Source organism: Flavisericum labens, from assembly GCF_045446075.1.
Classification (GTDB): Bacteria; Bacteroidota; Bacteroidia; order Flavobacteriales; family Flavobacteriaceae; genus Flavisericum; species Flavisericum labens.
Window position 1 is genome coordinate 114,670 of record NZ_JBJJBQ010000007.1, and the last position, 57,671, is coordinate 172,340.

The window sequence follows — 57,671 nt, forward strand, 5'->3', positions numbered from 1 at the left end:
CTGGAAATTGACACCATAAACTTTGCGGGTCCAGTTTTCAAAAATGTAGATAACCGATTGATGAGTTTGCAGTTGGTGAAAAATGGTATGACCGATGCCGTAATGTTTGGTCCAGATGGCACCAATGTTTTACCCGCCAAGGTATTTTATAAGAAAAATATTTTAGCACTTCGTGGAAGCTTTAGACCAGTAACTAGAGTAAACATGGAAATGTATGAGAAATCATATGACATGTTTATTAATGAAAACAAAGTTGATAAAGATAAAACCGTTACGGTTTTTGAAATAACACTTTCAAATTTAAGAGCAGAAGGTGAAATTGACGAACAGGATTTTATAGATAGAGCTGACTTGTTATGCTCTCTTGGGCATTCAGTTATGATATCTAATTTTCAAGAATACTTTAAAGTTGTTGAATACTTCTCAAAATACACCAAGGCCCGAATGGGATTAGCTATGGGTGTTAGCAATTTAATTGAAATTTTTGATGAAAAATACTATCGTCATATCAGTGGCGGTATTTTGGAAGCTTTCGGTAAGCTGTTCTTTAAAGACCTTAAGGTCTACCTCTACCCAATGTTGGATCCAAAAACCGGGGAACTTGTTAACAGCGAAAACTTGAAAGTTTACCCAAGAATGAAAGAATTATATAAATTCTTTAAATACAACGGAAAAGTTATTGATATAACGGACTACGAGCCTGATATTATGAACATATTTTCTCGTGAAATTTTGCGCATGATTACCGAAGGAGAAAGCGGCTGGGAAGACATGGTGCCCGAAGGCACCGCAGAACTAATAAAGGATTACCGACTTTTTGGCTATACACGCAAACCATTAACTTTAAGCAGGGTAAGAAAATAAAAAAAATAAAAAAACCAGTTTGAATTCAAACTGGTTTTTTTATTAACTACGCTTGCTAACTTTGACTATTCCAAAATTTGCGCTGCGTGATCTTGAGTTTTAACTTTATCAATAACGCGCTCTACTACCCCATTTTCATCAACAATAAATGTTTTGCGATGAATTCCGTCATACTCGCGGCCCATAAATTTCTTAGGTCCCCAAACACCAAACGCATTAATCACGGTTTTATCCTCATCTGCCAATAACGGAAATGGAAATTCGTATTTATTTTTAAAATTAGATTGTCGTTTTTGGCTGTCTGCACTAACTCCTAGAAGCTCATAACCTTGTTCTTGCAATACTTCGTAGTTGTCCCTCAAATTACAAGCTTCGGCCGTACAACCTGGTGTACTTGCTTTTGGGTAAAAAAACACAACCAGCTTTTTCCCTTTATAATCAGTCAATGTTACCGTATTTCCTTGTTCATCTTTTACCGAAAAATTAGGCACGGTATCACCTTGTTTTAATGTGTCCATAATCTTAACTTTGATTTTTAGCTAAAATACAATTTATGACCAAAACAAAGAAAGTTGAATATGTTATAAATACCTTAAAAGAACTTTATCCTGAAATTCCCATTCCACTCGACCACAAAGACCCCTTTACGTTGTTGATAGCTGTATTGATGTCTGCGCAAAGTACAGATGTGAGAGTGAACCAAATAACGCCGCTTTTATTTAAAAAAGCAGACAATCCTTATGACATGGTAAAACTTTCGGTAGCGGAAATTAGAGAGATAATTAAACCCGTTGGTTTGTCTCCAATGAAAAGCAAAGGCATCCATGGTTTGTCAAAAATACTCATTGACGAACATCATGGAAAAGTTCCTCAAAGTTTTGAAGCTTTAGAAGCGCTCCCGGCTGTTGGTCATAAAACAGCTAGTGTAGTGATGTCTCAAGCTTTTGGTGTGCCGGCTTTTCCAGTGGACACCCATATCCATAGGCTAATGTACCGTTGGAATTTAAGTAATGGCAAAAATGTAGTGCAAACGGAAAAAGATGCTAAACGCTTATTTCCAAAAGAATTATGGAACGACTTACATCTTCAGATCATTTGGTATGGCAGAGAATATTCACCTGCACGAGGCTGGGACTTAGAGAAAGATATCATCACAAAAAAAATTGGAAGACAGTCCGTAATCAACGACTATTATAAAAGAAAAAAGTCCTGATTAAATCAGGACTTCCTCAAACTCAATTTTGAAGTGCTTCAAACTTCAAATTATTACAACTTATAACACTTAAAGCCTTAGAATAGTTTAGAAGAAAATTAACCGTTTCTTCTTTCGGTTGTAGTTTTTCTATTTTATTAATAGAATTTTCAGAGTAAATTTTTGCCATTTTATTAATTTAAGGGTTAACATAAACCAATAACGCAACAAATTTTACTTTATTGTATCTAATTAGTCAAAACTATATTGTGCTTATCAATAATCTTTCTCAAGTTAATCAGCGCATAACGCATACGCCCCAGCGCCGTATTGATACTTACCCCGGTTCTCTCAGAGATTTCCTTAAAGCTCATATCTTTATATATGCGCATTAACAACACTTCCTTTTGATCTGCTGGAAGTTCATCAACCAAACGTCTAACATCATGTTCAACCTGTTCTTTTATAATGGATTTTTCCGCATTTAAACTGGAGTCGCTCAACACAGAAAAAATACTGAACTCTCCAGTATTGTCAAACTTTGGCATTCTATTATTTTTCCTAAAATAATCGATAACCAAATTATGGGAAATACGCATTACCCAGGGTAAAAACTTGCCCTCCTCGTTGTATGCGCCACGTTTTAGCGTACGAATTACTTTTATAAAAGTATCTTGAAAAATATCTTCAGCGACATCTTTATCGTATACTTTCGAATAAATAAAACTGTAAATTTTTTGTTTGTGTCTTCCAATTAAAGCCTCAAGTGCAGCTTCATTGCCTTTAATGTAGTTGCTTACCAAAGTAGCATCGGTAATAAGTTCGTGTTGCATAATATTCACTTTTAACGCATAGGAAACATAGGTTTCTTTGCTTGGGGTTACATGTTTAAAAGTAAAATTATGCTATAGGCGTAAGTTATTTTAATTGCTGTTATTAAGTCCAAATATAACAACAATCGTTCCCAAAATGAAAAAATTAACACTTTTTTTTAACGTTTTATTAAGCAATAAAGCATTTTTTATGCTCGATATGTTATAGTATCTTTGTACAATTATTGCCTAAAAAGCTTATGAACACAAGCATTTCCGAAGTAAACCCTAAAGAAAACATTATTATAAAAGGTGCAAAATTGCACAATCTTAAAAATATTGATGTTGTTATACCTAGAAACAAATTAGTCGTAATAACAGGACTTTCGGGTTCGGGAAAATCCAGTTTGGCATTTGATACACTATACGCGGAAGGACAACGACGGTACGTTGAAAGCTTGTCTAGTTATGCCAGGCAGTTTCTTGGGCGATTAAACAAACCAAAAGTAGATTACATAAAAGGTATCGCCCCTGCTATTGCTATCGAGCAAAAGGTGAATTCTACCAATCCCCGTTCTACCGTAGGCACCACCACAGAAATTTATGATTATTTAAAGCTGTTGTTCGCCAGAATAGGAAAAACCTATTCGCCTGTTTCTGGAGACGAAGTTAAAAAAGACACGGTTACCGACGTTTTAAACTATTTAAAATCGTTCCCCGAAAGAGAAAAGCTTCTACTCCTCTCTCCCGTTCATTTGGAAGAAGGACGTTCTATGGAGAATAAGATAAAAACACTTTCACAGCAAGGCTATGCTAGATTAAAAATTAACGGTACAGTACTAAGAATTGATGAAATCGAGTCAGTTTCAGAAAGCGATGAAATTCATTTGGTGGTCGATAGGATTATAACAAAAAGCGACGAAGACTTTTACAACCGATTGGCAGATGCTATACAAACTGCATTTTTTGAAGGCAAAGGCGAATGTATAATTCAAACCATATCTGATAGCAAACAGCGCCATTTTAGCAATAAGTTTGAATTGGATGGTATTGATTTTTTAGAGCCTAACATTCACCTATTCAGTTTTAATAACCCATATGGTGCTTGCCCCAAATGTGAAGGCTATGGTGATATTATTGGTATTGATGAAGATTTAGTAATACCCAATACAGGGCTTTCGATTTATGAAAACGCCATTTTCCCTTGGAAGGGCGAAAGCATGAGTTGGTATAAAGACCAATTGGTGAACAATTCACATAAATTCGATTTTCCCATTCATAAACCCTACTTCGAATTATCCGATGGACAAAAGCAACTTATTTGGCAAGGCAATAAGTACTTTCAAGGTTTAAACTCCTTTTTTGCAGAACTGGAATCTAAAGCCTATAAAATACAAAACAGGGTAATGCTTTCACGTTATCGTGGAAAAACAAAATGCAAAGCTTGTAACGGAAAACGACTGCGTAAAGAGGCTAACTACGTAAAAGTTGCTGGCGTGACAATAACCGATTTGGTGGAAATGCCTCTTAGCAAACTGGCCAATTTCTTTAAGCAACTTGAACTGAACGATTATGACACTCAAATAGCAAGTAGATTATTAAAGGAAATAAACAATAGACTTTCATTTTTAGCCAATGTGGGTTTGAATTATTTAACGCTTAACAGAAAATCGAATACCCTATCTGGTGGAGAAAGCCAACGTATTAACTTGGCAACGTCGTTAGGAAGCAGCTTGGTAGGCTCTATGTATATTTTGGACGAACCCAGTATTGGTTTACACCCAAAGGACACAGAGCGTTTAATTTCAGTGTTAAAATCATTAAGGGATTTGGGCAACACCGTTATTGTTGTTGAACACGATGAAGATATCATGAAAGCTTCCGATACCATTATTGATATCGGCCCCGAAGCAGGAACGTTTGGAGGAAGTGTAGTTGCAGAAGGAAGTTTTGCTCATATTTTGGCTTCTAATTCCTTAACAGCCAGATACCTTAATAAAGAATTAAACATTGAAGTACCTCAAAAAAGAAGAAGCTCAAAATACTACGTAGATATTATTGGTGCTCGAGAAAATAATTTAAAAAACATCGATGTTCGCTTTCCGTTGGGCATGCTCACAGTAGTAACCGGAGTTTCCGGTAGCGGAAAGAGTACCTTGGTTAAGAAAATACTATTTCCAGCATTACAAAAACAACTTACAGATTTTAGCGATAAACCAGGACAATTTTCAAAAATTGAAGGGCATTTTAAAAACGTTCAGCATATTGAGTTTGTCGACCAAAACCCTATTGGGCGCTCCTCACGCTCTAATCCCGTTACATACATTAAGGCCTATGACGATATAAGAGCATTATATTCAAAACAGAAATTGAGCAAAATAAGAAACTACCAGCCAAAACACTTTTCATTTAATGTAGACGGCGGACGCTGTGAGACTTGCAAAGGAGAAGGCGAAGTAACCATTGAAATGCAATTTATGGCCGATGTGCATTTGGAGTGCGAAACCTGTAAGGGTAAACGTTTCAAAAAAGAAGTTCTCGAGGTTACTTTTGCCGATAAAACCATCGACGATATATTAAATATGACTATCGATGATGCCGTTACATTTTTTGAAAAAAACGACCAAACAAAAATTAAAAACAAACTTAAGCCCTTACAAGATGTTGGTTTGGGTTATGTTACCTTGGGCCAAAGCTCATCTACGCTTTCTGGCGGCGAGGCCCAACGTATTAAATTGGCTTCTTTTTTAGGAAAAGGAAACAATAAGGAAAAAGCACTATTTATTTTTGACGAACCCACTACAGGACTTCATTTTCATGACATTAAAAAACTATTGAGATCCTTTGAAGCACTTATAGAAAAAGGACACTCTATAATTGTTGTTGAACATAACATCGATTTAATAAAGTGTGCCGACTATATTATTGATTTAGGTCCTGAAGGAGGAGAAAACGGCGGCAGCCTTGTTGCTTCGGGCAAACCAGAAGATATTGCGAAGACAAAAAAATCTGGAATTAGCAAGTATTTAAAAGCCAAACTTTAGTGCTAATTGAAAAATTCAATAAAATAAAAATGCAAAAACCCCTAAAACGATAACAGTTAATGGGGCCACTAAAGATAAAAACAAGAGCATCGTTAGTGATGCCTTAAAAATGCTTGCAAACCATCCTTGTCTATAAAACCTTTTAACAGCAAACAATAAATATCCAAATGTAGAAAGCATTAAAATAAAATCTATCCAATCTGGTATATCATAAATAAAATTGATGATTAAAATAATGCTAAATACGGTAAACAAAAATGCAAAATAGTAAAAACTAAAAACGAGATGATGTGCGTACAGGCCTCTTTTTCTATAAAGTAGTTTTAATATTAGAGCAAAAATGGGCAACAAGAAAAACATCGCAAATGGTATGGCATCATAAAAAGTTTGCAAAATACCCCCTCCCTTTCTTGATTTATAAAACTTAAGTGCTTGAGAATACATTCGCTTTTTAAAGGCACTTGCTTCATCTGGCATACCCATTGCTTTGTAGATCAAATCGTTCGAAGCTCCCAGTTCCAATAATGAATCGACAGCCTTTGTGTTATAGTCAAGTTCTACTATATCTTTTTTGTTACTTTTGGTTGCATCAATTAAAGAATCTGTTTCTTCGCTATACAATTCTTCCAATACCTCATTTTGATTAAAAGCATTCTCCAACACTTCTTTATCTGCTGTTTCCGGAATAATTTGTTTTAAGCGTTCGCCCACCTTTAATGACTCATTATTAATTGATTTAAGTGAATCCATTTGATTAAATGACCAACCAACTTTTTCATCCATATCTTTCACCTGTTGTCGCTGGACAAAAGAAAACAGAAAGAAAAATACAACGGTAACGAACAAGTACATTTGCGCAGGATGCAGGTAAAGTAAACGTTTTCCCGCAATAAACTTACTAGCCAAATACCCTGGTTTAAACAGCAAAGGCAAAAAGCTTTTAAAAAACCGAGCATCAAATGAAAAATAGTTACTTATTGTATTGTAAAACAAAATCTTTACTGTCAGTTCATCTTTAGCTTGCTGGCCACAATACGGACAAAATTTAAAACTTGACCGAAATTGCTCCTCACAATTTTTACATGTTTCTAACTTTCTTTCCATTAAAAACTAATCTTTGTTTTGATAAAATTTTATTGCAATGACTCCCTATAATTAGTTCTGATTTCACAATACCCAACACAAAATATTATTCAATAAATAAATTAACAAAAAAAAACTGCTGTATAATAATAATTAATCGAGAAAAAATTGGCTAACAAAAAATTAATCTAAAGAAGTACAGCTTCATAAGCTTTAAAAATAATTAAGCAGTAATTTTTATACTATTTTAGACTCAATTTTGTTTTTTTTGGTAAGAATATCTTAAAAACTAATTATAAAATCGTTCATCGTTCAAAAATGCTAGCTAATTATTATTAATTCGTTAAATTTAACGTTCTAAAAACGAATATTAACTAAACCTAAATTCATTAAATTATGAAGAAAATTACAAGTATTTTGGTTTTTATGCTCTTTGCAGCATTAATTCCAAATCAAATTGAAGCACAACAAAATGTCTTGTACGTTATACAAGACGGCACCAATGACGAAGGCAATGGTAGCTCTGTGCCCGGAAACGATGCTATAACCAGAATGTTGGAATCTGATACCAATTTCACCGTTTCATGGGTTAAAATAGCCAATGCAGATTTCACTGTTACAGAAATGGGGGCTCAGGCAGCTGGAAGTAATGCTGTATCTAGTCCAGTTGATTTTACTGGTTTCGATTTGGTAATTGCTACCGAAAGTTTGGCGTCATCCAATGCTATTTTCAAGGCAGGTAACCCATTACACCCCGACCAATTATCAATCCCTGCTATATACGCTAAATCTTATGCTTTTAGAGGTAGTTCAACAGCATTGGTTACTTCTTCGTCTGTTGTTGTAAGAACTCAAGAATTATCTATGAGTGTTGTAAATGCGGCAAGCCCAATATTCAGTGGTATTGACGTATCTGGAGGTAGTGTTGAATTTTTAAGAACCACTTCAGACGATAATGGTAATCAACAAGGCCCTTTAGCATTAGACATTGTTAATGATCTTGAAATATCATCGGGCACAACCTTGTTGGCATCTGTACCCCATATCACTGATAACGCGACATCAGTAGGAATAAACTACTTCCCTTCAGGAACTCAAGTTGGTACAACAGCTGATGGTGCTTTTGCTCAGGATGCCATAGCATTACCATTTAGTTTTGGTGCAACCAGAAAAATGGATGGCGGCAATGTAACTTCAGAATTTTTAACTGTTTGGAGAAACGCTGCTTATATACTTACAGGACAAGCAGTTCCAGGTACATTATATGTTAACCCGGACTATGATAATTACGACATCGTTACTGAAACAACCGTTTATGACTTTAGAGATGGATCAATCATTCCAAATCCATCTGACGGTTACGTAATTCAAGGGTCTCCTGAAGCAGATGCTCAACCTCAAACCGATAGATTTAAAAGTGCTGACGGAAGATTGGATTATAGACATGCTGCTGGTGATAACTACCACAGTTCTGGTTATGGACTGGACATGAAAAATGGTTCTAGGGTGCTATTAAAACCACTAGGCACAGCTGTTGTTAAGGTGCCTTTATCTCAATTTTCTAGTTTAGATTTTGATTTTAAAATGGCTAACAACAACAGTAAATCTTGGATTAAAGTAAACGGTAATACCCAAACTGCCAATCCTTACGCTGAAGTTCTTGAGGCCACAGCTGCTGACGGACAAGATTTAAACGAGTTTATCACAATAGAATTTTTTGCCACAGTTGGTAACTCCCAAAATTTAGAATTTTTGGCAAGTGATGTAAATGGAGGTTCTGATATATATTTACCATACATTGAGGTGACTTACCAAACATTAAGAAAAACACCAACTATGGTGCTTTATCTAAACAATGCCAACTCTTCTGATGAAGGCGGTGCAACTTCGGTACCTGGAAACGATGCCATTACTAGAATGCTAAATTCAGATGAAAACTTTGAAGTAACGGCAGGAACTATTGATGGTGGCGGTACCATTACACCTTCCGACCTTAGTCCTTATGATCTTATCATCATTCAAGAAGATGTATCTTCTGGTTCCAATGCTTTTAAATCTAGCGCAGATGGACCATTGGCTCCTAAAAACCTAACGGTTCCGGTTATCTATTGTAAATCGGAAGCGTTTAGAAATGACAAGGCAACTTTAACTACTGCCGCTGCAATTGATGGTAACAAAAGTAATATTTCGGTAACAGTTCCTGGTGCAAACCAATCTAACCCAATATTCAGTGGCATTGATTTCTCTGGAGGAGATGACATACGATTATTCTATACTGCTACAAACGGGAATGGTTCAGGTACTGGTGACACAGCTATAAAAGTATTGAATGGTTTAGAAATGGATCCAGTTGCTCCAACCTTAGCCACTACACCCGAGGTGAGTGATGCAAATTCTTCTGTTGTAATTAACCATATTCCTTCTGGAACAAAGCTAGGTACAGACGCAGGTGATGTCTCAACGCAAGATATCGTTGTTTTTGCATTCGGTTATGGAGCACAAGTTAGAGGCGATGGTAGAAATATGACTTCTGAAGCATTGACTATTTGGAGAAATGCCGCTTATATGCTTACAGGTAAAGAAGTGCCAACTAGCCTTTACGAAAACGGGCAAGCTTACAGACAAATACTTTACGTTAACCAAACTGGTGTTGGTCAAGGAGAAGGCGCTTCAGCTCCAGGAGCTGACCCTGTAATAAACATGTTCAACGCAGACGATAATTTCTTTGTAACGTATGTTGAAACACCTTCTGACGGCAGTGCGCTTCCTGACATCTCTGGTTTCGATTTAGTGATCGCTCAAGAAACAATTAGCTCTGGAGCTGCACTTTTTCAACCTGGTGGTGCATTAGGCGTTAAAGATGTAACAACCCCAATTATTTACAACAAAACTTGGGCGTTTAGAGACGGAAGAGCGGTTACAGACGCAGATGCTTCAGTTGAAGGAACCCAAAATGTATCGGTTACTGCAACCAATACGGCGCATCCACTTTTCAGTGGAATTGATTTCTCTGGAGGAGATGATATAAGAATCTTCAAGTCGGCAACTGCTAACGATGATGGAAGCACCGGTGGCAACAAAGCTATTGATGCACTTATCAATATTGATATTACACCAACAATAGCTGGTACAGCTAACTCTATAGCAACCGTACCTGAAGCAACAGACCCAAGCAGTTCTTTTGTAATCAATTATTTACCATCTGGGACTCAATTAGGTGAAGCCGCTACAGATGTACTTGGTGTTAATGCCGTGGCTTTGTCATTTAGTTACGGAGCAACCATTTTAGGTGATGGAGCGAACATCACACCAGAAGCTTTAACTATTTGGAGAAATGCGGCTTACATGCTTATTTATGGTCCTACAGAAGTACCAACAACTCTTGTAGAAAACCCAGCTTATGTAACACCTGCAAAACTACTTTATGTAAACCAAAGTGGTGTTGGCCAAGGTGCGGGCGCTTCCGCTCCTGGTGCAGATCCAGTTATAAACATGCTTAACGCTGATACTAACATTGAAGTAACCTATGTTGAAACACCTTCAGACGGTAGTGCTATCCCAGATATTTCTGGTTTCGATGTAGTAATTGCACAAGAGACTATCAGTTCTGGTGCTGCATTATTCCAACCAGGTGGTGCGTTAGGAGTTAAAGATGTAACAACACCCATTATTTACAATAAAACTTGGGCTTTTAGAGACGGAAGAGCTATTACAGATGCTGATGCAGCTGTTGAAGGAACTCAAAACGTATCAATTACGGCAACCAATACCGTACACCCATTATATAGTGGAATCGATTTTACTGGCGGGAACGACATAAGAATCTTTAAAGAAGCGACAGCAAATGACGATGGAAGTGTTGGTGGTAACAAAGCTATTGACGCAGGTATCAATATAGATATTACTCCTACCATAGCTGGCACAGCTAATTCATTAGCTACAGTACCAGAAGCTACTGATGTTACTAGTTCTTTTGTGGTTAACTATTTACCTTCTGGAACACAGCTAGGTACTGATGCAAATGATGTCTTGGGAGTTAACGCCGTAGCATTATCATTTAGCTATGGAGCAACGGTTTTAGGTGATGGCGCTAACATTAGCCCAGAAGCCTTAACCATTTGGAGAAATGCTGTTTATATGTTAGCATTTGGGCCTACTGAAGTACCAACGACTTTAGTCGAAAACCCAGCGTTTACTCTAAGTATTGATAAAGTTGGAGAAGTATCTAATGTTTCTTCAAACGTAAGAGCTATTGGAAATAGAATTTATGTTTCTGACGTAAAAACTTCAACTGAAGTTAACATTTATAGTATGACTGGGGCTCTTGTTAAAACAGTAAAAACTAATACTGATACCGATTTTAACTTTAACACAGGGCTTTATATTGCTACAGTTAAAACTATAGAAGGAGCCAAAGCTGTAAAATTATTAGTACAATAATAAGTTCAACAACAATATTAAGTCTAAAAGGGATGCCAACTGGCATCCCTTTTTTTATTTCCTAGAGTTAACTATCCTAGTCTTTCCTAAAACAATAAAATAATACAATTTATGATTTGACAACTTACCAATAGAAACTATCAAAAACTACTCGATTGAAAATTAAACGTTTACAAAATTGACCATTGTACAAAAATATCGTTAAAACATAGTGTAATATTTAAATTCGTTTCATACGGTCTTATAAATTATTATAAAAATTTATTAAAACTCAAATTAAGCAAACAAAAAATGAGACAAAAAAACAAAACCATTCTATTCATTTTACTTATAGCAATAGTTTTACCAGTGCAAATAAATGCTCAGGCAAAACAAGTTTTATACGTTAACCAAGACGGTGTGGGAGCATCATCATCTATTCCATCTGATCCAGGTGAAGACTTTGTTATCAAAATGTTACAAGATGACCCTAACTTTGAGGTGACTTATATTGAAACTCCACATGACGGAAGTGCTATACCAGAACTTTCTATTTTCGATTTAATTATAGCTCAAGAAAATATTATTTCAGGTGGCGATCTTTTTAAACCAGATGGTGTTTTAGGTATTAAAAATGTCACGGTGCCTATAATATATTGTAAGACTGGAGCTTTTAGGAATGGAAGAGCAGTTACTGATGCTGATGCTGTTGCCGATGGAACCCGAAATTTATTTATTACTGTACCTGAAGCCAATCAAAATCACGATATATTCAGTGGCATTGATTTTTCAGCCGGAGAGCAGATTAGAATACACTACGAATTGTCTAATGGTGACGGATCGGAATTAGGTAATAACTCCATAGAAATTATCAACAACTTAGACATTTCAAACCCAAATACCTTATTAGCTACAGTTCCTGAAGTTACCACTCCAGAAGAAGCCTTAGTAATCAATTATTTTCCTGCAGGTACTCAATTAGGAGAAAACCCAGATGATAAACTTCAAGTTGATGCAGTTGCACTACCTTTTAAATACGGTGCATTAGCTAGAAATGATGGTGAAAACATCTCATCTGAGGCCTTAACCATTTGGAGGAATGCAGCCTACTTGTTAACAGGCTTAACAGTGCCAGAAGAGCTTCACTACAATCCTAAAACAGCAATGAAGGTTCTCTATGTAAACCAAGTTGGTGTAGACCCTGGCGATGGTGGAGGTTCTCGACCAGGCTACGACCCTGTTGTGCGAATGCTAGAGTTTGACAGGCATTACACGGTAACCTATATAGAAACTCCTGCTGACGGAAGCGCCATACCTAATGATCTTTCTGACTTCGATTTAATTATTGCCCAAGAAACCATTAGCTCAGATGCCGGGTTATTTAGACCAGATGGCGCTCTGGGTATAAAAAATGTAACGGTTCCAATTATTTATAATAAAACTTGGGCTTTTAGAGACGGTAAAGCTGTTACCGATGCTGATGCTGCGGTAACGGCCACCCAAAATTTCTTTATTACCGTACCACAAGTTAACCAAGACCACGATATGTTTAGCGGAATTGATTTTTCAGGAGGCGACCAAGTGAGAATCACCTATGAATTGGCAAACGACGACGGGTCTGATGGAGGAAATAAAGCCATAGATGTGCTAAATAGTTTAGAGATTTCTACTCCCAATACACTTTTAGCCACTGTTGATGAAGTCACAGATGAAGAAAAAGCTTTAGTAGTTAATTATCTACCAGCAGGAACCCAACTAGGCGAAAACGCAATGGACGAGCTTCAAGTTGATGCTGTAGCCCTATCGTTTAGCTATGGTGCCTTGGTTAAGGGAAAAGGAACCAATATAACCGCAGAAGCCCTTACCATTTGGAGAAATGCCGCATACTTGTTAACAGGTGTTCCCATTCCTGATAATTTATATGACAACCCGGCATTGTTCAAACAAGTTTTATATGTTAACCAAAAAGGTGTAGATGCGCCAACATCAGAAGTGTCAACTCCCGGTGAAGATCCAGTAATTAGAATGTTAGAAGGTGATGGCAATTTTAAAGTGACTTACCTTGAAACTTACAATCATGGACTTCAAATTCTTGACCCTGGCTTTTTCGACCTTGTTATCGCACAAGAAAACTTAAGTTCTGGAGGCGATTTTTTTAAACCTGGAGGGAGACTAAGCGTCGGGACTATTCAAACACCTATTATTTATAATAAATCCAGTACTTTTAGAGATGGAAGAGCGGTAACTGACCCTAATGCCACTAATGTCAATACTCAAAACCTTAACATAACCGTGCCTGTAACAAACCAAGACCACGATCTATTTAGTGGCATTGATTTTTTAGGAGGTGAGGACGTTAGAATGTTTGTAGAAACTTCAGAAAGCAACGGCAATGACGGAGGTGACAAAGCCATTGAAATAATTAATGGGTTGGACATTTCAACCACTGGTTCTCTTTTAGCTACAGTTGATGAAGTCACCAACCCAAACGAAGCAGTTGTCTTTAATTTTTGGCCAGAAGGCACACAACTTGGCGAGAATACAAGTGATGTTTTAAACACTGATGCTTTTGCTTTTTCCTTAAGCTATGGTGCCATAGTAAATGGCGATGGCGAAAATGTTTCTTCTGAAGCATTAACCATGTGGAGAAACGCCGCTTACATTTTAACAGGACTGGAAGTGCCTAGCGAATTGTATGTTAATCCTGATTTTACATTAAGTATAGACAAAGCTGGCGAAGTATCAAACGTGTTGTCCAAAGTAAAAGCAATTGGAAGCAGAATTTATATTTCTGATGTAAAATCTTCAACTGAAGTTAGAGTCTTCAGCATGACTGGCGCATTAGTTAAGACCATCAAAACTAATACAAACACAAACTTCAACTTTAATTCAGGCCTTTGGATTGCTACCTTAAAAACCTTTGAAGGCATAAAAGCAGTGAAATTATTAGTGAAATAATAATTACTGAAATATTACATTAAATTTAAAAGGGATACATTTTTGTATCCCTTTTTTTATTCCTAGGAAAGCAAAGGTACTCACAACCCATCTAAAACCAGTTGATAATGTTTACTTTAGAACATAATTTTAGTTTTGGCACGCTGTTTGTATCTCATTAAACGAGTCACATTAAAAAACACACAGATTATGAAAAAGTTTATATTTTTATTAGCAGGTTTAATCCTTTCGGGATTTACTGTTAACGCAGCCACAACCACCAATACAGAACATTCAGAAATCAACATTTATAATAGAGGTTACGGCAATTCTTTTATATTTGTTGAAAATGGAATTGAATTTTCGGTTTTTCCAGATGGACAATTCGATTTCAATATTTTACGAAATAATTCACGTTTTAGTCTATCTGTAGGCTCGCCAAACGTTAATCTCAGTTTTAATTCTGGTTACGATTATAATGCCTACGTGCAATATGATGAATATGGCGCTATTATTCAGATAGAAAACACGCCAATTTTTTATGACTATTACGGCAGAATCAATCAAGTTGGAAATATCAACATATATTATAACAATTTTGGTTATGTATCTCGTGTAGGAGGGCTATACGTTCACTATAACAGACGCAATATATTTACTCATTATACAGGCTTCATCAACGTTTATAATAGAAGTTATATATATAGACCTTGGCACCGATACTACAGTGTTCCGGCTTATGATTACTGCGTGGTTTACAACAGGCCTTACAGACGTTATTACACACCCATAAGATACACTTATAACAGACCGTACTATAACAACTATAGACCCAGAACATCTGTAGCAAGCAGACGCGGAAATAAAATTATAAGAAACAGAAGTTATGCCACGGTGAACAGAAGTAAACGAAATATAACCAGAATTAATAAGAATTCTGCTTCAAGGAGGCATGTTGCACAAAACCAAACCGTTAGACGCAATAATAAAACTACAAAACGCACTGCACCTGCTTTAAACCGTGAGGTTATAAGAAGAGACAATAAATTTACTAGAACACCTTCTAGAACTAATTCTCAAATAAGCAATAATAAAATGAGAGAAAACGTTAGAAGAACAGTTAACAGAAACAACAATGTAAGAACAAACAATGTTTCTCGAACTAAAAATAATAGGATTGCACAAAAACCAAATACAACAAATAAACGTACATATAATAAAAGCGTTACTAAAAAAAGAAACACTCAAGTAGCTCAGAGATCGGTAAATAGACCAAAGACTACCGTTAAAAGAACTACGCAAAATAGAAATACAAGATCTGTAAAATCAAACAGTTCTAGAAATAATAATAGATCGGTAGCAAATAACAGAAGACGATCATAATAATTTTGGTTGGTTAGTTTGGAAAGCCCAGCGATAAGTTTGCCTCAAAGCAACATCGCGGGGTTTTCTTTTTAATAGAATTTTCAGTTAAAAACTATTTCAACTTTAAATACCGCTTTATTAACCCTGAAATATCTTCAGAAAAATCAAACCGTAGCACTATAAAAACATAAACCAATGCTATTAAAATAGATTTCAAGGCTATATTAAGAATGGGGTGAAACGGGAATTCCCAAAAGTAAAACAGCAGGGTTGTTGATAAAATAAGTAAAGCAATTTTTAAGGTAAATACTGAAAAAGGAAAAAGTTTAAATTTTCTGTAAACAAAGTATAGCTTAATAGAATTATAAACGAAAACAGCCAGAAAAGTTGCAAGACCGGCTCCGTTAATTCCAATCCACGGAATGAAAACCATGTTGAGAAGCACCATTAAAATCACTAACACCACCCCTAACACTAAAACTATACGGTAATAATCACTATTAAACAAAATGGCATTATTACTTCCCAAAAGTGAATCATATAATTTTGTGGTGCTAATAATAAAGACCACAAAAAGACCTCCACTAAACTCTTCAGGGATAATTTGGTATAATTGATTAATGTTTAAAACGATCAAAAGAAAAATAAATCCACCGACAATAAAAAGATTCAAAGAGCTTTTTTTGTACAAATCCGCCAAGGCATCATAATCTTTTCCATTTAAATATTTGGCCGATAGAGGAAATAATATTTGGTTCATGGAACGCTGAGGCACAGCAATAACGGCCGATATAAAAATCGCCACATTGTAATAGGCTATTTCTTTTATTTCAATATACTGTCCTAACATCACCTTATCTACATCTAAGAGTATGGTTGCTACCGATCCAGCAATTATAATCAAAAACGAATATTTAAAAATACGGCTTAACCCGTTAACAGGTTTAAAAGTAAGAACGGGCCACCTAATGCTAAACGCGGAAATCTTCATAACTAACATGCGCAATACATATACAATAACTAGCCCAGCCATAAATTGCTCTAGGTTTATGAAATCATAATGAAGTAAAAAAAGCAATACCATGGCTCCTGCCCGATGAAACACCTCCTTCATAAAATTGCCGAAAACAGTTTTCATTTGAACCTTTGCCCATGCAAAAAACACTTCAAAATAAGCCAAAGCGATAGCAATAATTAAGGTATGCCATAAATAATTTTTAATAATTTCGTTTTCCTGAGAAAGAAAATTACTAATAACATCATATGAAAAATAGAAAATTATAACCAGTGGTATTATAACACAAATGGGCAATAATAACATTAGTGTTAAAAAACTATTTAGTGATACCCGTGTTTTAAACGACGAATAAAACTTTACCAAAGTATTGTGCACACCAAAAGCCATAAGCGGCATAATAACATATGCCAATGACAGCATGTACCCTACCATACCATAATATTTATCACTTAAAAATTCAGTGTAAAGAAATAAGGCATTAATCGCTCCAATAAAAAAACCCAAATAGGTAGATATGATATTTTTTAAGGATTGTAATGCAACTATGCCCATTATAACAACTTAGATAAGGATTCTGTAAGCTTTTTTCTATGATATTTTTGAAGACCAATAGGATGCGACTGCAACGAATTTTTCTTATACGCACTATAATGTTCTAATATAATTCTTTTTAACGAGTCGTAGTTATTATACTTAAAGTATTGCCCCGTATTGGTTTCATTAATGATTTTTTCTATATCAGAGCCCTCTGGCCCCAATGCAATTATCGGTCGGTTTGAAACCATATACTCAAATAGTTTTCCCGGGATAATACATTTCGTTTCTTTAGAATCTATTTCAACTAACAAAAGTAATTGTGATTTTTTTTGAAACACAACCGAATCTTTATGTGAAACATAGCCAACATTATTCACATAATCACTTAACCTGTATTTTTCAATAGATTTCAATACATCTTCACTTACTGACCCTATTAAATTCAACTGAAAATCTTTTGAAAAACCTTCTTGTTCAACAATAAGCTCTGCCAAAACCTTCCATAAATTTCCAGGATTTCTTTTTGACAGAAACGACCCGATATGTGATAGCGAGAATTTTTTATCCATTTTAAAATCAACGGAAGGCTCATCATCATACCCATTGGTTATGACCTCAATGGACTTATCGGTAATTTTCCGAAACTCTTTCTTGGTCACATGACTAGTTACCACAATGTGGTCGGCCGTGTTCAACACCTTTCTTTCCAGTAATTTGTGCTTTTTCTGAGAAGATTTTGTAAGTTTCAACTCTTTGTGATAACCAATGGTTGTCCATGGATCTCTAAAATCCGCAAGCCACTTCACATCAAACTTTTCCTTTAACTGTAAACCGATTAGATGCAAACTATGTGGCGGGCCGGTTGTTACAACAGTTTCAATGCCTTCTTTTTGAATATAATTTGAAAGATACACCACCGAAGGCTTTACCCAACCCACGCGCGCGTCAGGAATAAAAAAATTACCTCTAACAAAAAGCAGTAATTTTTCAACTAAAGACTGCTTCTTTGCTTCCGAAATAATGCCCTTACTTATCGTTTTTGATGATTTTTTCGAAAATATATCCGCAAATTTATAAGGCTCACTTATAGGATGCTTTATCACAATGAGATCATCGGAAACCTCTGATTTCAAACTCTCATCAACAAAAGGGTAACTCGGGTTTTCAGGAATAAACACAACAGGCTGCACATCAAACTGAGGCAAATACCTAACGAATTTCAACCAACGCTGTACTCCAGGCCCACCCGCAGGCGGCCAATAATAAGTTATAATGAGGATTTTTTTAGACACTTCTAGCCTTCTTAATCTCGTAAAACAAACCACCAATCAGCAACAAACCGAGTAAAACCGAACTGGCCAAGGAAATCGTACTTCCAATTTTTACAACATCTGGCTCAAATTCAAACTCGATAATATGATTCCCTTTCGGAACAGGCATGCCTCGCAAAATGTAATTTACTCGCATATGATGGGTTTCATTCCCATCAACAAAAACTTTCCAGCCATGTGGATAATAAATCTCTGAAAACACAGCAAATCCATTATTTTCATTATTCGACTTATACCTTAAATAGTTAGGCTTAACTTCTTGTAATTCAATTGTCGATATAGAATTTACTACCGCATAATCGCTTTTTAAAGCATTAAACTTCTCTAGAGCCTTATGGGACGAATAAATAGCTTTAGTCTTATTGTTTAAGCTATCCAGCAACATGATTTCTTTATTTGCAGAATCAACTTTTTCTAAATTCTCAACAAACCAAGCATTACCATTAGCTTCGTTATTTGTATATGGAAATGCATTGCCTTTTTCATCTTGAGCTACAATATACTTTGTATTGAGCATGTTGAGCACATTGAGGTTATTTTTGGAAATAAAAAAATCAAATACTTCACTGTAACGCCTTAATTCTGCTGCATTATAGCCATTTAGAGAATTATGGAAATACGAAGGTTTAGATGGGCCGGAAACCAAATCAAAAACCCGGTAATGCGATTTGTCTTTTGCGATAAATTTATCCACTTCGGTTGCCTCAAAAGGTTTACTCATAGCTATGCCGGATACAAAGTCATCATTGTTCACGTAACGCCTATCAACTCCAACCAAATCAAATAAAATTAAAGCGCCAAAGGCAACAACAACCCATTTTTCTTTCCATTTTCCCTTTAAGTACATGAAAACCGCTCCGGCAGATAACAGCACCAAAACCAAACTTCTTATGGTATCTTGAGTAAAAAGCATTTTTCTGTCGGCCTTCAGAGCATCCACAAAAGACTGTCCGTAGTTTTGACGGTAAAAACCATCATTAGCCCCTACAAAATCGAGTCCTAAAAAATCAAGGGATGACTTGAACAATAAAAACACAAGTGCCAATCCTCCGGTAATCACAGTGGCATATTTTAAGGCCTTTAGCTTTTCATCTTTACTCTCAAAATCGTTAAAAAGACGCACCAAACCGAAAACAGCCAATGCTGGAACACACAACTCCAAAATAACTTGAATGGATGTTACCGCTCTAAATTTATCATATAGAGGCACATAATCAATAAAAAAATCGGTTAAAAAGCCTAAATTTTTCCCGTAAGACAGCAGCAACGAAAACACAGTACCTCCAAGTAGCCACCATTTCAAGCGTCCTTTAACCAAAAACAACGCAAAAACAAACAAAAACAACACTACAGCGCCAATATATGCGGGTGCTTCTACTATTGGTTGGTCGCCCCAATACATCGGTGCGCGTTTGGCTTCCTGCGCAGCTTGGCTGGTAGTGGCTCCCAATTTCCTGAAAGCCTCATAAGTCTCAGAATCTTTACCCAAATCTTCACCGTTTCCACCTCCAAGAAATCTAGGAATAAATAAATTAAAGGTCTCCCAGTAACCATAACTGAATTGGGTAATATAATCTTTACTCAAGCCCGATGTGACTTCCTGTTTCGGCATGCCATCCGCATTAATGGTGAGTTCACTTTTACTACGCTTACTTTCTTTCACATATTCCTTGGTTGCCAGAATATTAGTTGCATTTAAAGCTATGGATAGCACCACAGCCGCAACCATAATACCCAACGATTTAAAGTAATGTGGCAATAGTTTTTTCCTGTAAGCATCAACCAAATAGACAAGCCCCAGAATAATCACTAAAAACATTAAGTAGTAGGTCATTTGAAAATGGTTGGACACTAATTCCAAACCCATAGCTATGGTAGTCAATAAAAATCCAGCTATATATTTTTTCTTAAAAACCAAAATAATACCACTAAGCACCAAAGGCATGTAAGCAATGGCATGAGCCTTACTATTGTGCCCCACCCCTAATATAATTATTAAATAGGTTGAAAAACCAAAAGCCAACGCCCCTATTGCAGCTAGCTTAAAATCAACTTTCAACACAAGTAATAAAATGTAAAATCCTAATAGATAAAGGAATAAATAATCAGCAGGTCTTGGTAAAAAGCGTAAAGCCGAATCTAGTTTTTTTATGTAGTTATTTGGATACCTGGCACCTAGTTGGTAAGTTGGCATACCTCCAAAAGCAGCGTTTGTCCAATAAGTTTCTTCACCGGTTTCAGCCTTAAAATCCTTTTGCTGCTTGCTCATACCAATAAACTGAACAATGTCGTTTTGGTAAATAGCCTTGCCTTGCAAAACGGGACTAAAATAAGTCAACGAGATAACAACAAACCCCAATAAAATTAAGATGTGCGGAAGAAATTTTTTAAAAGAAAATTGCATGTATTTTTTTTAAGAAAAAATGAAGTCGGAAATTAATCAATTTCTTCGTAATCCACATAATCTCCTACGTCTTTATTTGAAGTTTTCGATTGTGGAATTTTATCAATGGTCACCTCTCCTTCTTTCTTTTTTGGCTGCTGTTCAGCTCTTTTTTGAAACTCACCAAATTGCCCTCCAAAACGTTGCTCTGCCTTCTTAGCGGCATACTTCACTAAGTAGGGCGCAAAAATCCTTGATAATATTTTTATAGCATAATAAACTAAGGCAATGATGAGTATGGTTCTTAATAAACCCATTTTTCACTTTGATTTGATATTTAATACAAAAATACGATTATGAGCGTTTAATTAAAGACGAAAAATGATAAAAAAACTATAAAATATCTATATTTGGAAATGCATTTAACTAAAATCTGTGATTCCTTTTTGCAAACCTACTTTATTATGACCCCATTTAAATCTGTCTTATTTGTTCTTTTAAGCCTTGCAACAGTAAAAGGCTATTGCCAATATACCAATGTTATTAACTCCAATCGCCCAGGTGTATCGCGAAGCGCCTTTTCTGTGGGCACAAATGTAGCCCAACTAGAAGTAGGGCCATATATTTTAAAAGAAGAGCGAACACCAGCGCCAGCTTATGAAGTTTCGGGGTTTGGGATTGATTTTGCTGCGCGTTATGGACTTTTTTTTGAAGAGCTTGAGTTAAACATTGAAGGCACATACCAAAACGATACCAAGACGTTTGCTTCAAATTTTAATTCCGAAGAAGATCGGGCTAATTTTAAATTTGCAGCAATTGGCGCAAAATACTTACTTTACGACCCCTATAAAAATGCAGAAGAAGACAAACCCAACCTTTACAGTTGGAAGGCTAACCGACAATTCAAATGGAAATCGCTAATACCAGCTATCGCTATTTACGCAGGTGCCAATTATGATGCAAAAAACAATCCTTACACCGCTCCAGATATTGAAGGATTTAGCCCAAAAGTTATGATTGCTACTCAAAACAACTTTTCCGGCGGATGGGTATTTGTTATAAACCTAATAAAAGACCGAATTGGCACAGACCAGTCCGACTTTCAATACATACTCACTCTAACGCATTCTTTTAGCCCAAAATGGGTTATTTTCGGCGAAACTCAAGGCATTAAAAGCGATTTCTATGCCGACAACCTTTTTAGGTTTGGTGGCGCTTATTTGCTAGGTAAAGATTTTCAACTGGACACAGCATTAACGTTTAATACCAAAGATACCCCATCGGTTTTTAGCATAAACTTAGGGGCCTCTTACCGATTGGATTTTCATAAAGACAAAGAAGTTGATAACGGCACTTCTTCCAAAGATGAATTACAACGCAGGAACAACAGACAAAAAAAGTCTAGAAAAAACAAAAAAGAAGACTCCTCTGAACCTTCAAAAAGAAGGAAGAAAACAGATATAGACTTTGATTAAACCCTAAAAAAACTGTACCAAAAAACCATGGTAACACTCAAAGAAGTAAAGACAAAAAAAGAACTTAAAGCTTTTGTAAAGTTTCCATTTAAGCTATACAAGGGCTCAAAATTTTGGGTCCCTCCTATTATTAGTCAGGAAATGAAAACTTTCGATAAAAATGAAAACCCTGTTTTTAAAGACGCGGAAGCCAGATTGTTTCTTGCTTTTAGAAACAAAGAAATTGTTGGAAGGGTTGCAGCTATAACCAATTGGCTGGAAATCAAGGAACAAAACCAAAAAAAAATGAGATTTGGTTGGTTTGATTTTATTGACGATTTGGAAGTTTCGAAATCTCTTCTTGAAAGGGTTGAGGACATTGGGGAAAAGCACAATCTAGAATATGTTGAAGGCCCAGTTGGATTTTCAAATCTAGACAAGGTTGGTGTATTAACCGAAGGCTTCGATTCTATTGGTTCAATGATAACTTGGTACAACCACCCGTACTACGCAAAGCACTATGAAGCGGCCAATTATAGAATCGAGAAATCTTATTGTGAAAGCCGGTTTCCTTTTTCTAATGTAAAACCTGAATTTTTCGTTAAGGCAAACGAATTAATAAAAAGACGTTACAAGCTTAGGGCACTTAAATTTTCTTCGACCAATGAGGTCATGCCTTACGCCGATAAGATGTTTGACCTATTTAACGATTCTTACGCTAAGCTATCTTCTTTTGTTGCCATTAACGACATTCAAAAAGCTTATTTTAAAAAGAAGTTTATAAGTTTTATAAACCCCGAATATATCAAATTTGTTGTAGATGAAAACGATAACATGATAGCATTTGCTATTGTTATGCCATCATTTTCAAAAGCCCTGCAAAAAATGAACGGCAAACTGTTTCCTTTTGGGTTTAGACATATTATAAAAGCAAAAAAACACAGCAAAGATGTTGCTTTCTATTTAATTGGCGTTCATCCTGAATATCAAAATAAAGGCGTTCATGCGGTTATATTCAACGAATACTTCAATACTTTTACGGAAAAAGGTATTAAAATGTGTTACAGAACCCCAGAATTGGAAGACAATGAAGCCATTAGGAAAATCTGGAAGCATTTTGACCCCGAAGTATTTAAACGAAGAAAAACGTTTAGAAAAGATTATGCATAAAAAAATCCGATTCTGTTTTAGAATCGGATTTTTTTTAACTTTTATTCAGAATTACTCGCCCATGGCTGCCATTACCGCAGCAGAAAGACGTTTATAAGTACCGTTTTGCAATCGATCTCTAATAGCATCAAACGCATCAAGAGTTTCGTTAACATCTTCTAATGTATGTGTAGCTGTTGGAATCAATCTTAGTAAAATTAATCCTTTAGGTATAACAGGGTAAACTACTATAGAACAGAATATTCCATAATTTTCACGCAAGTCTTTAACCAAGGCCATAGCTTCGGGGATACTACCTTTTAAATATACTGGAGTTACACAACTTTGAGTAGTCCCTATATCGAAACCACGTTCTTTTAAACCAGACTGCAATGCATTTACGTTTTCCCAAAGCTTCGCTTTTAACTCGGGCATGGTTTTAAGCATTTCCAAACGCTTTAACGCACCCACCACCAATTGCATTTGCAATGACTTAGCAAACATTTGAGAACGTAAATTGTATTTTAAATAATCCATTATTTCTTGATCCCCGGCAATAAATGCCCCTGTACTTGCCAACGATTTTGCAAACGTTGCAAAATAAACATCTATATCATCTTGAACACCTTGCTCCTCGCCTGCTCCAGCACCAGTAGCTCCTAAGGTTCCAAAACCATGAGCATCATCAACAAACAATCTGAAATTAAATTTCTTTTTAAGTTCGGCTATTTCCTTTAAACGTCCTTGTTCTCCTCGCATCCCAAAAACGCCTTCAGAAATAACCAAAATACCACCTCCGGTTTGTTCAGCCATCTTTGTAGCACGCTCTAAGTTTTTCTCTAAACTTTGTACGTCATTATGTTTATAAGTAAAACGTTTGCCCATGTGCAAACGTACTCCATCAATAATACAGGCATGGGCATCTACATCATAAACAATGATGTCGTCTTTGGCAACCAAAGCATCAATGGTAGATACCATTCCCTGATAGCCAAAATTTAAAAGATAAGCCGCTTCTTTATTAACAAATGAAGCCAACTCATTTTGAAGTTTTTCATGTAAATCGGTATGACCAGACATCATTCTTGCCCCCATGGGATAAGCAGAACCGTACTGAGCTGCAGCTTCAGCATCTACTTTTCGTACTTCTGGGTGGTTTGCTAACCCCAAGTAATCATTGATACTCCACGTAATCACTTCCTTACCTTGAAACTTCATTCTATTTGAAATTTCTCCTTCTAATTTAGGAAATACAAAATACCCTTCTGCTTGAGCTGCCCATTTTCCTAATGGCCCTTTATCCTTATAAATCTTCTCAAATAAATCTTTCATTTATTATAATCTTGTTGCTATTAAAGTTAAGACATAACTATAACCAATCAAATGCTTTTTGGGAATAATAACACCATGTGTTAAGCAAATTCAAAGAAAGCCTTTAGCTCTTAGTTAGTTGGTGCAAAATTAAATATTTATCTGGTTTGAACATAATTTTTAATGCTCAATTATTGATAAAATAAAAAAAGAAGTGATATTTTGCTACTACTGCAAAACATCACCTCTTTATCTACTATAATATCTTATATTACTTAATATATTGGATGTTTTGCGCTGAAGCTTCGTTAATGCTATCAAAAAAGCCTTGCTCCTTCATCCATTTATCACTGTAAACTTTGCTCATGTATCGTGCTCCGTGATCAGGGTAAATAACCACAACACAATCATCTTTTTTAAACTTTCCTTCTTCACCTAATTGCAACAGCGCTTGAGTAGCGGCTCCTGATGTATAACCTACAAACATACCTTCGGTTTTAGCAATTAACCTTGCAGTATGGGCACTGTCTTCATCAGTAACTTTAACAAATTCATCTATCAAATCAAAATCTGTAGCTGAAGGGATTAAATTTTTTCCTAGACCCTCAATACGGTAAGGGTAAATTTCTTTTTCATCAAACTCCCTGGTTTCATGATATTTTTTTAAAACAGAACCAAAGGCATCTACACCAATAATTTTAATATTTGGATTTTGCTCCTTAAGGTATTTCGCCGTACCTGAAATTGTTCCACCTGTACCACTACAGGCCACAAGATGAGTTATTTTACCTTCTGTTTGATTCCAAATTTCTGGTCCTGTAGACTTATAGTGAGCATCAATATTCAATTGATTAAAATATTGATTGATATAAATCGAACCTTTCATTTCTTCGTGCAAACGTTTTGCTACTTGGTAGTAGGATCTAGGGTCGTCTGCGCTAACATGTGCTGGGCATACATAAACCTTTGCCCCCATTGTTCTTAACATGTCTATTTTATCTGGAGAAGACTTAGAACTTACTGCCAAAACGCAATCATAACCTTTAATAATACTAACCATCGCAATACTGAAACCAGTATTGCCCGATGTGGTTTCTATTATTGTATCGCCAGGAGAAAGTATACCTTTCTTCTCTGCTTGTTCAATAATATAAAGTGCTATTCTATCTTTAGATGAGTGTCCAGGGTTAAAGGATTCAACTTTTGCATAAAAGTCACCTTTAAGGTTGGAAGCTATTCTATTAAGTTTAACAAGCGGAGTTTTGCCTATTAAATCTAATACATTATCAAATACTTGATTTCTGTGTTCCATAAAAGCTATTTACAGGCGGCAATTTTTTGTATGTGAAATGCAACCTAAAATCGGACAAAAATAAAACTTTTTTTTTTATTAACCATGAATTCCCTCTAAATCTAACAAAAAAGCATACTCGAGAGCAACCTCTTTTAAGCTTTCAAAACGGCCTGAAGCACCACCATGTCCTGAATCCATATCGGTATACAGCAGCAATCTATTCTTATCGGTTTTAAAATCCCTGAGTTTTGCCACCCATTTAGCAGGCTCCCAGTATTGTACTTGCGAATCGTGAAGCCCTGTTGTTACCAACATGTTTGGATACACCTTAGCCTCTATGTTATCGTAAGGCGAATAAGATTTCATATAATCGTAGTATTTAGGATTGTTTGGGTTTCCCCATTCATCATACTCTCCTGTTGTTAAGGGAATAGAATCATCAAGCATGGTCGTAACCACATCAACAAACGGCACCGCAGCTAAAATACCGTTATAAAGTTCAGGGTTCATGTTAATCACAGCCCCCATAAGCAAGCCTCCAGCTGAACCCCCATAAGCGTACAAATGCCTATTTGAAGTATAATTTTCTGCTATTAAATACTTTGAGCAGTCTATAAAATCGGCAAATGTATTTTTTTTGGTGAGAAGTTTTCCGTTTTCATACCAATCTCTTCCCAAATACTCACCGCCACGAATGTGTGCTATGGCATAAATGAATCCGCGATCCAACAAACTTAAACGAATACTGGAAAAAGAAGGATCGGTGGTTGAACCATATGAACCATACGCATATTGCAGCAGTGGGTTGGAACCATCTAACTTTATACCTTTTTTATAAACCAAAGATATTGGGACTTTAACACCATCTCTAGCTGTGGCCCAAATTCTTTTAGACTCGTAATTTTCTTTGTGAAACTTACCACCTAAAACAGCCTGCTCTTTTTTTATCTCGCTCGTTTTGGTTTCAAAATTGTAATCTATAACGGCAGTTGGAGAGGTTAACCCGTTAAAAACATAACGCATCACAGGGCTCTCAAAATCAGGATTATTGCCCATGTAGGTCGTGTATGTTTCCGATTCAAAAGGCAAATAATAATCTTCACCCCCATCCCTACTTATTATGCGCAAATTATTGAGTCCGTTTTCGCGCTCGTTAACCACTAAATAGTTCTTAAATATTTCTATATCTTCAATAAGCACATCTTTTCGGTGTGGAATAACATCTTCCCAATGTGCTTTTTCGGTATGATTCTCATTGGTCTTTGATAGTTTAAAATTGGTTGCTCCATCTGCATTGGAAACGATGTAAAAACTATCGTCATAATGCGAAATGGAATATTCCAAATCACTTGTGCGCTCTTGAAACACCCTAAATTCTCCATCAGCGTTATCGGCATTTAAAATTCTATATTCCGAAGAAAGCGTACTTGAGGAACCAATTATGATATATTTTTTAGACTTGCATTTGTAAACAAATGTATGGAAGGTTTCATCTTTTTCGTGATAAACTTCTTCGTCATTATCAGAATTGGCACCGAATTTATGCTTAAAAATTTTATGCGACCTAAGAGTCACTTCATCTTTCATTGCATAAAATAAGGTTTTATTATCGTTGGCCCAGACCACACTTCCGGTTGTATTCAATATTTTGTCAGAATAAACCTCTCCAGTAATTAAATTTTTGATTTGGATGGTATATTGTCTTCTGCTTACAGTATCGATTGAAAATGCCGCCATGGTATTGTCTGGGCTAATGGCTATGCCGCCTAGGTTAAAGTAAGCATGGTCTTTCGCCAAATCGTTACAATCAAACAAAATTTCCTCGGGTGCTTCTAAAGTTTCTTTTTTACGCACGTATACGGGGTAGTCCTTTCCTTTTTCATAACGGGTTAAATACCAATAGCCATTGAGTTTGTAAGGTACAGACGTGTCATCTTCCTTAATTCTACCCTTCATTTCTTCAAACAATTCTTTTTGAAACCTTTCGGTATGCCTCATCATGTTCTTCGTGTAATCATTTTCGGAATTTAGATATGCTATTACCTTAGGATTTTCACGTTCATTAAGCCAATAATAATCATCTACCCTTGTATCATTATGAATACTCAGTTTTTTCGGTATTTTTTTCGCAACTGGTGCTTGAATGGTATTTTTCAAATGGGAATGTTTTATTCTTAAAATTTAAGCACTCAAAAATAGAAAAATTAAATAGTTTTGCAGGATAACATTAAATTAAAAGATATGTTTGGAGATATGATGAATATGATGGGCAAACTTAAAGAAACCCAAAAGAAAGTTGAAGAAACGAAAAAACGATTGGATACTGTTTTAATTGATGAAACCAGTAGTGACGGAAAACTTAAAATTACATTATCCGCCAACAGATCCATAAAGTCTATTGAAATAGATGATGAATTGCTTGAAGACAAAGAACAATTAGAGGATTATTTGATTCTTACCCTAAACAAAGCCCTTGAAAAAGCTGCTAATGTAAATGAAGCAGAACTGGCTGCTGTAGCTAAAGAAGGCATGCCAAATATTCCAGGGATGGATTTGTTTAAATAACAGTTTAAAGTAATTGGTTTAGGGCTTTCAACATTTTTTCGTGCATGCTGTCGGTGTAATCCATGTGTGTAACCATGCGTAATTTACACCCTCCCATTGAAATAATATATATGCTTTTATCTGCTAGTTTTTGAACAAAAGCGTTTTCATCAACATCGTCATTAAGTTCAAAAATCACAATATTGGTTTCAATCGAATCCATGTTTTTTATAAATGATAAATTAGCCAAAACGTCGCCAATTTCTTTTGCTTTTTTGTGGTCTTCGGCTAATCTTTCAATATTATTATCCAAGGCGTATAATCCTGCAGCCGCCAAATAGCCTGCCTGCCTCATATTTCCTCCAAAAACCTTACGGATTCTAATGGCGTTTTCCATTATTTGTGAATCGCCGATTAACACCGAACCGACCGGACAGCCTAAACCTTTGCTAAGACATACCGAAATCGTATCGAAAACCTCCCCGTATTGCATAGGCGTTTCTTTTTTAGCAACTAGGGCATGCCACAAGCGCGCACCATCCAAATGAAAGCCTAAGTTTCTTTCATTACAAACGGTTTTAATTTTTAAAATTTCATTAAAATCCCAACATGCTCCTCCTCCCTTATTTGTGGTGTTTTCTATTTCAACTAAACTAGTTTTGCTATAATAGTAATCTTGAGGATTTATTGCTCCAACAACTTGCTTGGCGGTAAACATACCTCGATTACCATCAATTAATTTGCACGATACTCCACTATTAAATGAAGCGCCACCAGATTCGTAATTGTAAATATGAGCATATTTATCGCATATCACCTGGTCTCCCGGTTGTGTATGAAGCTTTAAAGCCGTTTGGTTGGCCATGGTTCCACTAGGAAAAAATAAAGCTTGTTCTTTACCAAAACTACTAGCTATTTTAGCTTCTAATTTGTTAACGGTTGGGTCTTCCCTGAACACATCATCGCCTACTTCAGACTGTAACATGGCGTCAAGCATAGCTCGAGATGGTTTAGTCACGGTATCGCTTCTTAGGTCTATTTTCATCAATAATCGTCGCTATTATTTTTAGTAAGCAAATTTAATGTACTGAAAGATAGAAATAATAATTCGTAGTTAAAACAAGTCTGGTTTAAACGAATCATATTTCGTATTTAATGTTATTTTTGCTAAAAATAATTAGACACAATGATAACTTCTGATCAAATTAAAGATCTAAATACCCGCCTTGATAAACTAAGGCACTATCTTTGACATAGATGCCAAACTCATAGAAATACAGAACGAAGAAGAACAAACTTTCGACCCCAATTTTTGGAATGATTCCAAGCAAGCCGAATTGGTAATGAGATCCTTAAGGGAGAAAAAAAGTTGGGTAGAAGACTACAATACTTCCAAAACTTTGGTGGAAGACCTTGAAGTGATTTACGAATTTTATAAGGAGGAAGAAGCTACTGCCGAAGACGTTGAAAAGCGATACAGCAAGGCTCTAAATCTTATTGAGAAACTGGAGTTTAAAAATATGCTTTCTGACGAAGGCGATAGCTTAAGTGCTGTTTTACAAATCACTGCTGGAGCTGGTGGAACGGAAAGCTGCGACTGGGCCAGTATGCTTTTGCGAATGTACCTTATGTATGCTGAGAAAAATAGTTTTAAGGTAAAAGAACTCAACTTTCAAGAAGGCGATGTGGCAGGTATAAAAACCGTTACTTTAGAAATTGAGGGCGACTTCGCATTCGGTTGGCTAAAAGGTGAAAACGGCGTACACCGCTTGGTACGTATCTCGCCTTTTGATAGCAACGCCAAACGCCATACCAGTTTTGCTTCGGTGTATGTTTATCCACTTGTTGATGATTCTATTGAAATCGAGATCAATCCAGCAGATATTGAAATCACAACAGCGCGCTCCAGTGGTGCAGGTGGCCAAAACGTTAACAAAGTTGAAACCAAAGTACAACTAACACATAAGCCAACCGGCATTCAAATTTCTTGTTCCGAAACTCGCTCACAGCACGATAACCGCTCCAGAGCCATGCAAATGCTAAAATCACAACTGTATGAGATTGAACTTCAAAAACAAATGGAACAGCGTGAAGATATTGAGGCTGGTAAAATGAAAATTGAATGGGGCAGTCAAATTAGAAACTACGTGATGCATCCTTATAAATTAGTAAAGGACGTTAGAACCGGCCACGAAACTGGAAACGTAGACACCGTTATGGATGGTAATATTGATGAGTTTTTGAAATCGTATTTAATGATGACGGGGCAAAAAGAAGAAGACTCCTCCACCCTTTAGATTATGACTAAAATTGACACGATTATTTTCGATTTGGGAGGTGTTTTAATAGACTGGAATCCTGAGTATGTTTTTCTTGATGCCTTTAATGGTAACCAAGAAAAAACAAAATGGTTTTTAGAAAATATTTGTACTAGCGACTGGAACGAAAACCAAGATGCCGGCTATCCGTTACAACAAGCCACAAAAGATCTGGTTGAAAAATTTCCTGCTTATGAAAGGTATATCAAGCTTTTTTATGGCAAATGGGAGCAAATGCTGGGTGGCGAAATTAAAGGTACAGTTGAAATTCTGAAAGGACTAATTGATTCTGAAAAATTTAAAGTGGTGGCATTGACTAACTGGAGCATTGAAACATTTCCAATTGCTTTAGGCCGATTTGATTTTTTACAATGGTTTGAAGGCATTGTAGTTTCGGGTGAAGAGAAAACACGAAAACCTTTCAAAAAAATCTATGATATTACCTTAGATCGTTTCAACATAAATCCAGAAAATGCCATATTTATTGACGATAATCTAAGAAACATTCAAGCTGCTCAGGCTTTAGGAATTCATGCCATTCATTTTAAAAATCCAGTGCAACTAAAAAAACATTTAAGAACATATAACATAAACAACTTATCATGATTACCATTTACCACAACAACAGATGCTCCAAATCACGGCAAGGTTTAGCACTTCTTGAGGCAACAGGAAAGGACTTTGAAATTGTAAAATATTTGGAAAATCCACCAACAGAAAAAGAACTTAAAAGCATAGTAAAATTATTGGACATACCACCAATAGAATTGGTTCGTAAAAACGAAGCCATTTGGAAAGAAAACTATAAAGGTAAAGATTTAAGTGATTCCGAAATCATTTCGGCAATGGTTAAAAACCCAAAACTCATTGAACGCCCCATTATTATAAATGGCGAAAAAGCCGTGATTGGAAGGCCTCCTGGAAAATTACATGAAATTATTTAACATATTTTTAACCAATATAATTTAAACCATGGTTTAGTTTTCATGTCTAACCTTCTAAAACGTAACCATGACCAAGATTAAGGTATTATTTTCTTTTTTATCGATTATTATTTTTTCAATTTCTTTAAAAGCACAACCTAAAAGTTTAGAATACCCAACAGACAAAAAAATAGTTGTTAGCGGTAAAGTTGTAGATGCAGAAACGAAAGCACCTTTGGAATATGCTACAATAGCCTTTTTTAGTAAAAAGCAGAATAAAATTGTAGAAGGTGGTTTAACCGATATTAATGGTGAATTTAGCATTCCAATCACTAACGGACTTTACGATATTACCATTGAATATATTTCCTATAAAAAAATAACCCTGTCCAATAAAAATTTAGATGACGACCAAAACCTCGGTGTTATCTCCTTAGAGATTAATTTAGAGGCTCTTGATGAGGTTGAAGTTATTGCAGAACGAACGACGGTTGAAATAAAACTAGATAAAAAGATATACAACATTGGTAAAGATTTAACAACCGCAGGAGGTACGGTTAGTGACGCCCTTAACAATGTACCATCGGTTTCGGTTGATATTGAAGGTGGAATTAGCCTTAGAGGAAACGAAAATGTTAGAATCTTAATCAATGGAAAGCCATCGGCCATGGCGGGTTTTGGTGATACAAACGTACTGAGTCAACTTCCAGCCGAAGCTATAGAACGCGTTGAAGTAATTACTTCTCCTTCTGCCAGATATGATGCTGAGGGTACAGCTGGTATTTTAAATATTATTTTAAGACAAAGGGAGACTTTAGGATTTAACGGTTCGCTAAACTTAACTGCCGGTAATCCAGATAACGCAGGGGTTTCTGCTAATATAAATTACCGTACAGAAAAATTTAATCTGTTTTCAAACTTAGGTTTTAGATATTTTAGTTCCCCGAGAAACAGCTTTAACGACACTGAATATTTTGATAGAATTGAAGACGGGGCAACTATTGTTCCAGAATACAGGCGCATTAGAGAGGACCAAGAAGTAACGCGCCTAAACCGATATTATAATGCTAGTTTTGGTATGGAATATTTCCTTTCTAAAAAAACCTCCTTAACAGGAAGTGTATTTTACAGATATGGAGAAGATGCCGATTTATCAGTTAACAACAGTGAGCGTTTTAACGGTGGTAACATTGTAGAAGAAACCTTAAGAAAAGAAAAACAAGATGAAGCAGGAAACAACTACCAGTTTGCTCTAAATTATATCACAAAATTTGATGACGCTGGGCATCAATTAACCGCCGATTTTCAATATGAAACCGGTTCGGAAGAACAAATAACTTCAATAAATGAAGATTATAATTTTACCGACCAAGCGAATCCTGAACCATTTCAAGATGAAAAAGTAAAAGAAATTGAAGATGAAAAAGAATATTTGTTTCAAGTAGATTATGTTCTGCCCATTGGTGAAAACACCAGATTTGAAGCAGGCTACCGAGGTAATTTTGAAAACGAAATAAAGGATTATGTTTTACAACAGGAGGATATAAGTGACAATAGTTTTTTTGTGAATGATACCATTTCCAATGTTTTCGATTATTCTGAAAACGTAAATGCACTTTACTCCCAATACGGCACCAAATTTGGAAAGTTTTCGTTTCTTTTAGGTTTGCGTTTAGAGCACACTCAATTAAAGGGGAAAATTAATTCTAAATTAACAGACCAACAATTAGAAGATTATTATGAATTCCCTATCGATACCGATTTCGACAAAAACTATTTAGGGCTCTTCCCTACCGTTAACCTCATTTATAATTTAGGAGGAAACGATACCGATTCTGAAGAAAGCATTACCTTAGGGTATAATAGAAGGATTAACAGACCCAGAGGTTGGTTCATCAACCCCTTCCCTTCACGTTCCAGTAGAACCAATGTGTTTCAGGGTAACCCGAATTTAAATCCAGCATTTGCCAGCGCCTTCGACATTGGCTATTTAAAGCGTTGGGATAAATTAACCCTTACCTCATCGGTATACTATCAACATGAAACTGATTCATTTGAATTTATTTTAGAAAATACTGGACAACAAACTGATGATAAAATAGCTATAGTTAGAAGAATTCCAGTTAACCTTTCAACTAAAAAAAGAACGGGCGGTGAATTTGGCATACTTTACAACCCCAATAAATGGTTGAGGTTAAACTCCAGTCTTAACGTATTTCAATTTGAAAACGAGGGAGAATTTAACGGACGTGATTACGGTTACAAAAACACTAGTTGGTTTGCACGCTTAAGCAGCAAGGTAACCTTACCCGCTAAAATTGATTGGCAGACCAATGCTTTTTATAGAGGCGCAAATGAAAATGCACAAAGCGAAAATAAAGGCGTTCTTTCTATTGACTTAGCATTAAGCAAAGAGATATTTAATGATAATGCCACCTTATCGCTTAATGTAAGGGATTTATTGAACTCCAGAAAACGAAAATCTTTAACCACGGAAGAAACTTACCAAGTATACAATGAATCACAATGGAGACAGCGCCAAGTTAACTTATCGTTTAGGTACCGATTTAACCAACAAAAGCAACGCAATAGCCGAAGAGAAAACCAAAACGGTGGCGGTGATGACGAGATGGAGTTTTAAATCACTTCAAATTTTAAATACAAATAAAAAAGGAAGTTCAAAAAAATGAACTTCCTTTTTTTATCTTTAAAATTAATTAAAGTGATTAATGACCAGCTTCGCGCTTAGCTTTCTTTTCTTCCCTCATTTCTTTCAATCTTTCAATTAAAGAACCTCCAATCCAATAAGGAATTACAAAGGTTAACAAGAATATCATTAACCAAAACCCTATGGTTAAAATAGTTAAGAATGCTAAAAAGCCTAAATATTGGTCAAAATCAAACATAATTAATAAGTGTCTTTTAAAAATCTTTCGCAAAGATAATGCAAAGGGCGTACTTATACAATATCCATGTTAAATTTATTAACATAGTTTTCCACTAATCTAAATTAGGCTGTGGTGTAAGTCTTAAATAAGGTTTAATCTCTTTATAGCCCTTTGGGAAAATACTTGGAATATCTTCGGTTGCCACTGCAGGTACAACCACGCAATCTTCACCATTGTTCCAGTTAGCGGGGGTAGCTACTTTATGGTAAGCTGTTAACTGCAATGAATCGATTACACGTAGCAATTCATCGAAATTTCTTCCTGTTGATGCTGGATATGTAATAGTCAGTTTTACCTTTTTATCGTTCCCAATAACAAACACCGAGCGAACTGTAGCGTTACTATCGGCATTGGGGTGGATCATATCATAAAGTTTAGATACTTTTTTATCCTCATCTGCAATAATTGGGAAATTAACCGTGGTATTCTGGGTTTCGTTAATGTCGTTAACCCAGCCCTTGTGCGATTCTAATCCATCAACACTAAGAGCGACCACTTTTACATTACGCTTGTCAAACTCATCTTTATACTTGGCTACCGTTCCTAATTCGGTAGTACATACCGGTGTATAATCTGCTGGATGCGAAAATAAAATCCCCCAACCATCACCTAACCATTGGTGAAAGTTTAATTCACCTTCTGTAGACTGTGCAGTAAAATTTGGAGCTTCGTCTCCTAATCTAATCGTTGCCATAATATTATTTTATTTAGTTAAAGTTATTAAAATATATCACTCAATTGAACTGAGCAATTATGTAAAGCTAATGTAATTAATTACACGCAGTTTATAAATTTATTACCGTTATTTATATGTTAAAAACCTCTAATAAAAACTAGCAAAAATCATTAACAAAGCTACCAAAAACATTAACTTAGCAACTTTAAATTTAATGACCAAAAAGATGAGTTACAGAATAGAAAAAGACACCATGGGCGAGGTAAAAGTACCTGCTGATAAACTTTGGGGCGCACAGACAGAACGCTCGAGAAACAACTTTAAAATTGGGCCTGCAGCATCCATGCCTTTAGAAATTGTTTATGGTTTTGCCTATTTGAAAAAGGCCGCTGCATACACCAATTGCGAATTGGGTGTTTTGCCTGTTGACAAACGTGACTTAATAGGTAAGGTTTGTGATGAAATTTTAGAAGGTAAGCACGATGACCAGTTTCCTCTAGTGATTTGGCAAACAGGTTCTGGAACACAAAGCAACATGAATGTGAACGAGGTTGTTGCCAACAGAGCGCATCAATTAGCTGGAAATGTTATTGGTGAAGGAGACAAAACCATCTCACCAAATGATGATGTGAATAAATCGCAATCTTCGAACGACACCTTCCCTACTGGTATGCACATTGCTGCCTACAAAAAAATAGTTGAAACAACTATTCCAGGGGTTAAGCAATTACGTGATACGCTAAAGAAAAAATCCGAAGCCTTCAAAAATGTAGTTAAAATTGGTAGAACCCATTTAATGGATGCTACACCTTTAACTTTAGGACAAGAGCTTTCTGGCTATGTGGCACAATTAGACCATGGTTTAAAAGCACTTGATAATACATTGCCACACTTAAGTGAATTGGCATTGGGAGGTACTGCAGTTGGAACGGGGTTAAACACACCCAAGGGATACAGCAAACGTGTTGCAGAATATATTGCTGAATTCACTAGCTTACCATTTGTAACTGCTCCCAATAAATTCGAAGCACTGGCAGCGCACGATGCCTTGGTTGAAACACACGGTGCTTTAAAACAATTGGCTGTTTCATTAAATAAAATCGCCAACGATATTAGATTAATGGCTTCAGGTCCTCGTTCGGGTATTGGAGAAATCATTATCCCGGCGAACGAACCAGGAAGTTCTATTATGCCAGGCAAGGTGAACCCAACACAATGCGAAGCATTAACTATGGTTTGCGCTCAAGTTATGGGTAACGATGTAGCCGTTTCTGTTGGTGGTTTACAAGGCCATTATGAGCTTAACGTGTTTAAACCTGTTATGGCTGCTAACGTACTACAATCAGCTGAATTAATAGGTAATGCATGTGCTAGCTTCGAAGAGAACTGTGCTATTGGAATTGAACCCAACCACGAAGTTATTACCAAATTGCTTAACAACTCTTTGATGCTTGTAACAGCGCTTAACACGAAAATCGGTTATTATAAAGCGGCTGAAATAGCAAATACAGCTCATAAAAACGGAACGACTTTAAAAGAAGAAGCCATTAACTTAGGTTACGTTACTGCCGAAGAATATGATGAATGGGTAAAACCAGAAGATATGGTAGGGAGCTTAAAATAATTTAACTAAATATTGATTATATAAAAAAACCACTTCGAATGAAGTGGTTTTTTTGTGAACAAAATATTCAAATATTAATCTAAATCAAAACGGTCGGCGTTCATCATTTTAACCCAAGCATCCACAAAATCATTTACAAACTTTTCTTTGCTATCATCTTGCGCATACACTTCAGCGTAAGCTCTTAAAATAGAATTTGAACCAAAAACAAGATCTACTCGTGTTGCTGTCCATTTTACTTTACCTGTTTTTCTATTGGAAATTTCATAGATACCACTATCTACAGGTTTCCATTTATAAGACATATCCGTTAGGTTTACAAAAAAGTCGTTGGTTAATGCACCTTCGTTTTCCGTAAACACACCGTGTTTTGTTCCTCCATAATTGGTTCCCATAACACGCATACCTCCTAATAAAACTACCATTTCAGGCGCCGTTAACCCCATAAGTTGTGTTCGGTCTAATAACATCTCCTCTGGACTTACCACATAATCTTTTTTCTGCCAATTTCTAAATCCATCGGCTAAAGGCTCAAGGTGCTCAAAAGATTCGACATCTGTCATTTTAGCCGTTGCATCGCCTCGTCCAGGTGCAAAAGGCACAGTAATATTTATATCTGCATTTTTAATCGCTTTTTCAACACCAACGTTTCCGGCTAAAACAATAGTATCAGCCAAACTAATTCCAAATCCTGAAGCAATAGGTTCTAAAATAGATAACACTTTTGACAACCTTGTTGGCTCGTTACCTTGCCAATCTTTTTGAGGGGCCAAACGAATACGGGCACCATTGGCACCGCCTCTAAAATCTGAACCTCTAAAAGTTCGGGCGCTATCCCAAGCGGTCGATACCATTTCTGAAATAGTTAATCCAGAATCAGCGATTTTTGCTTTTACAGCATCAATGTTATAATCTTTTTTTCCTTTCGGAATTGGGTCTTGCCATATTAAATTTTCTTGTGGAACATCTGGTCCAAACCAACGGTCTTTTGGCCCCATGTCACGGTGCGTTAATTTAAACCAAGCCCGTGCAAAAGCATCTGAAAATGCTTCAAAATCATCTTTAAATTTTAAAGAAATTTCTCGGTAAACAGGATCCATTTTCATCGCCATATCGGCATCTGTCATGGCTGGATTGTGACGTGTTGATAAATCTTCCACATCCACAGGCTTTTCATCTTCTTTGATGCTTACTGGCTCCCACTGCCAAGCTCCGGCAGGACTTTTACATGACTCCCATTCGTGGTTAAACAGCATTTCGAAATAGCCATTGTCCCATTTCGTTGGATGGGTGGTCCAAGCACCCTCTATTCCACTGGTAACAGCATCTTTCCCTACCCCTGTTCTCGTTGGATTTGCCCATCCGAAACCTTGTTCTTCTACTTGAGCAGCTTCAGGATCAGCTCCTAAAATACTAGCATCTCCATTTCCGTGCATTTTCCCAACGGTATGCCCTCCTGCAGTTAAAGCTACGGTTTCTTCATCGTTCATGGCCATACGCTTAAAAGTTTCGCGTACCTGTTCTCCTGTCTTTAGTGGATCTGGATTACCATTAACACCTTCAGGGTTTACATAAATTAATCCCATTTGAACGGCTGCCAAAGGGTTTTCCATGGTATCAGGGCTATCTACATCATCATAACGTTCATCACTCGGCGCCAACCATTCTTTTTCTGCACCCCAATAAATGTCCTTTTCAGGATGCCATATATCTTCTCGGCCAAAAGCAAAACCATAGCTTTTTAAGCCCATACTTTCATAAGCCATAGTTCCGGCAAGAATAATTAAATCTGCCCAACTTACTTTATTACCATATTTTTTCTTTATTGGCCAAAGCAACCGTCGCGCTTTATCTAAACTAACATTGTCTGGCCAAGAATTAAGCGGTGCAAAACGTTGGTTTCCTGTTCCTCCACCACCTCGACCATCAGAGGTTCTATAAGTCCCGGCAGCATGCCAAGCCATACGAATCATCAATCCACCATAGTGCCCCCAGTCAGCAGGCCACCAGTCTTGACTATCGGTCATTAAATCATGCATGTCTCTTTTTAACGCTTCGACGTCTAATTTTTTTAATTCCTCTTGGTAATTAAAATCTTCTCCCAGTGGATTGGTTTTAGAATCGTGTTGATGTAAAATATCAAGATTTAAAGCATTTGGCCACCAATCCGTAACCGTTTTACTCGATGCCGTATTTCCTCCATGATGAAAGGGACATTTTCCTTGTTTTGAGCTATTCATAATGTTAGATTATTAATTTTTTAAATGATTTTTTATTGATTTCTTAAATTTACGAATAGCTTAGCGAAAAAAAGAGTAGATCTACATTTTTATAAGTTATATTTCAATTGGTAAAATTTATAGACAATGGCTTTTGTGAATTTTAAAAGAATTTTAATTTGTACTAATTAACATCGCCATAATTCTTATTTTAGTTTTTCAAACCATAGAAACAAAAAAATGGCTAAGATTACTTTAGACGGAACCCCAATAAAAACTATAGGGGAATTACCCGCGATTGGTTCCCATATTTCAGATTTTAAATTAGTTGCAACAGATTTATCCACCAAAACATTGGCAAATTTTAATGGAAGCCGGTTAATATTAAACATCTTCCCTAGTGTTAATACAGGAGTTTGTTCTGCCTCTATTCGGCAATTTAATCAAGAAGCAAACAGACTGGAAAACACAAAAATATTATGCATTTCAAGAGATTTACCTTTTGTACAAGATCAGTTTTGTGCAGCTGAAGGATTAAAAAATATTATTATGCTCTCCGATTTTAAAAATGGGGATTTTGGAAAAGATTATGGACTTTTAATTACGAGTGGTGCGTTTGATGCACTCTTATCTCGCTCTATAATTGTCACAGATGAATCTGGAAAGGTGGTTTATACCGAGCAAGTCCCTGAAATAGCACAAGAACCTAATTATAAATCCGCACTTGAAGCATTGAATATATAACTCGCTTGATTTAAAAAATTAATGAATAAAAAAGACTCTCTTTTAATGAATCGGATAAAAAGTGTTGGATATGCCTTTAAAGGCGCTGTGCTTTTATTAAAAACCGAACCCAGTATAAAAATTCAATTTGTAATTGGGTTGGTTGTTACAGCCGCTGGTTTTTATTTCGATATTTCATCCTCCGAATGGACTATTCAAATATTGGCCATTGCATTGGTTATGAGTATTGAGGGTGCCAATACAGCTATTGAAGAAATTGCCAACTTTATCCATCCAGATTACAACATAAAAATTGGAAAAATAAAAGATATCGCCGCAGGAGCGGTTTTTATCGCTTCATTTTTTGCGGTAATTGTAGGATTGATTATTTATTTTCCGAAGATTTTTTAAAATAATATTACCTCTAGGATAAACGTTAGTTATTTGTATTTTTGCTGAGTTGCAAACACACTTTAGCAATTTTAATAAATTTTAAGAACGTCAATTCCACATTCCCGTATTAATGGCAAAAAGGAAATCCAAATCTAAAAAAACACCCAAAAAGAGTTTGAGCATGCCCAAATTTAACCTAAGCAACCAGCAAAAATTGGTGTTGGGAAGTTTCTTGGCCATATTAGGGTTGCTCCTTTTTATAGCCTTTGTATCGTTTTTGTTTACCGGTAAAGCCGACCAAAGTACTTTAAGTGAGTTTGCATCACGCGACTTAGAAACCCAAAATTGGCTCAGCAAATCTGGAGCCTGGTTAAGCGATTTTTTTATTCAACGAGGTTTTGGTGTGGCGTCGTTTATATTCTCTGGTTTGATTTTTTTATCTGGAGCTTATGTACTTATGGACATTAATAAAGCCAAACTGAGAAAGCATTGGTTTTGGGGTATTCTTATTGTTATCTGGACATCCATTTTGTTAGGTTTTTTTAGCTCCAAGAATGATATTTTGGGTGGTACCATTGGTTATGAACTTAACAGTTTTCTGCAAGATTACATTGGGAAAATAGGCACTTTCCTCTTATTGTTGTTTGGCCTAATAACTTATTTGGCCATTCGTTTTAAAATGACTTTTGAAAGTTTTACAAACCTTTTTAAATCGGCAAAAAAAGATATTAAAGACGAACTTTCAAGTATGAAAGAAGATGTTATGGTTCCGTTGGACAATAATCTTTCAGAAGAAGCTCAAGCCATTAAATCGGCTTTTGAAATCCCTTTGGATAATAAAGAAGATACCGGACAAACTTTAAAATCTAATAAAGAATCCGAGAAGAAAGATGAGCCTGCAAAACTAGAAGTCAATGTAAATAACGAGGAAGAAAAATCAGAACTCGAAATAAAAGTTGAAGAAGTTAAGGAAGAAACTTCTGAAACTGATAATTTAGCCAACAAACTTGTTGAAGATTTTGGGCAATTTGACCCCACCTTAGAATTAGCAAAATATCAATTCCCAACATTAGACCTTCTTAAAAAGTACGATACCGAAGGTATTAAAATCAACCAAGAAGAACTAGAGGAAAACAAAAACCGCATTGTTGATACCCTCAACAATTATAAGATTGGCATTGCAAGCATCAAAGCCACGATAGGTCCTACGGTAACACTTTATGAAATTGTACCAGACGCAGGGATCCGAATTTCAAAAATTAAAAATCTAGAAGACGATATTGCATTATCGCTTTCTGCTTTAGGCATACGTATTATCGCGCCCATTCCAGGCAAAGGCACTATTGGTATTGAGGTGCCGAATAAAACCTCTACCATTGTCTCCATGCGCTCGGTCATTGCATCGAAAAAATTTCAAAATTCAGAAATGCAACTTCCTATCGCATTAGGGAAAACAATTAGCAATGAGACCTTTGTAGTCGATTTGGCAAAAATGCCACACTTACTTATGGCTGGTGCAACTGGTCAAGGTAAATCGGTTGGACTTAACGCCGTTTTAACGTCCTTACTTTATAAAAAACATCCAGCCGAAGTCAAGTTTATTTTGGTCGACCCTAAAAAAGTTGAACTAACGCTTTTCAATAAAATTGAACGTCATTATTTAGCAAAACTGCCAGATAGCGAAGAAGCGATAATTACCGATAACACTAAAGTAATCAATACCTTGAATTCATTGTGTATTGAAATGGACAATCGTTACGAGTTGTTAAAAAACGCCATGTGCCGAAACATAGCAGAATACAATGCTAAGTTCAAAGCTAGAAAGCTTAATCCTAATGATGGGCACCAGTTTTTACCTTATATCGTTTTGGTGGTTGATGAGTTTGCCGATTTAATTATGACGGCAGGAAAAGAGGTTGAAACACCCATTGCGCGTTTGGCTCAATTGGCTCGTGCTATTGGCATTCATTTAATTATAGCCACGCAACGGCCTTCTGTTAACGTTATTACGGGCATTATTAAAGCCAACTTCCCGGCGCGTATCGCTTTTAGGGTTACCTCTAAAATAGATTCTCGTACCATTTTAGATGGCTCTGGTGCTGACCAGCTTATTGGTCGCGGTGATATGCTTTACACACAAGGCAACGACGTAATTCGTGTGCAGTGTGCCTTTGTCGATACGCCAGAGGTTGAAAGAATTACCGATTTTATTGGTTCACAAAAAGCATACCCTGAGGCTTATTTGCTTCCTGAATATGTTGGCGAAGAAAGTGGCACAGGTCTTGATGTAGATATATCGGATAGGGACGCCCTCTTTAAAGACGCTGCTATAGTACTGGTAACAGCACAACAAGGTTCGGCTTCGTTGTTACAGCGAAAATTGAAATTGGGCTACAATAGGGCTGGAAGATTAATTGACCAATTGGAGGCCGCAGGTATCGTTGGACCATTTGAAGGCAGTAAAGCCAGACAGGTTTTAGTTCCAGATATTACGGCGCTTGAAAAACTTTTAGAAAACGAATTATAACTTGAAAAAATGAAAAAACTATTTGCTATTCTATTGATTACGGTTTCTGTTAATGCATTTGCGCAAAATAAGGCCAAAGCATTGTTAAACGAGGTTTCAGAAAAAGTAAAAAACTACGAGAATATCTCAATTGATTTTAAGTATACCCTCGAAAACATTTCTGAAAATATAAAGCAAGAAACAAAAGGTGATGTCGTTTTAGAAGGTGAAAAATACCGATTAAATATACTTGGGGTTACCCGTTTGTTTGATGGTAAAACGCTTTATAGTATTAGTCCTGAGGACGAAGAAGTAACCATTTCTACTCATATTGAAGATGAAAACGACGATATAACACCCAGTAAAATGTTATCGTTTTATGAAGAAGGCTACACTTACGAAACCGACATTGAGCAAAATATAAAAGGAAGAAAAATTCAGTATATAAGGCTAACCCCTATCGATTCTAATTCTGAAATAAAAAATATTCTTTTAGGCATTGATGCAAATACCAAACATATTTACAATTTAATTCAAGTTGGTAAAAACGGAACGAAAACAACTTTAACTGTTAATTCTTTTAAAACAAACACACCTATTTCTAAAAGCTTGTTTACATTTGACGCGAGCAAATACAAAGATTACTATATCAACAAACTAGATTAGACAAAACCTTTTTAGGTAAGTCCATTAGATATTCAAAACCAAAAACATCAATAATTTCGAGGCAACCTTCGGAAACAATTAAATCTCGATGATCGAGTAACGTGTGAAAATTTTAGACCGCTACATATTAACCACCTACCTAAAAACTTTTTTCAGCGTGTTTATCATACTCATGCTGATTTTTGTTTTACAGACTATTTGGCTATATATAAAAGAGTTGGCCGGTAAAGATTTGGATCTTATCATTATCTTTAAGTTTTTGGCTTATTTTTTGCCAAAACTTATTCCTTTAGTTTTACCTCTAACTATTCTTTTATCCTCAATTATGGTTTTCGGTAGTTTTGCCGAAAACTACGAATTCGCTGCCATGAAATCTACGGGCATTTCGTTGCAACGTGCTATGTCCGGGCTTAGCGTATTCATTGTGATATTGGGCATCACCACCTTTTTCTTTTCGAACAACGTTATTCCATGGGCAGAACTTAATTCATATAATTTAAGAAGGAACATTGCCAAGTTAAAACCAGCCATGGTTATTGCTGAAGGGCAATTTAACAGTATTGATAATACAGATTATAATATAAAAGTTGAGAAAAAAAGTGGTGACCGTGGACAGTTTTTAGAAGATGTTACCATACACGTAAAAGATGTAAATGGGCGTAAAAACACTACCGTCATCATAGCCAAAACTGGTGAATTAACCAGTCCGGAAGGTTCGAATGTTTTAAAGCTTATATTAAATAACGGTCATGTTTATAAAGATAATCCGGGAGGAAGCAATAAATTAAAAGTTAGGAATAGGCAGACATTTGCGAAGAGTGCTTTTGAGAAAAAAATAATCAATATCGATTTATCCGATATGAATAATGTTGATTTCGATGAACAATCGCAAACCGACAAATATAATATGTTAGATGTAATGGACCTTGATACGACAATAGACTCTCTAATCAAGAAAAGTGAAACAGACCACGAAACATTTTCAAAAAATTTACATGTAAGATCTGGCATGCCTCAAATTCAAAAGAATATACCAGTTAAACAAATTGAAAAAACTGAATACACAGGAGATATTCTCGATATTTTTGATACAAAAAAGAAAATTGAGTTGGTGGAATCTTCATTAAGAACTGTTGGTTCGTCCAATCAGCTTATCTCTTCAAAAAAGACAATAATAAAAACTTCGAAGTCTTGGTTAAACAAACATATAATTTCATTTCATGAAAAATTCGCTTTAGCCTTTGCCTGTATCATCCTCTTTTTTGTTGGTGCCCCGTTGGGTGCTTTAATTAGAAAAGGCGGTATGGGCTTACCTATGGTTATTGCTATTTTATTATTTTTAACCTACCACTTTATTGGAATTTTTGCTACCAATAGTGCAAAAAATGGAGGGTTCAATCCTATTTTAGCGAGTTGGTTTTCTACATTACTCATGCTTCCATTAGGTATATTTTTAACAAAAAGAGCAACTGCCGATAAAAGTTTATTTGATTTTGACAGCATCACTGAGCCTTTAAAACGAATATTTAAAATCAAAGAAAAAGATTCGGTTGATTATAAATTCCTTAGCAATCTTAATAACAATGAACTTATTGAGTTAATAAGCGATTACGAGTCTCTGGGACATGAAGAACCAGTAAGGTTTGAAGCCATAAAGCTATTAAATGCAAGAGGATTAGAAACGCCTCAGCTTGAGGAAATCGGTGTTTTTCTTGATAAAGCATTTTTAAAATCTGAACAAATTGTAAAGAACTATTCAAATCACGTGAAGTTTGCGAAAGCACTCTATTTCATAGGGGTAGCGTTATTAGTTTTATTTTTCGTGTTTAAAAACAATAAATTGCCTTCATTAGCACAACCTGCCATTCAACTAAGTGTAGTATCTTTAGTTTTATTCGTTATTTATTACTTAAAATCAATTAAAAACGTCTACCAATTTTACGGTCATATTAACAAGAATAGAAAACGACCTAAGATATACCTTTTAATGATTGGCTTACCACTTTATATAATTGTACACCTCTTCCTTAATCAAAAAATAAAGGAAGACTTAAAACAAAACTGTTTAGAATCTTTAAAATAAGCAATATATTTGCCGCATGAATGTAGGAACCATGACACATAAAAGCACGTCTGAAATTAAATTGAACACCATAAAAGAAGCCATTGACGATATAAGAAACGGAAAAGTTATTATTGTTGTTGATGATGAAAACCGTGAAAATGAAGGCGATTTTTTGGCTGCGGCAGATAAGGTTACGCCAGAAGTTATCAACTTTATGGCTACTCAGGGCCGTGGATTAATTTGTGTACCACTTACGGAAAATAGATGTGATGATTTGGAACTAGACATGATGGTGCGCAATAATACCGACCACATGGAAACCGCTTTTACCGTTTCGGTTGATTTACGTGGAAAAGGTGTTACAACTGGTATTTCTGCTTCAGATAGAGCTAAAACAGTGAAAGCATTGATTGACAGGGACACCAAACCTTTTGAATTGGCCAGACCTGGTCATATATTTCCTTTAGTAGCAAAAGAAGGGGGTGTTTTAAGGAGAACTGGACATACAGAAGCGGCTATTGATTTTGCTCGATTGGCTGGCTTGAACCCAGCAGGTGTTATAGTAGAAATTATGAATGAAGACGGTTCAATGGCGCGCCTTCCTCAACTTTGCGAAGTAGCAAAAACGCTAGATTTAAAGATTGTTTCTATTGAGGATTTGGTTGCTTACAGAATGCAGCACGATTCTTTGATTGAGAAAAAAGAAGACTTTGACATCGAAACACGCTTTGGAAGTTTTAGATTAATAGCCTACCAGCAAACCACTAACAATCAAATACATATAGCTTTAACAAAAGGCCAATGGAAAGATAATGAAGAGGTGTTGACCAGAATAAATTCTACTTTGGTGAATAATGATATTCTTGGCACACTTACCAATAACGCCGACAAACAATTGGACAACATGTTTAAGGTTATAAATGATGCTGGAAAAGGTGCTATTATTTTTATAAACCAAGAATCACAATCTACCAATATTCTAAATAGATTGTCGTTTTTAAAAGAAAATCAACAAGAAAATACGATTACCAAAGCACCAAAAATTAAAATGGACAACAGAGATTTTGGTATTGGAGCTCAAATACTTCACGATTTAAACATTCATAAGTTACGTTTAATTTCTAACTCTGGCCAAACCAAGCGTGTTGGACTAATTGGTTACGGCTTAGAGATTGTTGACTACGTTAATTATTAATCTACTACTTCAAATTCTTTTAGTAATCCTTTTTCCCTCGCATTTGGTACTTCTGCTATAAAGGCATACTTGCCAGGTTTTAAATTAACTTGAAAATATCCAGTGCTTCCCTCATCATCATCATTATAACCACCCATAAAAGTTAATCCATTTGGAACAGGTGTAATAAATCCTTTAGGGTCGTACCAAACCATCCAAGCTTCCAAAGCATCAACATCTGCAATATCATCAAGTTTTACTAAATGTACATCTGAGGTTGCAAAATTTTCATGTAATTTCTGATTAATGATATTTACCTCAAATATATGTTCGCCTTTTTTTAGGTCTCCTGAAATATGAAAACCATCTTCTTTTATATCAATTGTATTAGTCGCTATTGGAGGTCCTGAATCACTTTTAGCATCTGTTACGTAAACTTCTTTAATCATACCCATTGTAGAATGAAATTTACCATTAGCCATCTTTACATAACATTCAACACTATGGAGACCAGGCTCTAAATTAAGTGTTGAAATTCCGCTTAACTTTGGAGCAATTAAGCCAGATCCTCCACTTGGAACTGCTTGGCTAAACCACTTTGGCATTTTACCAAAAGCAGCAAAGCCTTCTTCGGTTTTTCCTTCATTAATTAAATCCATACCTTCTTCAAAAACTGGATCGGCCTCATTTATAAAATTTTCTACTGTTATACCTGCTGGCAATTTTACAAATCGAAAGAAATGCGTTTCATTGGCACGATTGTCATATTTAAAAGTATTCCAACCTGATGGAATGGTATCTTGCATCTGAAATTCCATACTAAGTGTTACAATATCAATAACATTGGTGGGTTCTTTTACTAGGTTTTCAACTTCAATTATCACTTCTTCAACAGACTCTGATTTTTTCTCGTTTTTGCACCCGCACAAAATTGTTACCGCGAAAAATAGTAATACCAGATTGACAAACTTTGTTTTCATAGTTTAGTTTTAAAAAAATAGGGGAATGAACATCAAAATTAATTTTTGTTATTCCCCTATTGAAGGATTGATTAATAGCCTCTTTTTATTCTTTAGTTATCTCTACGATTTTTACGACTTTATTGTTTAGTAAAATATGTAAGGTGTAAACCCCTTTTTCTAAATGGTCAATACTCATATAGATTTTGTCCTTACTTTTATTTAGGGTAGAATCGACCATTTAATTACCGCTATTACTTTACATGACCAAATTAGACAAACAACCCATATATGGATGCAATATATGTTTCAGATGATGCAAGATATGTTACAAGAAAACTAACAAGACTGAAAGACCTTTTTTAAAATCAATCACTTAGCTTTTTTGAAGATAATCATTCGGCGTGCATTTATAAGCTTCTTTGAAACACTTGATATAATAGGATGGTGTATTAAAACCTACTTGATATGCTACTTCTGATATTGTAGCATCCGATTTTTTCAAAAGTTCAACAGATAATTTTAAACGTTGCGAACGAATAAATTCTGAAGTACTAGACCCAGTAATGGCTTTTAATTTTCTGTGTAATTGTGTTCTGCTCATTCCCATTGCCTTGGAAAAAGCGACACTCGAAAAGTCAGGGTTGACCAAGTTCTTATCCAAAACTGACTTTAATCGCTTTAAAAATTCTTCTTCAGTTGAAGAAATGCGTATTTCTGGGTTTAAATCAAAACCCTTACTAAAATGTTTTTGAAGCTTTTGTCTGTTTTCTATAAGCTTTTCAACCCGCAATTTTAGGGTCTCTGTATTAAATGGTTTGGTTACGTAAGCATCGGCTCCTGTATTTAAGCCTTCTTTTTTTTGGGCCTCACCTACTTTGGCAGTTAAAAGTATTATAGGAATGTGACTTGTTAGCTCGTTATGTTTTAAAGCATTGCATAGATAAATCCCATCCTCAACAGGCATCATGACATCGCTAATAATTAAATCTGGGATATGTTTTAGAGCCATTTCAACGCCAATTTTTCCATTATTGGCCTCAATAATTTTGTAAGCCCCTTTAAAGATGGAAGCCATAAATGTTCTAATATCAACATCGTCTTCAACTAAAAGCAAAGTACGGCTATTATCACTCAAATCATCTTCAAAGTGGTTGTTGTATAACTCATCATCATTTTCAACATAAATGATTTCTGAAGTTTTAAATGCATTTTTTTCAATAGGAAGAGTAACCATGAATTGTATATTATCTGAATCTAAACTACTAACAACAACTCTTCCTTTCGACAAGGATACTAATTCTTTAACAAGCGCAAGACCAACCCCCACACCTTCTTCGGTCGCATCATCTTGATAAAAACGTTCGAACAATTTACCCAAATCTTTTTTTGTGATTTCCTTGGTGGTATTCGTGACGGATAACACTAAAGCACTTTCTTGCTTATTGGCGTCAAAACTAATAGCACTTGATTCTGGCGCATATTTTACGGCATTAGATAATAGGTTTGAAGCAATTTTTTCAATAATATCGGAATCATACCAAGCATTACTTAAATTTTGAATTGTACTGTTTATCTGAATACTTTTTTCATTGGCTTTATATCGAAACGCTGAAACAATTTGCGTTAGAAGTACCGTTAAATTCCCTTGTGTTACTTTTAAATTAATCTGGCCCGAATCTATTAAAGATAAATCAACCATTTGATTAACCAAATTAAGCAATCTAGTTGCATTTTGTTTTACCAATCCCAACTCTTTACGGTCTTCGGGCTTTAAATCTTCTTTAGACAACTGATGGTCAATAGGACCAGAAATAAGTGTAAGGGGTGTTCTAAATTCATGCGAAATGTTGGTATACAGCTGTGTTTTAAACTCGTCTAACTTTTTTAAACGTTCGGTTTCCGCATGCTCTAATTGTAATTGCGTTTTTACATTCCATCTAAACTTTAAATACTTGTAGACACCTAAAGACAAAATCAAGAATGCTAACATATAAAACAATTTCATCGTTGTAGTTAGGTACCATGGCTTTAAAATTGTAAAGGCGAAGGTGGCTGAGTTATTGTTCCAGACACCGTCGTAGTTGGAGGAAATAACCTCAAAAGTATAAGTGTTTGGCGGTAAATTAGTGTAATGTGCAAAATTGATGCTTTTTGGCGAAATCCAATTATCATCATAATTTAAAAGTCTATACCTATACTGGTTTCTTTCAGGTTGCGAAAAATGTAAGCTGGAAAATGTAAATGTAACGGTATTTTGATTGTACTTAAACTTAGTGTTTCCCATCAAAGGTTGTTCTTTGGAAAAGACTTCAAACTTGGAAATGATAGTTTTGGGCTTCACGTTGTTATAAGTGATTTTTTCTGGGCTAAACCAATTAAGCCCTTCGAGCCCTCCAAAATAAAGAGTGCCTTTAGAATCCTTAAAATAGGCTCCTGTGTTGAACTCGGTATCTTGCAACCCATCGTCAACGCTAAACACCTCGAAATCTTCATCAACAGGTTTAAAACGGCATAAACCATTATTTGTACTAAACCATAAATTTTTATCATTGTCTGGCAAAATACCATAAACCACTTGATTGGGCAGTCCGTCTTTTTCTGTATAAACTTTGATCGTATTATTTGCTATATCGAACTTTTTTAAACCGGCTCCAAAAGTGCCCACCCACAGTGTTTGATTTTCAATGAACAGTGACTTTATTTTATCATCTAGGCCTTTAACTTTTGAGATTTTATTGGTTTTAATATCGAGTTTAAAAACGCCTTTATTGTCAGTTCCTATCCAAAAGTCATTATGGTTTCCTTTTATAAATGCCCGAATATTATTTTGTGTCAACGCCGAATTGGATGTATTAAATTGTTTCATAATACCTTTGTATTTATCAAATAAAACAATACCATGTCGCTCGGTGGCCAACCAACGGCGGCTTTTCGATTCCTCCAAAATTCGCCAAATAGTATAATTGTTCAACTCGGAAAAAGATAAATAGTTGCCCGAACTTTCAATAATATTTAACCCGTAACCTTGGTGACCCACCCAAAGTTCTTCTTCAAAATAATTTAAACTAATTATTCTATTACTGTTTAACGGCGAGTTATCAATAGTGTATGTTGTAAAGGTTTCGTCGTTGGTATTGTGGTAAGTCAGCCCTTTTCCTGAAGTACCAATCCAAAAATTATAGTCTTTGTCCGTTGTAAAACTTCTAATCATATCAACATTTACGGTTCTTGGCACCTGATTATTGGTAAGAATATTGAATTTAATTAAATGTTCGTCGTAGTAGCTGGCTCCTGTTCCGTCTGACCCTATCCATATTACCCCCGTAATGTCTTCATACAAACAGAGCATATCATTATAGTGAATGGCGAACGGATTGTTTTTATTGGCTTTAAAATTCTTTATACTATTGGTTGGGAAATCTATTAAATACACACCATTTCCGTATGTGGCAATCCATAGTCGGTTTTTGCTATCAATTAACAAGTCTTCAATATTTAAGTCATTCGGGAGGTCTTCATGACTGTATTTTACAAACTCATTGTTGTTTTCGGGCATATAAAACAATCCATTTCCATAAGATCCCAACCAAAAACCACCGGCACGATCTTGCTCTAATGTACCAAAGTTGGTTTCTGTACTAGTTTTTACTGGCACTTTGATGTAGCGGCCATTGTCAAAAACCCTATAAACAGCTCCTGAGGCCGCAACCAAAATTTCTTTTTTGGCTTGAACAATATTATAGACCGTGGTCGTTTTATCTTCCTTTTTGAATATTGCAATCGTATCTTTTGTTTTATAATTAACCTTAAAAAGCCCATTGCCATAAGAACCTATAAACAGATTTAATTTTTCATCTTGGAAAATAGCACTTGCCCGAAACCCCTGTTTTACAATGTTGAATGTATCTGTTTTTGCCTGATAGCGCTCTAGTTGCCCTGAATGGGTAATAATCCACAGTCTATTTTGCTTATCGATGTAAACCTTACCTAAGTTACTAAAGGTAGCCCTTGTAATGTCTTCAAATTGTTTATTATAGTGTTTAAAGGTTCGGCCGTTGTATCTATTTAAACCATCTTGTGTGGCAAACCACATGTACCCAATAGAATCTTGAGCCATACTAATCACACTATTTTGTGAAAGGCCCTGCTCTACCCCTAACCCCCTAAAAGCCATTTGGTCTCTATGGCTTTGGGAAAAAGCAGTTATGGTCAATAAAAATACCAGAACAAATTTTACAGAACTCATTTATAGGATTTACCCCTAAAGCTACGAAATTGTTTTGAACATAAAACTACAGCACTTGTGTAATAATCTCAGCCATTTTTTTTGCTCTGCCAATAACTTCTTCTTCTGTCCAGGATAATTTTATTAAACAGGAAATATTTCGGCCAATAAAGTGGTCTGAAGCATCAAAAGTTTTGGTTTCTAAGTATTTTAAACCTATTTTAACTTCTTCTGAAATTGGGAAAAGTGATTTCAATCCTTTCAAATGTTCCCATTTACGAATGTAGTGCCAGTTGTTATCGTAATAATTCCAGCAGGCATCAATTCCCCCTTCTTTAAAGCCTTGAATTACTTTTCTGGCCGATTCTAAATCTGGCAAAAAGAAATTGAAAAATGCTCCGCTTTCTTCACCACCAGTAGGAACTGTTCTTAAAGTTACTCCTGAAACATCTCCAACAATGTCTTTAAATATGCTTAAATATTTACGTTGGATTTCTAAAAATTCAGGCAAGCGTTTTACTTGTGCTAAACCAACTGCAGCATGCAATTCTGAAATCCTGAAGTTATAACCTAAAAATGGATGTGTTTCTGCCCCCCTATCACTACCTACATGGTCGTGACCATGATCGCTGTAATGGTCGGCATTTGTATAATACACTTTGTTATTGGTAACTACTGCCCCGCCCTCACCACAGGTAATGGTTTTTACAAAATCGAATGAAAAGCAACCCAAATCGCCAACACTTCCCAACGGTTTTCCGTTGTAGGTACCACCTATGGCCTGGCAAGCATCTTCAACTAAAAGTAAATCATGCTTTTTACAAATATGTTGTAATGCATCCATATTGGCCATACTACCACACATTTGCACTACCATGACGGCTTTTGTTTTTGGTGTTATCGCTGCTTTTACAGCATTGGGATCTAAACATAGGGTGTCGTCTATGTCAACTAAAACGGGAATGGCGCCAAGCATCATAATAGCCTCAAAACTCGCTACAAACGTAAATGTTGGCATGATTACTTCATCTCCAGCACCAACTCCTGCGCTTGCCAATGCTACCGATACAGCAGCCGTACCACTTGAAACTAATTGAACATAATTTGATTGAAAAGTATTTTGCAACTCGGTTTCTAGCTCTTTGGCTTTCCAGTGGCCGTTTCGCATACCGTCGAAACCGTAACGCATAAGCACACCGCTATCTAAAACATCGTTAACTTCTTTTCTTTCTTTTTCTCCAAACAGTTCAAATCCTGGCATAATATTTTTTTGTTATTCTGTATTTAGGCTTTTAGGTTGCGTTAGGGATTGAAGCGGCATCCTTTTTTGAGGCACGATAAAAAGATATAGCGTAAAGCCCGACCCTTGCGGTAACGCCCTAATTATTTAAATTTCTATTACCGCTTCTTTTATTGGTTTCCTAACTTTTTTAAATTCGGAAAACATATCGTCCTTCGCGCGGTAACCTATGGGCAGAAGCAATACTGATTTTAGTCCTTTTTCATCTAATTTCAGTAATTCATCGTACTTTTTAGGCAGAAATCCTTCCATGGGGCAGGAATCGATGCCTTCAATCGCGCAAACGGTCATTAGGTTACCCAAAGCAATGTAAGCTTGATTTGTGGACCATTGTTGGCGTTCTTTTACCGACATCTTTTCAATCATTTTTATAAGATCTTCCCGATATGGCTTTAATATAGTTTCCGGTGTTTTTCGCGTATCTTTTATATTGTTATAATACGTGGTAATGTCATTTTGCAAAATATCGTTTTGTATGCAAATAACCAGCAGGTGCGATGCCTCTACTACTTGTTTTTGGTTGTATGCATGCTTTAATAATGGACTCCTGATTTCCTCATCTTCAATAACTACTAGCTTTATAGTTTGAAGTCCGAACGATGTCGCCGTTAGATTAAAGGCTTGTTTTACTACATTTAATTTGGCTTCTGAAAGTTTTTTTTCTGCATCAAACTTTTTGGTTGCATAGCGCCATTTTAACTGCTTAATCGTATCCATTTGCATATAATTTTGTGCAAAAATAAGATTTGTGATTTTGTTTTCGGCTATTGTTTCAGAAAATATAGACTTTTAAATCTTGAAAATTTCTTTTAAAAAAATTGTTTTTTATTTGAAAGAATTAAAAAAGGATTCTATATTTGCACCCGCATTCAGGCAAATAGCTTGATGAGGCACTCAAGGAGAAATGGCAGAGTGGTCGAATGCGGCAGTCTTGAAAACTGTTGAGGGTCACACCTCCGGGGGTTCGAATCCCTCTTTCTCCGCTAAAAGCCTTGCATTTTATGTGAGGCTTCTTTTTTTACATCACTTTTCTGTAATAAGAATTCCTAAAATCCTTTTAAACACTGAGTTTATTTGAATTTAATCTGGTTGAGGGGTTTATTTTATTTTTTAAATAGAAATCAAATTCCACCTTAAATCTCATAGTTCAGTTACCCTATGAGTTACCCTATATATTCTAAAAAATAAGGGTAACTAAATTTCAAGGAATCAATGGTGATTCCCTGATATATAATTGATTTACTGACACTTTAACGAATTAATTTAAAACTCTTATCATGATTAAACCAAATTTTTATTTAAAAACAGACAAACTAAAAGACAACTTGAGTTACCCTACTTACCTAAAAATGACGCATAAAGGAAAATCAACAACGCTTAGTACTGAAAATGGATTGCAAAAAAAAGATGGAATTCAACAAATAGACTAAATAATACATTAAAGTTAGAGATAGAAAAAAATTGTAGAATTGCCCTTGACGGGCGGATATCTTCAGCCTAAAAAGTTCAATTTAGGCGGAAGACATACAATTGATTTTGCATCATACATCCATTTTATGAGCTAGTATTGGTTAAAACTTATTAGTAATAATAACGTTCTTTCTAAAAACAGCTTGTTTAGTTTCAACTATGATTACATAAGGACCTTCCGAAATGGTTTTAACAGGAATTTTAAATTCACCACCAGATATGCTGAACATTTCTGGCCGATTCCAAGATTTAACTGTTTGTCCTATAAGATTAGTGATATATACTTGTTCAACTTCTATGGTATTTGGTACATGAATATATATCTGATTGGATTTATTTAAATAATTTACAACAGCATTTTCTATTTCGAAGTCTTCAAGGTCTAGCGTGTTGTTTTGAGCCTTAGTAAAGGCGATAAAAAATCTATTTGAATAGTCGCCTGCATCCAAATATATATTAAAGCTTTTGTTGTTTATTTTGGTGTAAGTATCCAAAAATGAATCGTAAACATATACATTTTTATAACTATCAAAGTTTTCCAAGCCAGCCAACGAAATCTGTACTGGCCCTGTCTCATTTATAGTAATGGCAATTGGATATTGCTTTGCTTTATCAAACTCGCCAACACCCTGAATCACATATTTTTCATCACTTATCATAAATAGCATATCACTTGGTAATGTTTCAAATGCCTTGGCATCATAACCATAATCAAAACCATCAGATGCTTCATTATTTGGCGTAAAGGCTAATAATAAAGGCCTATTTGTTCCTTCAGCTGATTTGAACTGAAACCTAATACGTTTAATAACTGTTTCATCTATAATTGGCTCTGAACTGTTTTTTGCACTTTTAGAATTACTGGTTTTCAAAAATTGCGAGCCATCATTAGTATTATCATTGGTTTCTCTTTCGAAGATTCTTTGGCTATTCTGAAATTTAAGAAAATCTTCGTCTTTATCATCAGGAAATGCAGAATGAACAAAAAATCCTTGAGCAACTGGGATATATTGGCCAGGTCTTAAAATTGAAGAGCCATTACCACTTACTTCAAAACCATCGGTTGTGGTATATTTTACTCCAGTAACCGGTGCATTACCACCAGCTAAAGTATAAGTGGCATACCCGCCTTCATAATCTCTTAGAACGTGGGTGTTATTTGAATCAAAATGTATCCAGAAATACAGCGAACCATCAATACTTCCTGTAGTTTCTGGGTTTGCTGGAGTAGGTGTTCCACCAGGGTTAAGTGCAGGTATATTATCTTTAATAAATTCATCGGCATCTATAGCAGACGGGTATGGGTTACCTATTAAGGCATCATTCCCAATGGTTATTGGTGAATTGATTGTGTTATTATGTGGTTTTCCTACAAACACATAATTTTGATATGAGCCACCAGCGCCACTTCCTTTCATGGTATAGCCTAACCCTGTTTTTATAGCTGTGGTACTACTTAATTTAACCCATTTTGCATACGTGTTTGATGCAAAATTTTCATAAGACCATAGCCAGTACTCTGGTATTGATATGGGACTTGAAGTTGCAGATGCATTATAACCACTAGATAACCAGTTTATAACTTTTGGGGTACTAGATACTGTACCATCGCGATGTTGCCATTTAATATAAAAAGGTAAATTATTATCAGTTGTATTAACAGGAGAAGTTGGAGAGCTCCAATAATTGTAATTAAATAAGTTGATACTTCCTTGTTGGGATCGAAATATATAACCAGCACTGGTAACATCTAAAATACTTTCGTTAAATTGAACAGTTGGATTGCCACTAGTATTGTAGCGTTTTTGTACTAATTGTGATTCACCCACCAAATCCATAAAGCCATCCAATTTTAAATAGTGGGTAATCCATAGGCCGTGGCCTGTATTGGTTTCATCTTGAGTACCTTGTGCTGTAATGGTCAAGTCACTGCTTGGGTCGACAACTAATCCTAAAAGGGTAATATTTCTCGGAGATGCAGAGGTCAAATCAGATTCAATGATATGCGAAGTTTTTACGATATTCCAATCAATTCGGGTAGTGTTATCAATCCCTAATGCATTTGGATAGTCCCAAACGGTATCACTATATGTCCATGGTGTGGCAGGTGTGATGTCATACCAATTACCGCCAGATTTTGTTGTATATGGCAATGGGGCACTTGGTTCTTGCTGACTAGTAATGTGTCTAAGCTTACCATCAACACCAACACCACCGTAAGGTTCAAGATACCCACACGCAATCTGATCCATACGGTAATAGCCGTCAAGATTTGCCCAAGTAAGAAGATCTTCTTCAACTCCATCTTGATTTGTATCCACTCCATAAATTTTTGTTGGTATAACTTCACCACCTACATCACTTCCTAATTGCTTGATTTCCTGATTCATCATCTGACGAATATGATGGACACTCAGGGTTTTATTCCAGATGCGCACTTCATCAATCCAACCAGAAAAATAATTCACGGGTTTATTTGGCGGATTGCCAGTTTGGGCCATCGCTCCTAAAATAAAGTCATTAGCATTGGTATTTGGAGCACTTCCACTATTGCTACTAACCTGAATACCATCAATATACATACGGTAAATACCACTATTCCCATTAGTAGGAGTTCTAGTAATGGCAACATGATACCACCTATTGGTGCCAATAGGGAAAGCCGATGTAATGGATCCAGATTCGTTCCATCTAAAAGATACTATGTTGTTAACTAGTCGAAGATCATAACCTTTTTTGTTA

The 57,671-nt window shown here is 35.8% G+C and carries 40 protein-coding genes and 1 tRNA gene (2 of these 41 only partly in view); 22 read left to right on the forward strand and 19 right to left on the reverse strand.

What is annotated here, in order from left to right; genetic code table 11:
• Nucleotides 1–864: the 3' portion of a TonB-dependent receptor gene (locus ACIEHO_RS12355; protein ID WP_406972140.1), read on the forward strand. 600 nt of this gene lie to the left of the window's left edge; the window shows 864 of its 1,464 coding nt (coding positions 601–1,464); the start codon falls outside the window, past its left edge; its stop codon occupies nt 862–864.
• 65 nt (nt 865–929) lie between these two features.
• On the opposite strand, the gene bcp is transcribed toward ACIEHO_RS12355, so the two are convergent.
• Nucleotides 930–1,382: a thioredoxin-dependent thiol peroxidase gene (gene bcp / locus ACIEHO_RS12360; RefSeq protein WP_406972142.1), complete on the reverse strand. Its 453-nt coding sequence runs from the start codon at nt 1,380–1,382 to the stop codon at nt 930–932.
• Nucleotides 1,383–1,417: 35 nt separating this feature from the next.
• Between bcp and ACIEHO_RS12365 the strand changes: the two genes are divergently transcribed.
• Complete coding sequence (locus ACIEHO_RS12365; RefSeq protein WP_406972144.1) at nt 1,418–2,077, forward strand: endonuclease III domain-containing protein; 660 nt, start codon at nt 1,418–1,420, stop codon at nt 2,075–2,077.
• A 227-nt stretch (nt 2,078–2,304) separates the two neighbouring features.
• Here the strand turns inward: ACIEHO_RS12365 and ACIEHO_RS12370 are convergent, their stop codons facing one another.
• A complete protein-coding gene (locus ACIEHO_RS12370) occupies nt 2,305–2,889 on the reverse strand; it encodes an RNA polymerase sigma factor (RefSeq protein ID WP_406972146.1) in 585 nt (194 codons plus the stop codon).
• Nucleotides 2,890–3,128: 239 nt separating this feature from the next.
• Here ACIEHO_RS12370 and uvrA point away from each other — a divergent pair, with 239 nt between their 5' ends.
• Nucleotides 3,129–5,912 (forward strand): excinuclease ABC subunit UvrA, encoded by a 2,784-nt coding sequence (gene uvrA / locus ACIEHO_RS12375; protein WP_406972148.1) that lies wholly within the window; start codon nt 3,129–3,131, stop codon nt 5,910–5,912.
• A 15-nt stretch (nt 5,913–5,927) separates the two neighbouring features.
• Here uvrA and ACIEHO_RS12380 read toward each other — a convergent pair whose 3' ends face one another.
• On the reverse strand, nt 5,928–7,016 hold the full coding sequence (locus tag ACIEHO_RS12380) for a DUF3667 domain-containing protein (protein WP_406972150.1): 1,089 nt from the start codon (nt 7,014–7,016) through the stop codon (nt 5,928–5,930).
• A gap of 375 nt (nt 7,017–7,391) precedes the next feature.
• Here ACIEHO_RS12380 and ACIEHO_RS12385 point away from each other — a divergent pair, with 375 nt between their 5' ends.
• The 3 genes from ACIEHO_RS12385 (at nt 7,392) to ACIEHO_RS12395 (ending at nt 15,734) form a co-directional block, all read left to right on the forward strand.
• A complete protein-coding gene (locus ACIEHO_RS12385; RefSeq protein WP_406972152.1) occupies nt 7,392–11,435 on the forward strand; it encodes a T9SS type A sorting domain-containing protein in 4,044 nt (1,347 codons plus the stop codon).
• A 291-nt stretch (nt 11,436–11,726) separates the two neighbouring features.
• Nucleotides 11,727–14,372 (forward strand): hypothetical protein, encoded by a 2,646-nt coding sequence (locus ACIEHO_RS12390; RefSeq protein WP_406972154.1) that lies wholly within the window; start codon nt 11,727–11,729, stop codon nt 14,370–14,372.
• Nucleotides 14,373–14,561: 189 nt separating this feature from the next.
• Complete coding sequence (locus ACIEHO_RS12395) at nt 14,562–15,734, forward strand: hypothetical protein (protein ID WP_406972156.1); 1,173 nt, start codon at nt 14,562–14,564, stop codon at nt 15,732–15,734.
• A 94-nt stretch (nt 15,735–15,828) separates the two neighbouring features.
• Here the strand turns inward: ACIEHO_RS12395 and ACIEHO_RS12400 are convergent, their stop codons facing one another.
• From ACIEHO_RS12400 to ACIEHO_RS12415, 4 genes are read right to left on the reverse strand one after another with little or no spacing between them, the layout of a single operon-like run.
• Nucleotides 15,829–17,286, reverse strand: coding sequence for a lipopolysaccharide biosynthesis protein (locus ACIEHO_RS12400; RefSeq protein WP_406972158.1), 1,458 nt, complete (start codon nt 17,284–17,286; stop codon nt 15,829–15,831).
• Nucleotides 17,286–18,563: a glycosyltransferase family 4 protein gene (locus ACIEHO_RS12405; protein ID WP_406972160.1), complete on the reverse strand. Its 1,278-nt coding sequence runs from the start codon at nt 18,561–18,563 to the stop codon at nt 17,286–17,288. The genes ACIEHO_RS12400 and ACIEHO_RS12405 overlap by 1 nt, the downstream gene beginning before the upstream one ends.
• The gene (locus ACIEHO_RS12410) at nt 18,556–21,006 is read right to left on the reverse strand and encodes a YfhO family protein (protein WP_406972162.1); all 2,451 of its coding nucleotides are present in this window, start codon (nt 21,004–21,006) and stop codon (nt 18,556–18,558) included. The genes ACIEHO_RS12405 and ACIEHO_RS12410 overlap by 8 nt, the downstream gene beginning before the upstream one ends.
• A gap of 32 nt (nt 21,007–21,038) precedes the next feature.
• Entirely contained in the window at nt 21,039–21,302 is a 264-nt protein-coding gene (locus ACIEHO_RS12415; protein ID WP_406972164.1) for a DUF4834 family protein, read from the reverse strand.
• A 147-nt stretch (nt 21,303–21,449) separates the two neighbouring features.
• Here ACIEHO_RS12415 and ACIEHO_RS12420 point away from each other — a divergent pair, with 147 nt between their 5' ends.
• Together ACIEHO_RS12420 and ACIEHO_RS12425 are read left to right on the forward strand one after the other, a co-directional pair.
• Nucleotides 21,450–22,460: a transporter gene (locus ACIEHO_RS12420; RefSeq protein WP_406972165.1), complete on the forward strand. Its 1,011-nt coding sequence runs from the start codon at nt 21,450–21,452 to the stop codon at nt 22,458–22,460.
• 27 nt (nt 22,461–22,487) lie between these two features.
• Nucleotides 22,488–23,609 (forward strand): GTP cyclohydrolase, encoded by a 1,122-nt coding sequence (locus tag ACIEHO_RS12425; RefSeq protein WP_406972166.1) that lies wholly within the window; start codon nt 22,488–22,490, stop codon nt 23,607–23,609.
• A 51-nt stretch (nt 23,610–23,660) separates the two neighbouring features.
• Here ACIEHO_RS12425 and ACIEHO_RS12430 read toward each other — a convergent pair whose 3' ends face one another.
• From ACIEHO_RS12430 to ACIEHO_RS12440, 3 genes are all read right to left on the reverse strand, one after another.
• Entirely contained in the window at nt 23,661–24,920 is a 1,260-nt protein-coding gene (locus ACIEHO_RS12430; RefSeq protein WP_406972168.1) for an aminotransferase class I/II-fold pyridoxal phosphate-dependent enzyme, read from the reverse strand.
• Between the two features lie 250 nt (nt 24,921–25,170).
• Nucleotides 25,171–26,211: a PLP-dependent cysteine synthase family protein gene (locus ACIEHO_RS12435; RefSeq protein ID WP_406972170.1), complete on the reverse strand. Its 1,041-nt coding sequence runs from the start codon at nt 26,209–26,211 to the stop codon at nt 25,171–25,173.
• Nucleotides 26,212–26,289: 78 nt separating this feature from the next.
• Entirely contained in the window at nt 26,290–28,350 is a 2,061-nt protein-coding gene (locus ACIEHO_RS12440) for a S9 family peptidase (protein ID WP_406972172.1), read from the reverse strand.
• Between the two features lie 84 nt (nt 28,351–28,434).
• Here ACIEHO_RS12440 and ACIEHO_RS12445 point away from each other — a divergent pair, with 84 nt between their 5' ends.
• Entirely contained in the window at nt 28,435–28,758 is a 324-nt protein-coding gene (locus ACIEHO_RS12445) for a YbaB/EbfC family nucleoid-associated protein (RefSeq protein WP_406972224.1), read from the forward strand.
• A gap of 4 nt (nt 28,759–28,762) precedes the next feature.
• Here ACIEHO_RS12445 and ACIEHO_RS12450 read toward each other — a convergent pair whose 3' ends face one another.
• Nucleotides 28,763–29,782 (reverse strand): threonine aldolase family protein, encoded by a 1,020-nt coding sequence (locus ACIEHO_RS12450; protein ID WP_406972174.1) that lies wholly within the window; start codon nt 29,780–29,782, stop codon nt 28,763–28,765.
• A gap of 141 nt (nt 29,783–29,923) precedes the next feature.
• Between ACIEHO_RS12450 and prfB the strand changes: the two genes are divergently transcribed.
• The 4 genes from prfB to ACIEHO_RS12470 all read left to right on the forward strand — a co-directional run bounded on the left by prfB (nt 29,924) and on the right by ACIEHO_RS12470 (nt 34,619).
• A protein-coding gene (gene prfB / locus ACIEHO_RS12455) for a peptide chain release factor 2 (protein WP_406972176.1) occupies nt 29,924–31,034 on the forward strand; the annotation gives its coding sequence in 2 pieces (ribosomal slippage) (nt 29,924–29,986 and nt 29,988–31,034; 1,110 coding nt in all).
• Nucleotides 31,035–31,037: 3 nt separating this feature from the next.
• Nucleotides 31,038–31,661 carry an HAD family hydrolase gene (locus ACIEHO_RS12460; protein ID WP_406972178.1) on the forward strand — a complete coding sequence of 208 codons (624 nt, stop codon included), beginning with the start codon at nt 31,038–31,040 and terminating at the stop codon, nt 31,659–31,661.
• Entirely contained in the window at nt 31,658–31,999 is a 342-nt protein-coding gene (gene arsC, locus ACIEHO_RS12465; RefSeq protein ID WP_406972180.1) for an arsenate reductase (glutaredoxin), read from the forward strand. Before ACIEHO_RS12460 ends, arsC begins: the two co-directional genes overlap by 4 nt.
• A gap of 67 nt (nt 32,000–32,066) precedes the next feature.
• Nucleotides 32,067–34,619, forward strand: a complete 2,553-nt coding sequence (locus tag ACIEHO_RS12470) for an outer membrane beta-barrel protein (protein ID WP_406972182.1) — start codon at nt 32,067–32,069, stop codon at nt 34,617–34,619.
• 85 nt (nt 34,620–34,704) lie between these two features.
• On the opposite strand, the gene ACIEHO_RS12475 is transcribed toward ACIEHO_RS12470, so the two are convergent.
• Complete coding sequence (locus ACIEHO_RS12475; protein ID WP_406972184.1) at nt 34,705–34,884, reverse strand: hypothetical protein; 180 nt, start codon at nt 34,882–34,884, stop codon at nt 34,705–34,707.
• 94 nt (nt 34,885–34,978) lie between these two features.
• Nucleotides 34,979–35,620 carry a peroxiredoxin gene (locus tag ACIEHO_RS12480; protein WP_406972186.1) on the reverse strand — a complete coding sequence of 214 codons (642 nt, stop codon included), beginning with the start codon at nt 35,618–35,620 and terminating at the stop codon, nt 34,979–34,981.
• Between the two features lie 208 nt (nt 35,621–35,828).
• Here ACIEHO_RS12480 and fumC point away from each other — a divergent pair, with 208 nt between their 5' ends.
• Entirely contained in the window at nt 35,829–37,226 is a 1,398-nt protein-coding gene (gene fumC / locus ACIEHO_RS12485) for a class II fumarate hydratase (RefSeq protein ID WP_406972188.1), read from the forward strand.
• Between the two features lie 74 nt (nt 37,227–37,300).
• Here fumC and katG read toward each other — a convergent pair whose 3' ends face one another.
• Nucleotides 37,301–39,466, reverse strand: coding sequence for a catalase/peroxidase HPI (katG, locus tag ACIEHO_RS12490; protein ID WP_406972190.1), 2,166 nt, complete (start codon nt 39,464–39,466; stop codon nt 37,301–37,303).
• Between the two features lie 219 nt (nt 39,467–39,685).
• On the opposite strand from katG, the gene tpx reads away from it, so the two are divergent.
• The 6 genes from tpx to ribB all read left to right on the forward strand — a co-directional run bounded on the left by tpx (nt 39,686) and on the right by ribB (nt 46,993).
• On the forward strand, nt 39,686–40,189 hold the full coding sequence (gene tpx / locus ACIEHO_RS12495; RefSeq protein WP_406972192.1) for a thiol peroxidase: 504 nt from the start codon (nt 39,686–39,688) through the stop codon (nt 40,187–40,189).
• A gap of 21 nt (nt 40,190–40,210) precedes the next feature.
• Entirely contained in the window at nt 40,211–40,579 is a 369-nt protein-coding gene (locus ACIEHO_RS12500; protein WP_406972194.1) for a diacylglycerol kinase family protein, read from the forward strand.
• Between the two features lie 112 nt (nt 40,580–40,691).
• Entirely contained in the window at nt 40,692–43,088 is a 2,397-nt protein-coding gene (locus ACIEHO_RS12505) for an FtsK/SpoIIIE family DNA translocase (protein ID WP_406972196.1), read from the forward strand.
• Nucleotides 43,089–43,097: 9 nt separating this feature from the next.
• Nucleotides 43,098–43,733, forward strand: a complete 636-nt coding sequence (locus tag ACIEHO_RS12510) for a LolA family protein (protein WP_406972198.1) — start codon at nt 43,098–43,100, stop codon at nt 43,731–43,733.
• A gap of 157 nt (nt 43,734–43,890) precedes the next feature.
• On the forward strand, nt 43,891–45,816 hold the full coding sequence (locus ACIEHO_RS12515; protein ID WP_406972200.1) for an LptF/LptG family permease: 1,926 nt from the start codon (nt 43,891–43,893) through the stop codon (nt 45,814–45,816).
• Nucleotides 45,817–45,832: 16 nt separating this feature from the next.
• Complete coding sequence (gene ribB, locus ACIEHO_RS12520; RefSeq protein ID WP_406972202.1) at nt 45,833–46,993, forward strand: 3,4-dihydroxy-2-butanone-4-phosphate synthase; 1,161 nt, start codon at nt 45,833–45,835, stop codon at nt 46,991–46,993.
• On the opposite strand, the gene ACIEHO_RS12525 is transcribed toward ribB, so the two are convergent.
• The 4 genes from ACIEHO_RS12525 to ACIEHO_RS12540 all read right to left on the reverse strand — a co-directional run bounded on the left by ACIEHO_RS12525 (nt 46,990) and on the right by ACIEHO_RS12540 (nt 54,176).
• Nucleotides 46,990–47,952, reverse strand: coding sequence for a hypothetical protein (locus tag ACIEHO_RS12525; protein WP_406972204.1), 963 nt, complete (start codon nt 47,950–47,952; stop codon nt 46,990–46,992). The two genes, ribB and ACIEHO_RS12525, sit on opposite strands and share 4 nt — an antisense overlap.
• Nucleotides 47,953–48,307: 355 nt before the next feature.
• Nucleotides 48,308–52,180: a two-component regulator propeller domain-containing protein gene (locus ACIEHO_RS12530; protein ID WP_406972206.1), complete on the reverse strand. Its 3,873-nt coding sequence runs from the start codon at nt 52,178–52,180 to the stop codon at nt 48,308–48,310.
• A 46-nt stretch (nt 52,181–52,226) separates the two neighbouring features.
• Nucleotides 52,227–53,420 carry a DegT/DnrJ/EryC1/StrS family aminotransferase gene (locus ACIEHO_RS12535; RefSeq protein WP_406972208.1) on the reverse strand — a complete coding sequence of 398 codons (1,194 nt, stop codon included), beginning with the start codon at nt 53,418–53,420 and terminating at the stop codon, nt 52,227–52,229.
• A gap of 126 nt (nt 53,421–53,546) precedes the next feature.
• Nucleotides 53,547–54,176 (reverse strand): NAD(P)H-dependent oxidoreductase, encoded by a 630-nt coding sequence (locus ACIEHO_RS12540; RefSeq protein WP_406972210.1) that lies wholly within the window; start codon nt 54,174–54,176, stop codon nt 53,547–53,549.
• A gap of 181 nt (nt 54,177–54,357) precedes the next feature.
• Between ACIEHO_RS12540 and ACIEHO_RS12545 the strand changes: the two genes are divergently transcribed.
• Nucleotides 54,358–54,442 (forward strand) — tRNA-Ser (locus ACIEHO_RS12545).
• Nucleotides 54,443–54,736: 294 nt separating this feature from the next.
• Nucleotides 54,737–54,889, forward strand: a complete 153-nt coding sequence (locus ACIEHO_RS12550) for a hypothetical protein (protein ID WP_406972212.1) — start codon at nt 54,737–54,739, stop codon at nt 54,887–54,889.
• Between the two features lie 141 nt (nt 54,890–55,030).
• Here ACIEHO_RS12550 and ACIEHO_RS12555 read toward each other — a convergent pair.
• The coding region annotated (locus ACIEHO_RS12555) for a LamG-like jellyroll fold domain-containing protein (RefSeq protein ID WP_406972214.1) crosses the window boundary (this coding region is incomplete at its 5' end): on the reverse strand, nt 55,031–57,671 show 2,641 of its 5,689 nt. 3,048 nt of the annotated region lie beyond the right edge of the window.

Coding starts and splice junctions, on each gene's coding strand:
- bcp (WP_406972142.1), bottom strand. CDS start 1,382: ATGGACACATTAAAACAAGGTGATACCGTGCCTAATTTTTCGGTAAAA.
- ACIEHO_RS12365 (WP_406972144.1), top strand. CDS start 1,418: ATGACCAAAACAAAGAAAGTTGAATATGTTATAAATACCTTAAAAGAA.
- ACIEHO_RS12370 (WP_406972146.1), bottom strand. CDS start 2,889: ATGCAACACGAACTTATTACCGATGCTACTTTGGTAAGCAACTACATT.
- uvrA (WP_406972148.1), top strand. CDS start 3,129: ATGAACACAAGCATTTCCGAAGTAAACCCTAAAGAAAACATTATTATA.
- ACIEHO_RS12380 (WP_406972150.1), bottom strand. CDS start 7,016: ATGGAAAGAAAGTTAGAAACATGTAAAAATTGTGAGGAGCAATTTCGG.
- ACIEHO_RS12385 (WP_406972152.1), top strand. CDS start 7,392: ATGAAGAAAATTACAAGTATTTTGGTTTTTATGCTCTTTGCAGCATTA.
- ACIEHO_RS12390 (WP_406972154.1), top strand. CDS start 11,727: ATGAGACAAAAAAACAAAACCATTCTATTCATTTTACTTATAGCAATA.
- ACIEHO_RS12395 (WP_406972156.1), top strand. CDS start 14,562: ATGAAAAAGTTTATATTTTTATTAGCAGGTTTAATCCTTTCGGGATTT.
- ACIEHO_RS12400 (WP_406972158.1), bottom strand. CDS start 17,286: ATGGGCATAGTTGCATTACAATCCTTAAAAAATATCATATCTACCTAT.
- ACIEHO_RS12410 (WP_406972162.1), bottom strand. CDS start 21,006: ATGCAATTTTCTTTTAAAAAATTTCTTCCGCACATCTTAATTTTATTG.
- ACIEHO_RS12415 (WP_406972164.1), bottom strand. CDS start 21,302: ATGGGTTTATTAAGAACCATACTCATCATTGCCTTAGTTTATTATGCT.
- ACIEHO_RS12420 (WP_406972165.1), top strand. CDS start 21,450: ATGACCCCATTTAAATCTGTCTTATTTGTTCTTTTAAGCCTTGCAACA.
- ACIEHO_RS12425 (WP_406972166.1), top strand. CDS start 22,488: ATGGTAACACTCAAAGAAGTAAAGACAAAAAAAGAACTTAAAGCTTTT.
- ACIEHO_RS12430 (WP_406972168.1), bottom strand. CDS start 24,920: ATGAAAGATTTATTTGAGAAGATTTATAAGGATAAAGGGCCATTAGGA.
- ACIEHO_RS12435 (WP_406972170.1), bottom strand. CDS start 26,211: ATGGAACACAGAAATCAAGTATTTGATAATGTATTAGATTTAATAGGC.
- ACIEHO_RS12445 (WP_406972224.1), top strand. CDS start 28,435: ATGTTTGGAGATATGATGAATATGATGGGCAAACTTAAAGAAACCCAA.
- ACIEHO_RS12450 (WP_406972174.1), bottom strand. CDS start 29,782: ATGAAAATAGACCTAAGAAGCGATACCGTGACTAAACCATCTCGAGCT.
- ACIEHO_RS12460 (WP_406972178.1), top strand. CDS start 31,038: ATGACTAAAATTGACACGATTATTTTCGATTTGGGAGGTGTTTTAATA.
- arsC (WP_406972180.1), top strand. CDS start 31,658: ATGATTACCATTTACCACAACAACAGATGCTCCAAATCACGGCAAGGT.
- ACIEHO_RS12470 (WP_406972182.1), top strand. CDS start 32,067: ATGACCAAGATTAAGGTATTATTTTCTTTTTTATCGATTATTATTTTT.
- ACIEHO_RS12475 (WP_406972184.1), bottom strand. CDS start 34,884: ATGTTTGATTTTGACCAATATTTAGGCTTTTTAGCATTCTTAACTATT.
- ACIEHO_RS12480 (WP_406972186.1), bottom strand. CDS start 35,620: ATGGCAACGATTAGATTAGGAGACGAAGCTCCAAATTTTACTGCACAG.
- fumC (WP_406972188.1), top strand. CDS start 35,829: ATGAGTTACAGAATAGAAAAAGACACCATGGGCGAGGTAAAAGTACCT.
- katG (WP_406972190.1), bottom strand. CDS start 39,466: ATGAATAGCTCAAAACAAGGAAAATGTCCCTTTCATCATGGAGGAAAT.
- tpx (WP_406972192.1), top strand. CDS start 39,686: ATGGCTAAGATTACTTTAGACGGAACCCCAATAAAAACTATAGGGGAA.
- ACIEHO_RS12500 (WP_406972194.1), top strand. CDS start 40,211: ATGAATAAAAAAGACTCTCTTTTAATGAATCGGATAAAAAGTGTTGGA.
- ACIEHO_RS12505 (WP_406972196.1), top strand. CDS start 40,692: ATGGCAAAAAGGAAATCCAAATCTAAAAAAACACCCAAAAAGAGTTTG.
- ACIEHO_RS12510 (WP_406972198.1), top strand. CDS start 43,098: ATGAAAAAACTATTTGCTATTCTATTGATTACGGTTTCTGTTAATGCA.
- ribB (WP_406972202.1), top strand. CDS start 45,833: ATGAATGTAGGAACCATGACACATAAAAGCACGTCTGAAATTAAATTG.
- ACIEHO_RS12525 (WP_406972204.1), bottom strand. CDS start 47,952: ATGAAAACAAAGTTTGTCAATCTGGTATTACTATTTTTCGCGGTAACA.
- ACIEHO_RS12530 (WP_406972206.1), bottom strand. CDS start 52,180: ATGAGTTCTGTAAAATTTGTTCTGGTATTTTTATTGACCATAACTGCT.
- ACIEHO_RS12535 (WP_406972208.1), bottom strand. CDS start 53,420: ATGCCAGGATTTGAACTGTTTGGAGAAAAAGAAAGAAAAGAAGTTAAC.
- ACIEHO_RS12540 (WP_406972210.1), bottom strand. CDS start 54,176: ATGGATACGATTAAGCAGTTAAAATGGCGCTATGCAACCAAAAAGTTT.
- ACIEHO_RS12550 (WP_406972212.1), top strand. CDS start 54,737: ATGATTAAACCAAATTTTTATTTAAAAACAGACAAACTAAAAGACAAC.